This is a genomic window from Stenotrophomonas geniculata ATCC 19374 = JCM 13324 (assembly GCF_001431625.1).
In the GTDB taxonomy this organism is placed as follows: domain Bacteria; phylum Pseudomonadota; class Gammaproteobacteria; order Xanthomonadales; family Xanthomonadaceae; genus Stenotrophomonas; species Stenotrophomonas geniculata.
Map to the genome: position 1 here is coordinate 1 of NZ_LLXT01000125.1, position 55,345 is coordinate 55,345.

The 55,345-nt window shown below is 65.7% G+C and carries 55 protein-coding genes (1 of these 55 cut by a window edge); 23 read left to right on the plus strand and 32 right to left on the minus strand.

The annotated features are described in order from the left end of the window. Positions 1-197: 197 nt before the first annotated feature. Positions 198-2,567 (minus strand): DUF3772 domain-containing protein, encoded by a 2,370-nt coding sequence (locus tag ARC63_RS15385; RefSeq protein ID WP_057503733.1) that lies wholly within the window; start codon positions 2,565-2,567, stop codon positions 198-200. A 141-nt stretch (positions 2,568-2,708) separates the two neighbouring features. Then, entirely contained in the window at positions 2,709-2,957 is a 249-nt protein-coding gene (locus ARC63_RS15390) for a hypothetical protein (protein WP_006399378.1), read from the minus strand. Between the two features lie 183 nt (positions 2,958-3,140). On the opposite strand from ARC63_RS15390, the gene ARC63_RS15395 reads away from it, so the two are divergent. The 3 genes from ARC63_RS15395 to ARC63_RS15405 all read left to right on the plus strand — a co-directional run bounded on the left by ARC63_RS15395 (position 3,141) and on the right by ARC63_RS15405 (position 5,466). Beyond that, positions 3,141-3,635 carry a lipocalin family protein gene (locus tag ARC63_RS15395; protein ID WP_049412024.1) on the plus strand — a complete coding sequence of 165 codons (495 nt, stop codon included), beginning with the start codon at positions 3,141-3,143 and terminating at the stop codon, positions 3,633-3,635. 13 nt (positions 3,636-3,648) lie between these two features. Further along, positions 3,649-4,857, plus strand: a complete 1,209-nt coding sequence (locus tag ARC63_RS15400; protein ID WP_057503734.1) for an NAD(P)/FAD-dependent oxidoreductase — start codon at positions 3,649-3,651, stop codon at positions 4,855-4,857. A gap of 126 nt (positions 4,858-4,983) precedes the next feature. Continuing rightward, positions 4,984-5,466: a hypothetical protein gene (locus ARC63_RS15405; protein WP_019661543.1), complete on the plus strand. Its 483-nt coding sequence runs from the start codon at positions 4,984-4,986 to the stop codon at positions 5,464-5,466. Positions 5,467-5,549: 83 nt separating this feature from the next. Here ARC63_RS15405 and ARC63_RS15410 read toward each other — a convergent pair whose 3' ends face one another. Continuing rightward, the gene (locus ARC63_RS15410; RefSeq protein WP_043401290.1) at positions 5,550-5,984 is read right to left on the minus strand and encodes a PepSY domain-containing protein; all 435 of its coding nucleotides are present in this window, start codon (positions 5,982-5,984) and stop codon (positions 5,550-5,552) included. Between the two features lie 151 nt (positions 5,985-6,135). Between ARC63_RS15410 and ARC63_RS15415 the strand changes: the two genes are divergently transcribed. The 3 genes from ARC63_RS15415 to ARC63_RS15425 are packed head-to-tail and all read left to right on the plus strand — an operon-like array spanning position 6,136 to position 8,401. Further along, positions 6,136-6,426 carry a PepSY domain-containing protein gene (locus ARC63_RS15415; protein WP_010482069.1) on the plus strand — a complete coding sequence of 97 codons (291 nt, stop codon included), beginning with the start codon at positions 6,136-6,138 and terminating at the stop codon, positions 6,424-6,426. Then, on the plus strand, positions 6,426-7,085 hold the full coding sequence (locus tag ARC63_RS15420; protein WP_057503735.1) for a response regulator transcription factor: 660 nt from the start codon (positions 6,426-6,428) through the stop codon (positions 7,083-7,085). Before ARC63_RS15415 ends, ARC63_RS15420 begins: the two co-directional genes overlap by 1 nt. Beyond that, positions 7,082-8,401: a sensor histidine kinase gene (locus ARC63_RS15425; RefSeq protein ID WP_057503736.1), complete on the plus strand. Its 1,320-nt coding sequence runs from the start codon at positions 7,082-7,084 to the stop codon at positions 8,399-8,401. The genes ARC63_RS15420 and ARC63_RS15425 overlap by 4 nt, the downstream gene beginning before the upstream one ends. 88 nt (positions 8,402-8,489) lie before the next feature. Here ARC63_RS15425 and ARC63_RS15430 read toward each other — a convergent pair whose 3' ends face one another. Beyond that, positions 8,490-8,810, minus strand: coding sequence for a DUF6122 family protein (locus ARC63_RS15430; protein ID WP_005411369.1), 321 nt, complete (start codon positions 8,808-8,810; stop codon positions 8,490-8,492). A 36-nt stretch (positions 8,811-8,846) separates the two neighbouring features. Next, positions 8,847-10,736 carry an arginine decarboxylase gene (speA, locus tag ARC63_RS15435; protein WP_005411370.1) on the minus strand — a complete coding sequence of 630 codons (1,890 nt, stop codon included), beginning with the start codon at positions 10,734-10,736 and terminating at the stop codon, positions 8,847-8,849. A 191-nt stretch (positions 10,737-10,927) separates the two neighbouring features. On the opposite strand from speA, the gene speE reads away from it, so the two are divergent. Then, the gene (gene speE / locus ARC63_RS15440; protein WP_010482074.1) at positions 10,928-11,782 is read left to right on the plus strand and encodes a polyamine aminopropyltransferase; all 855 of its coding nucleotides are present in this window, start codon (positions 10,928-10,930) and stop codon (positions 11,780-11,782) included. Between the two features lie 144 nt (positions 11,783-11,926). Here the strand turns inward: speE and ARC63_RS15445 are convergent, their stop codons facing one another. Continuing rightward, positions 11,927-12,832 carry an aspartyl/asparaginyl beta-hydroxylase domain-containing protein gene (locus tag ARC63_RS15445; RefSeq protein ID WP_049435834.1) on the minus strand — a complete coding sequence of 302 codons (906 nt, stop codon included), beginning with the start codon at positions 12,830-12,832 and terminating at the stop codon, positions 11,927-11,929. A 436-nt stretch (positions 12,833-13,268) separates the two neighbouring features. Between ARC63_RS15445 and ARC63_RS15450 the strand changes: the two genes are divergently transcribed. Continuing rightward, positions 13,269-13,928, plus strand: a complete 660-nt coding sequence (locus tag ARC63_RS15450; RefSeq protein ID WP_043401280.1) for an RIO1 family regulatory kinase/ATPase domain-containing protein — start codon at positions 13,269-13,271, stop codon at positions 13,926-13,928. A gap of 125 nt (positions 13,929-14,053) precedes the next feature. Here ARC63_RS15450 and ARC63_RS15455 read toward each other — a convergent pair whose 3' ends face one another. After that, a complete protein-coding gene (locus ARC63_RS15455) occupies positions 14,054-14,392 on the minus strand; it encodes a P-II family nitrogen regulator (protein ID WP_005411374.1) in 339 nt (112 codons plus the stop codon). Positions 14,393-14,528: 136 nt separating this feature from the next. On the opposite strand from ARC63_RS15455, the gene ubiK reads away from it, so the two are divergent. Both ubiK and arr read left to right on the plus strand, forming a co-directional pair. After that, on the plus strand, positions 14,529-14,780 hold the full coding sequence (gene ubiK, locus ARC63_RS15460) for a ubiquinone biosynthesis accessory factor UbiK (protein WP_010482078.1): 252 nt from the start codon (positions 14,529-14,531) through the stop codon (positions 14,778-14,780). A gap of 125 nt (positions 14,781-14,905) precedes the next feature. Beyond that, positions 14,906-15,340 (plus strand): NAD(+)--rifampin ADP-ribosyltransferase, encoded by a 435-nt coding sequence (gene arr, locus ARC63_RS15465; protein WP_057503737.1) that lies wholly within the window; start codon positions 14,906-14,908, stop codon positions 15,338-15,340. 151 nt (positions 15,341-15,491) lie between these two features. Here the strand turns inward: arr and ARC63_RS15470 are convergent, their stop codons facing one another. From ARC63_RS15470 to ARC63_RS15505, 8 genes are all read right to left on the minus strand, one after another. Then, the gene (locus ARC63_RS15470) at positions 15,492-15,857 is read right to left on the minus strand and encodes a hypothetical protein (RefSeq protein WP_049435835.1); all 366 of its coding nucleotides are present in this window, start codon (positions 15,855-15,857) and stop codon (positions 15,492-15,494) included. Positions 15,858-15,912: 55 nt separating this feature from the next. Then, positions 15,913-16,515, minus strand: coding sequence for a DUF998 domain-containing protein (locus tag ARC63_RS15475; RefSeq protein ID WP_057503738.1), 603 nt, complete (start codon positions 16,513-16,515; stop codon positions 15,913-15,915). A gap of 440 nt (positions 16,516-16,955) precedes the next feature. Next, complete coding sequence (locus ARC63_RS15480) at positions 16,956-18,203, minus strand: ABC transporter permease (protein WP_064968347.1); 1,248 nt, start codon at positions 18,201-18,203, stop codon at positions 16,956-16,958. Further along, positions 18,200-19,507 (minus strand): ABC transporter permease, encoded by a 1,308-nt coding sequence (locus ARC63_RS15485; protein WP_057503739.1) that lies wholly within the window; start codon positions 19,505-19,507, stop codon positions 18,200-18,202. The genes ARC63_RS15480 and ARC63_RS15485 overlap by 4 nt, the downstream gene beginning before the upstream one ends. 10 nt (positions 19,508-19,517) lie before the next feature. After that, positions 19,518-20,291 (minus strand): class I SAM-dependent methyltransferase, encoded by a 774-nt coding sequence (locus ARC63_RS15490; protein ID WP_057503740.1) that lies wholly within the window; start codon positions 20,289-20,291, stop codon positions 19,518-19,520. Continuing rightward, on the minus strand, positions 20,281-21,126 hold the full coding sequence (locus ARC63_RS23305) for a hypothetical protein (RefSeq protein WP_057503741.1): 846 nt from the start codon (positions 21,124-21,126) through the stop codon (positions 20,281-20,283). Before ARC63_RS23305 ends, ARC63_RS15490 begins: the two co-directional genes overlap by 11 nt. Next, on the minus strand, positions 21,123-22,370 hold the full coding sequence (locus tag ARC63_RS15500; RefSeq protein ID WP_057503742.1) for an HEXXH motif-containing putative peptide modification protein: 1,248 nt from the start codon (positions 22,368-22,370) through the stop codon (positions 21,123-21,125). The genes ARC63_RS23305 and ARC63_RS15500 overlap by 4 nt, the downstream gene beginning before the upstream one ends. Before the next feature lie 170 nt (positions 22,371-22,540). Then, positions 22,541-22,849: a hypothetical protein gene (locus ARC63_RS15505; RefSeq protein ID WP_057503743.1), complete on the minus strand. Its 309-nt coding sequence runs from the start codon at positions 22,847-22,849 to the stop codon at positions 22,541-22,543. Between the two features lie 447 nt (positions 22,850-23,296). Here ARC63_RS15505 and ARC63_RS15510 point away from each other — a divergent pair, with 447 nt between their 5' ends. Together ARC63_RS15510 and ARC63_RS15515 are read left to right on the plus strand one after the other, a co-directional pair. Continuing rightward, positions 23,297-23,647: a helix-turn-helix domain-containing protein gene (locus ARC63_RS15510; protein WP_057503744.1), complete on the plus strand. Its 351-nt coding sequence runs from the start codon at positions 23,297-23,299 to the stop codon at positions 23,645-23,647. A gap of 130 nt (positions 23,648-23,777) precedes the next feature. Then, positions 23,778-25,283 carry a YifB family Mg chelatase-like AAA ATPase gene (locus ARC63_RS15515; RefSeq protein ID WP_057503745.1) on the plus strand — a complete coding sequence of 502 codons (1,506 nt, stop codon included), beginning with the start codon at positions 23,778-23,780 and terminating at the stop codon, positions 25,281-25,283. Between the two features lie 7 nt (positions 25,284-25,290). Here the strand turns inward: ARC63_RS15515 and ARC63_RS15520 are convergent, their stop codons facing one another. From ARC63_RS15520 to yidA, 4 genes are all read right to left on the minus strand, one after another. Continuing rightward, positions 25,291-25,587 carry a hypothetical protein gene (locus ARC63_RS15520; RefSeq protein WP_057503746.1) on the minus strand — a complete coding sequence of 99 codons (297 nt, stop codon included), beginning with the start codon at positions 25,585-25,587 and terminating at the stop codon, positions 25,291-25,293. Positions 25,588-25,611: 24 nt separating this feature from the next. Beyond that, positions 25,612-26,001, minus strand: coding sequence for a hypothetical protein (locus ARC63_RS15525; RefSeq protein ID WP_057503747.1), 390 nt, complete (start codon positions 25,999-26,001; stop codon positions 25,612-25,614). Positions 26,002-26,122: 121 nt separating this feature from the next. Then, a complete protein-coding gene (locus tag ARC63_RS15530; protein ID WP_057503748.1) occupies positions 26,123-28,441 on the minus strand; it encodes a TonB-dependent receptor in 2,319 nt (772 codons plus the stop codon). 387 nt (positions 28,442-28,828) lie between these two features. After that, entirely contained in the window at positions 28,829-29,662 is an 834-nt protein-coding gene (yidA, locus tag ARC63_RS15535; protein WP_057503749.1) for a sugar-phosphatase, read from the minus strand. Positions 29,663-29,812: 150 nt separating this feature from the next. On the opposite strand from yidA, the gene ARC63_RS15540 reads away from it, so the two are divergent. Next, positions 29,813-30,475, plus strand: coding sequence for an exopolysaccharide biosynthesis protein (locus ARC63_RS15540; protein WP_010482104.1), 663 nt, complete (start codon positions 29,813-29,815; stop codon positions 30,473-30,475). A 90-nt stretch (positions 30,476-30,565) separates the two neighbouring features. Here ARC63_RS15540 and ARC63_RS15545 read toward each other — a convergent pair whose 3' ends face one another. Continuing rightward, a complete protein-coding gene (locus tag ARC63_RS15545) occupies positions 30,566-31,876 on the minus strand; it encodes a PQQ-dependent sugar dehydrogenase (RefSeq protein ID WP_057503750.1) in 1,311 nt (436 codons plus the stop codon). Further along, entirely contained in the window at positions 31,869-32,309 is a 441-nt protein-coding gene (locus ARC63_RS15550; protein ID WP_057503751.1) for a DUF2231 domain-containing protein, read from the minus strand. The genes ARC63_RS15545 and ARC63_RS15550 overlap by 8 nt, the downstream gene beginning before the upstream one ends. A 329-nt stretch (positions 32,310-32,638) precedes the next feature. Between ARC63_RS15550 and ARC63_RS15555 the strand changes: the two genes are divergently transcribed. Both ARC63_RS15555 and ARC63_RS15560 read left to right on the plus strand, forming a co-directional pair. Beyond that, positions 32,639-34,405, plus strand: a complete 1,767-nt coding sequence (locus ARC63_RS15555) for a S8 family serine peptidase (RefSeq protein ID WP_010482107.1) — start codon at positions 32,639-32,641, stop codon at positions 34,403-34,405. Further along, complete coding sequence (locus ARC63_RS15560; protein WP_043401240.1) at positions 34,405-34,998, plus strand: S8 family serine peptidase; 594 nt, start codon at positions 34,405-34,407, stop codon at positions 34,996-34,998. The genes ARC63_RS15555 and ARC63_RS15560 overlap by 1 nt, the downstream gene beginning before the upstream one ends. A 136-nt stretch (positions 34,999-35,134) precedes the next feature. Here ARC63_RS15560 and ARC63_RS15565 read toward each other — a convergent pair whose 3' ends face one another. The 5 genes from ARC63_RS15565 to cyoA all read right to left on the minus strand — a co-directional run bounded on the left by ARC63_RS15565 (position 35,135) and on the right by cyoA (position 39,803). Beyond that, the gene (locus ARC63_RS15565) at positions 35,135-35,806 is read right to left on the minus strand and encodes an SCO family protein (RefSeq protein ID WP_010482109.1); all 672 of its coding nucleotides are present in this window, start codon (positions 35,804-35,806) and stop codon (positions 35,135-35,137) included. 143 nt (positions 35,807-35,949) lie between these two features. Beyond that, positions 35,950-36,282: a cytochrome o ubiquinol oxidase subunit IV gene (cyoD, locus tag ARC63_RS15570; RefSeq protein ID WP_005411473.1), complete on the minus strand. Its 333-nt coding sequence runs from the start codon at positions 36,280-36,282 to the stop codon at positions 35,950-35,952. 1 nt (position 36,283) lies between these two features. Continuing rightward, entirely contained in the window at positions 36,284-36,919 is a 636-nt protein-coding gene (gene cyoC, locus ARC63_RS15575; RefSeq protein WP_010482111.1) for a cytochrome o ubiquinol oxidase subunit III, read from the minus strand. Next, positions 36,916-38,892: a cytochrome o ubiquinol oxidase subunit I gene (gene cyoB, locus ARC63_RS15580; protein ID WP_010482112.1), complete on the minus strand. Its 1,977-nt coding sequence runs from the start codon at positions 38,890-38,892 to the stop codon at positions 36,916-36,918. The genes cyoC and cyoB overlap by 4 nt, the downstream gene beginning before the upstream one ends. Positions 38,893-38,897: 5 nt before the next feature. Next, positions 38,898-39,803, minus strand: a complete 906-nt coding sequence (gene cyoA, locus ARC63_RS15585; RefSeq protein ID WP_010482114.1) for a ubiquinol oxidase subunit II — start codon at positions 39,801-39,803, stop codon at positions 38,898-38,900. 183 nt (positions 39,804-39,986) lie between these two features. Between cyoA and ARC63_RS15590 the strand changes: the two genes are divergently transcribed. From ARC63_RS15590 to ARC63_RS15605, 4 genes are read left to right on the plus strand one after another with little or no spacing between them, the layout of a single operon-like run. Continuing rightward, positions 39,987-41,402 carry an aminotransferase-like domain-containing protein gene (locus tag ARC63_RS15590; RefSeq protein ID WP_057503752.1) on the plus strand — a complete coding sequence of 472 codons (1,416 nt, stop codon included), beginning with the start codon at positions 39,987-39,989 and terminating at the stop codon, positions 41,400-41,402. 55 nt (positions 41,403-41,457) lie between these two features. Then, entirely contained in the window at positions 41,458-41,736 is a 279-nt protein-coding gene (locus ARC63_RS15595; protein ID WP_019336318.1) for a hypothetical protein, read from the plus strand. Further along, positions 41,736-42,335 carry a DUF6436 domain-containing protein gene (locus tag ARC63_RS15600; protein ID WP_010482120.1) on the plus strand — a complete coding sequence of 200 codons (600 nt, stop codon included), beginning with the start codon at positions 41,736-41,738 and terminating at the stop codon, positions 42,333-42,335. The genes ARC63_RS15595 and ARC63_RS15600 overlap by 1 nt, the downstream gene beginning before the upstream one ends. A 9-nt stretch (positions 42,336-42,344) precedes the next feature. Then, positions 42,345-43,859 carry an aminotransferase-like domain-containing protein gene (locus tag ARC63_RS15605; protein WP_057503753.1) on the plus strand — a complete coding sequence of 505 codons (1,515 nt, stop codon included), beginning with the start codon at positions 42,345-42,347 and terminating at the stop codon, positions 43,857-43,859. 222 nt (positions 43,860-44,081) lie between these two features. Here the strand turns inward: ARC63_RS15605 and ARC63_RS15610 are convergent, their stop codons facing one another. Continuing rightward, entirely contained in the window at positions 44,082-45,383 is a 1,302-nt protein-coding gene (locus tag ARC63_RS15610) for an aminotransferase class V-fold PLP-dependent enzyme (protein WP_057503754.1), read from the minus strand. After that, positions 45,383-47,785: a TonB-dependent receptor plug domain-containing protein gene (locus tag ARC63_RS15615; RefSeq protein WP_082587889.1), complete on the minus strand. Its 2,403-nt coding sequence runs from the start codon at positions 47,783-47,785 to the stop codon at positions 45,383-45,385. The genes ARC63_RS15610 and ARC63_RS15615 overlap by 1 nt, the downstream gene beginning before the upstream one ends. Before the next feature lie 199 nt (positions 47,786-47,984). Between ARC63_RS15615 and ARC63_RS15620 the strand changes: the two genes are divergently transcribed. The 3 genes from ARC63_RS15620 to ARC63_RS15630 are packed head-to-tail and all read left to right on the plus strand — an operon-like array spanning position 47,985 to position 50,631. Next, positions 47,985-48,812 carry an AraC family transcriptional regulator gene (locus ARC63_RS15620; protein WP_057503756.1) on the plus strand — a complete coding sequence of 276 codons (828 nt, stop codon included), beginning with the start codon at positions 47,985-47,987 and terminating at the stop codon, positions 48,810-48,812. A gap of 13 nt (positions 48,813-48,825) precedes the next feature. Beyond that, complete coding sequence (locus ARC63_RS15625; protein ID WP_057503757.1) at positions 48,826-49,905, plus strand: alpha/beta hydrolase family protein; 1,080 nt, start codon at positions 48,826-48,828, stop codon at positions 49,903-49,905. A gap of 54 nt (positions 49,906-49,959) precedes the next feature. Beyond that, positions 49,960-50,631, plus strand: coding sequence for a VOC family protein (locus tag ARC63_RS15630; protein ID WP_057503758.1), 672 nt, complete (start codon positions 49,960-49,962; stop codon positions 50,629-50,631). Between the two features lies 1 nt (position 50,632). On the opposite strand, the gene ARC63_RS15635 is transcribed toward ARC63_RS15630, so the two are convergent. The 3 genes from ARC63_RS15635 to ARC63_RS15645 all read right to left on the minus strand — a co-directional run bounded on the left by ARC63_RS15635 (position 50,633) and on the right by ARC63_RS15645 (position 54,463). Further along, positions 50,633-52,036: a TPM domain-containing protein gene (locus ARC63_RS15635; RefSeq protein ID WP_057503759.1), complete on the minus strand. Its 1,404-nt coding sequence runs from the start codon at positions 52,034-52,036 to the stop codon at positions 50,633-50,635. A 2-nt stretch (positions 52,037-52,038) separates the two neighbouring features. Continuing rightward, positions 52,039-53,877, minus strand: coding sequence for a M3 family metallopeptidase (locus ARC63_RS15640; protein WP_057503760.1), 1,839 nt, complete (start codon positions 53,875-53,877; stop codon positions 52,039-52,041). Positions 53,878-53,950: 73 nt separating this feature from the next. Next, positions 53,951-54,463, minus strand: coding sequence for a hypothetical protein (locus ARC63_RS15645; protein ID WP_057503761.1), 513 nt, complete (start codon positions 54,461-54,463; stop codon positions 53,951-53,953). An 82-nt stretch (positions 54,464-54,545) separates the two neighbouring features. Here ARC63_RS15645 and ARC63_RS15650 point away from each other — a divergent pair, with 82 nt between their 5' ends. Beyond that, the gene (locus ARC63_RS15650; protein WP_057503762.1) at positions 54,546-55,172 is read left to right on the plus strand and encodes a YiiX/YebB-like N1pC/P60 family cysteine hydrolase; all 627 of its coding nucleotides are present in this window, start codon (positions 54,546-54,548) and stop codon (positions 55,170-55,172) included. 51 nt (positions 55,173-55,223) lie between these two features. Here ARC63_RS15650 and ARC63_RS23525 read toward each other — a convergent pair whose 3' ends face one another. Next, positions 55,224-55,345, minus strand: partial view of a hypothetical protein gene (locus tag ARC63_RS23525; protein WP_167345307.1) — the 3' portion only. The gene runs 52 nt beyond the window's last position; the window shows 122 of its 174 coding nt (coding positions 53-174); the start codon falls outside the window, past its right edge; the stop codon is at positions 55,224-55,226.

Consider the following 55,345-nt stretch of genomic DNA (forward strand, 5'->3'; position numbering starts at 1 on the left):
GCGTCTCCCGCAACCGGACCCACCTCGCCATCCCACGGAATGCACGCTGTTGCCGTTGCTGTTGCTTCGGCTGTTGCTTCGGCTGTTGCTTCGGCTGTTGCTTCGGCTGTTGCTTCGGCTGTTGCTTCGGCTGTTGCTTCGGCTGTTGCTTCGGCCGTTGCTTCGGCGGGTGCAGGGCGCAGCCCTGCAAAACACCCCTACTCCTGCGGATCGCGGGTGATGTGGATATCCGTCGGGGTCGACAGCGGAATGTTCCGCTCGGCCAGGATCTGCAGCAGGCTGAAGTACAGATCGCTGCGGGTCGCATACACCTGCCGCGGGCTGGCTACGTACGCGAAGCTGTTGATGGTGATCTGGCCACCGGCAATGCTGTCGATGTAGACCGTCGGTGCCGGCTGATTCAGCACGTTGGTGTGCGCGGTGTACGCATCCAGCAGCGCCTGCCGCAGGTTGCCGACATCGGTGCTGGGCGGCACCGCGAACTGGATCTGGATGCGGCCCTGGTTGTTGCCCATCGTCATGTTGCGCACGGTCTTGGTGACCAGCTCGGAGTTGGGCACGATCAGCGTCGACTTGTCGCCCACCTGGATCTCGGTCGAACGCAGGCTGATGCGGCGGATGTCGCCTTCCTGATCACCCAGCTTCACCCAGTCACCGATCTTCACCGGGCGCTCGGCCAGCAGGATCAGGCCGGAGACGAAGTTCTGGGTGATCACCTGCAGGCCGAAACCAATACCCACCGACAGCGCGCTGACCAGCAGTGCCAGCTTGCTCAGCTGCAGTCCCATCGCGCTCAGGGCCCAGATCACCGCGATGATGATGCCGACGTAACGGGCGACGGTGCTGACCGAATTGCGTGCGCCCAGATCCAGTTCGGTCTTGGGCAGGTAGGTGTCGGTCAGCCAGCGCTGCACCAGCTGGGTGATCGCCAGGCCGGCCAGCAGCGCCAGTACCGCCATCACGATCCCTGCCGGTGCCAGCCTGGTACCACCGATATCGAAGCCGGTCGTGAACAGAGAAGTGAATCGATCCACTACTGCGCCGATGTTGCCGAACGGCGCCACCAGGGCAAGCAGCGTGAGCAGCACAACCACGGTACGCAGCGCCGCCGACAGCAGCACGCCGGCCTGCTCCAGGCGCGACACGCTCAGGCCGGTGCTGAGCAGGATGGTCTGGCCCACCTTGCTGTCCGCGTTGAGCATCCACGTGCTCAGGTCATCAACGAACTTGAACAGCAGGGTCGCTGCCAGCACCACGATGCTGCCGCCGATCAGCTGCTGGTTCACGAACTTGGCGAAGTTCAGGTAGCCCAGCAACGTCGCGACGATGGCGGCCACCACCGCGGCGTTGCCCGCCGCGCGCGCCAATACCAGCCAGCTGCTGCGGCGCACCGGCGTGGCCGCGCCCACGCCATCGGCCTGTGCCTCCAGCTTGGCCTCGGCCTCGGCGGTCTGCCGGCGATGCAGGCGTGCCAGGGTCACCAGCATGGCCATGATCAGGCCCAGGTAGGTCAGGGCAATCAGGCCATCCAGCGCCACCGTGGTGACATCGCTGGTGCGCGTGGCCTGGTCGAGGGCCATCAGCACCGTGCTCAGCCAGGCCAGCGCCGCCGCGCCCCACGCGTACTTGCGCAGCTTCAGCGCGGCGGTGTCGTCCAGGTTCAACAGCCGCCATGACGGGCGCTTGGGCACCAGCATGCAGGCGCTGAGTGCAGCGATGAAGGCGGCGCGGAAGGTGGCCGTCTCCAGGCCGTCGGCCACCACCTGCAGGCGCGGCGCGATGGCATCGATGGCGTTCAGCGCCGCCATCAGCACCACCACGGCATAGCCGGGCAGCAACGTGCCGACCAGCAACAACCACATGGCCAGGCCGGAACGGCGCAGGCGTCCATCAGGCGCACGATCGGACGCGGCGAACTGCCGCCCCAAGCGGCGCAGCCACAGCCGCAGCGGGAACATCATCACCAGCGCGGCGATCAGGCCCAGCAACGGCGTGCCCCAGCCATTGGCCCGGACGCCGGCAACGAACGTATCGCGCCCCTGCTCGGCCAACGGCGCGACGCGTGCGATATCGATCGGCAGGCGCTCGGCCACCTTGCTCCACAACGCAGGCGACAACGGCGAGGCGACCTTCTGGCCCAGTTCTTCGGTGCGTTGTGCGGTGCGCTGCTGCTCGATGTCCGCCGCCAGCTGCTGCGCACGCACGGCACTGGTCTTGGCCTGCGCCACCGATGCGGCCAGGCCGTCGCGCTGCTTGTTGATCGTGCGCCGTTGCGCCGCCAGTTCGGGCGGCTCGGTGGTGCCCTCGGCAGGCGTGCCCAGCTGCGCCAGCTGTTCGTCGAGGCGGTCCTTTTGCGGCTGCAGCGCCTTTTCCAGCGCCTCGGCGTCACGCCGTACCTGCGAGGCATTCTCCGACAGCATCGCCAGCGTCTCGATGGCTTCAGCATCGCCACGCTTGCGATCGATCTCCTTCAGGCTGGACTCGATCTGCGCCAGCTGCTGCTTTGGCGTAGGGTCTTCATCCTGTGCCAGCACCGGCGCGGACAGCAGGAGGGCGGTGCACAGCATCAGGACCCACCAGGGGCCCCGTGCACGGATCGATCGCAGGAAAGAAGACACGCCAGCCACACCGGTTCGCGCGGACCACCGCGCCTGCGCGCGACTATACGGCACAGGCGGTAAAGGGCGGATGGGCGACGCGCAGCAGTATCAGTACTTCAGGCGCAGCTCTTCCACGGTCGGCTGCTGCAGCGCGTACCAGTCCTGGAACTCTTCCTCGGTGATCTCATCGGGCGCGTACACCGCCACCGGATGCCAGTCGTGGTCGGTCGGCAGCGGCTGGCGCGGGCCGGCACGCAGGCTGTAGGCCACGCCTTCGTAGTCCACCAGGTCGTCGACCTGCGGCCACTGTTCGCGCGCGAACGCGGATTCACTCTTCAACAGGATCACCTGGTACATCGGCACCTCCACTTCGGTTGGATCAGGAAAACACGGCGCTGGCGGCAGCATACCGCCGCACCGGTGACAACGGGCACGCCGCAGCAGCGACGGAACGTTCTGGACACGGCCATCGCCCCGGCTTCACCCGCCCATGGCAAGGCCATCGGCATCGTGGAGGCCCCCCCCCTGCCACGACCGCCGATGACCGAGCACCCGCCGCTGAAGACCGTTGCCGACCTCAAGCTGCCCCGCTACCTGGGCACCTGGTACGAGATCGCACGCCTGCCAATGCGCCATGAACCGGAAGGCTGCACCGACGTGTCGGCGCACTACACCCTGCTCGACAACGGCAACGTCGGCGTCACCAACCGCTGCCGCATGGACGGCGAGATCGAAGAGGCCACCGGCGAGGCCTGCGCGATCGACAACGACAGCGCGCGCCTGGAGGTCAGTTTCCTGCCCAAGGGCCTGCGCTGGCTGCCGTTCGCCAAGGGCGACTACTGGGTGATCCAGGTCGCCCCGGACTACAGCGTGTCACTGGTCGGCAGCCCCGATCGCAAGTACCTGTGGCTGCTGGCGCGAGAGCCGCGTCTGGACGCCACCGTGCAGGACCATTATCTGGCGGCCGCGCGCCTGCAGGGCTTCGATCTGTCCGAACTGATCCAGACCCCGCATACCGGCCATCCCACGGCCTGAGCCGCACACAACCATGGACCTGAAAAGTGGCTACCCGTGGTGGGCGGTTCGCAACGGCCTGATCCACGCCTTCCCGCCGCTGCAGCAGGACCTGCGCTGCGACGTACTGGTGGTGGGCGGCGGCATCACCGGTGCACTGATTGCCGACGAGCTGTCCCGGCATGGCCACGACGTGGCGGTGATCGAGCAGCGCGACATCGGCTGGGGCAGCACCGCTGCCAGCACCGCGCTGCTGCAGTACGAGATCGATACCCATCTGCTGGAACTGGCCCAGCGCTACGGCCAGGACGCCGCCGCGCTTGCCTACCGTGCGTGTGCCGAGGCCATTCCGGCCCTGGGCGACGTGGCGCGCGGGCTGAAGGATGTGGATTTCCAGCGCATGGACAGCCTCTATCTGGCCAGCCGCCACCGCGACGTGCCGCGCCTGATGGCTGAGGGCGATGCCCGTCGCGGCATCGGCCTGGATGCCCGCTGGCTGGGCCCGGAGGCACTGCGGGAACGTTTCGACGTTGAGGCCGGCGGCGCCCTGCTGACCCGGCAGGCGGCCCGGGTTGATCCGTATCGGCTGACCTATGCGCTACTGCAGCGCCTGCGTCGGCGCGGCGCCCATGTGCATGACCGCACCGTACTGCACAGCCTCGATGCTACCGCGCGCGGGGTGACCGCCCGTACCGAAGCCGGTGCCACCATCCGCGCACGCCACGTGGTGCTGGCCATGGGCTATGCCAACCAGCGCTGGCTCAAGCAACGGGTCGCACGCAACCGCAGCAGCTACGCCTTCATCACCGATCCCATCGATGCGGACGTGCTCGGCCGGCTGCGCAACACGATGGTGTGGGAAAGCGCCCGCCCCTACCTGTACCTGCGCGCCACCGGCGACCAGCGCCTGCTGGTGGGCGGGCTGGACGACGCCATCGACATCCCCGCCCGCCGCGACCGGCGCGTTCAGAGCAAGGCCGACCAGCTGATGAAGCAGCTGCGGCACTGGTTCCCACGGCTGGACCCGGTGCCGGCCTTCTCCTGGGCCGGCACCTTCGCCGAGACCGCCGATGGCCTGCCGTTCTTCGGCCCGCACGAACAATGGGGCCCGCGGGTGCACTTCGCCATGGCCTACGGTGGCAACGGCATCACCTATTCGATGATCGGCGCGCAGCTGCTGCGGGCCCGGATCGAGCGGCGCACGCATGCGCTGGAGGGGCTGTTCGGGTTCGGCCGGTTGTAGCCTGCAGCCAAGCATGGCCTGGCTCTACCGTAAGCGGGCGCCGACAGGCATCATTCAAGCAACCCCTGCTAGCGTCGGCCTGTACCGCCGCGTGTTGCGTGGCCACCTGTCCGCTGGAGCGCCGTCATGATCCGCCCCCTGACCCTGCTGCTGTGCCTGGCCCTGCCGGGAACCGTGCTGGCCCAGTCCGCCGCAGGCGCCACCGCGCCGCAGGCTGCCGGCCTGGACCTGACGCTGCCGCAGGCGCCGATGCGCTACCTCAACGACCCGGCCCTGCAGCAGGACCCGCCGGGCACGTACTACGGCGACAAGAGCGGCCCGCGCGTGCACGACGACGCGAAGATCGCCGACGTCACCGACGACAAGGTCAAGGTGTCCGGCAGCTTCACCACCGGCATCGGCTATTCCAAGAACGGTGGCAACAGCCACTACAACGCCGCCACGCTGAACCTGAGCAAGAACTACACCACCGATGAAGGCAAGACCCACGGGGTCAACGTCAACATCCACGTGAGCGAAGGCAAGGGACCGGGCTTCTTCGGTCCGTATGGCGGCTATTACGGCCGCGGCCCGGGCTATTGGGACTACCCGCCGCCGTACGGCTGGTAAGCCAGCTCCTGTAGAGCCGAGCCCATGCTCGGCTACGGTTGGCCGCAAAGCCGAGCATGGGCTCGGCTCTACATGGGCAAACGTCAATCCAGCCAGCCATCGCGCTCGCTGTGCAGGATGCGGCCGTCATAACCGCTCAGGCGCACGTCCACCTTCTGGTTGCGTGCATTGCGGGCCTCCAGCGACCAGGTCGCACCATCGCGTTCCAGCGAATGGATCTCGCGCAGGCCATGCGCCTGTGCCCGTGCCAGCACCTGCTCGGTGGTCAGCAGCGCGCGGCCGCTGTGCTCGTCGAAGATCTCGCCGGTCTTCGGGTCCACGTAGACCTCGCTGAAGCGGCCATCGGCGCGGCTCACGTCGGCCTCCCACAGGCCATCATCGCGTTCGATCTCGTGGATCTGGGTGTAGCCGGCCTTGCGCAGGGTCTGTTCAACCTGGGCCATGCCCAGCGGCGCGGCCTGTACGGCCGGCGCGACGGTCAGCAGGGCAACAGTGGCGAGGGTGAGCGACTTCAACATGGGGGTTCTCCTGTTCGTGTTCGTGGCCGGACCATCCCGGCAACGCCACAATGCACCCCGTGGTTAACAGCGCCTTAGCCGGCACTGTTAGCCAGCTGTTAGTCACCCCCGGCACACTCACGCCTGTTCCTACAGCCCTCCCTGCGCCCCGATGCTCTCCACCCTGCCCTTGCTGCTGGCCCTGGCCAACGCTCCTACCGCCGCCGCGCCCGTCCAGGACCCGGCACAGCAGGTCGCGCGCCGTGCCGTGCAGCAGGGCCGCTACGTGCCATTGGAAAGCGTGGTGCGCGATGCACTCAAGCGCTTTCCGGGGCAGCTGCTGGAAGTGGAGCTGGACGATGGTGTCTACGAAGTGGAGATCCTGCGCGGCGACGGCGTGGTGGTGGAGCTGGACTATGATGCGCGCAGCGGAAAGCTGCTGAAGACGGAGCTCGACGACTGATGCGCATCCTGTTGGCCGAAGACGATGCCGCACTGGCACAGCGCCTGGTGCCCCTGCTGGAGCAGGCCGGCTACGTGGTGCATGTGGTTGCCGATGGCCGCCAGGCCGAGGAGATCGGTCAGATCGAGGACCTGCAGGCGGCCATCGTTGACCTCGGCCTGCCCGGGCTTGACGGATTGAGCGTGATCGAGGGCTGGCGCGGCAACGGCCGCGGCTTCCCGGTGCTGGTGCTGACCGCGCGCGGGCGCTGGCACGACAAGCTGGCCGGCTTTGATGCCGGTGCCGACGACTACCTGACCAAACCGTTCCAGGCCGACGAACTGGTGCTGCGCATGCGCGCCCTGATCCGCCGCAGCCATGGCCATGCCAGCCCGCGACTGCACTGCGGGCCGCTGCAGCTGGACGTCAACGCCGGCCGCTTCGAACTGGACGGACAGCCGCTGGCGCTGAGCCCGCAGGAGTTCCGCCTGCTCAGTTACTTCATCCACCACAGCGGCCAGGTGATCGGCCGTGATCGTCTGGGCGAGCAGGTGTTCGAAGGCGGCCACGACCCGGACTCCAACGCGCTGGACGTGCTGCTGGGTCGGGTCCGCCGCAAGCTCGGCATCGATCTGATCCAGACCGTGCGCGGCCAGGGCTGGCGGCTGGCCGCACCGTGAGCCGGCAATCCTCGCTGCGGCGGCGCCTGCTGCTGGCTGGCGGCGTCGGCCTGCTGCTGGTTTCGCTGCTGGCCAGCGCACTACTGGGCGAACTGTTCAAGCGCAGCGCGCGTGATCGGCTGGACCACGAACTGCAGCAGGACATGCTGACCCTGCTGGCGCAGGCCGAAGTGAACCCGGAAGGACAGCTGCGCCTGCGCCAGCAACCGAATGACGCGCGCTTCCAGCGGGTGTTCTCCGGTTCCTACTGGCAGATCGCCGGTGCCGATGGCCGCGTGCTGCTGCAGTCGCGCTCGTTGTGGGATGAAACGCTTCCCACCACCGTCACTGGCCCGGCCACGCGCAACCTGGCCGGGCCGCTGCAGCAATCCTTGCGCGCACGTGTGCAGCAGGTGCGCCTGCCACGTGCCAGTGAACCGTTCGTGGCCGTGGTCGCCACCGACCGCAGCGCTCTGGATGCCGATGTTGCCGCATTCCGGCAGCGCACCGCCATCGCGTTGGGTGTACTGGTCGCAGCGTGGCTGGCGGTGCTGGCCAGCCAGGTGCACTTCGGCCTGCGTCCGCTACACCGCCTCGGTGCACAGCTGGAACGGGTGCGGCGCGGCGACGCGCAACGCATCGACACGCAGGGACTGGGGGCAGAGGTCGCGCCACTGGGCGAAGAACTCAACGCGCTGCTGGAGCACCAGCAACGCATGGTCGCGCGCGCGCGCACCAGTGCACAGGACCTGGCGCATGCATTGAAAACCCCATTGAGCGTGCTGGCCACCGAGGCTGACGGCGACGGCGCGGACTGGCGGACCACCGTGCGCGAGCAGAACGCACGCATGCAGGCCAGTGTTGACCGTTACCTGGCGGCAGGGTTGGCCGCAGACCATCGCCAGCGCAGCGACGTTGCGACTGTCGCGCAGGCGCTATGCCGGTTGATGGCACGCGTGCATGGCGAACGCGGCATTGCGTTCACGGCCGCAGGTATCGATCCAGCGTTGCAGTTCGCCGGTGCCAGTGCAGATCTGGAAGAGATGCTGGGCAACCTGCTGGACAACGCCGGGCGGTGGGCGCGACAGCAGGTAGACATCACTGCGGACATCAGCGACGGACAGCTACGCATCGAAGTACGCGACGACGGCCCGGGCTTGGCCGCGGAGTCACTGTCACAGGTCACCCAGCGCGGTGTGCGGCTGGATGAGCGCGAGGGCAGCAGCGGGCTGGGCTTGGCAATCGTGGGCGATATCGCCGCCAGTTATGGCGGGCGCGTGGCGCTGGAGAATGCGCAGCCGGGCCTGCGCGCGACGTTGTGGTTGCCCGTGGCGTGACGCACCGCTGCGCTCGCCGGGCGCCGCCCGGCGCTACCGGTTCACCCGCACCCGGTAGGTGTCGACCTTGGTCGACACGCATCAAGCATCAACGGTGATGCATCCACCAGCAATCAATCGCGTCCAGCACGATGTGGATGATCAAACCGATGCCGAACAACCTGGTCTTCTTCGGCACGCACAACCCGGCATAGACCGCGATGGCCGGGGCCGTATGCAGTGGGTGGAAGCCGATGCTGCAGCGGTTCGGTGCGTAGATCGGGTCGGCCAGCAGGTGGTCCAGATCGATGATCCAGCCCAGCAGCATCAGCAACCACGCCGAGGCGAAGCGCTTGCGCCAGAACAGCCATGCCAGCAGGGCTGGCACGGCGGCATGCAGGAACAGGTGGAAGATCGCGCGCGCGCTCATCGCAACGGTAGCGCCGGGCAAGCCCGGCGCTGTCCATCAGACCAGAGGTTCGTCGGACAGGTAGGTGTAACCGGTCAGGCCGGCTTCCAGTGCCTCCGACAGCTCCTGCGCGCGTTCCGGCGACAGCTGCGCCTCGGCCACGCGCTGCGCGTAGGTCGCGCGCAGCTCATCCAGGCGGTAGCCCACGTAGTCCAGCATCACGTCGGTGGTGTCGCCGCGGCGCTGCTGGGTGATGGCGTAGCCATCGGCGTCGGCCAGCACTTCCACCGCGTCGGTATCGCCGAACAGGTTGTGGATGTCGCCCAGGATTTCCTGGTAGGCGCCGACCATGAAGAAGCCGATGCGGTAGCTCTCACCCGGCTTCATCTTGTGCAGCGGCAGCGAGCTGTCCAGGCTCTCGTTCTCGACATAGGTTTCCACCATGCCGTCCGAGTCGCAGGTCATGTCGGCGATGATGCCGCGGCGGTCCGGGGTTTCGTCCAGGCGCTCGATCGGCACGATCGGGAACACCTGGTCGATCGCCCACACGTCCGGGATCGATTCGAACACGCTGAAGTTGACGAAGTACTTGTCGACCAGGCGCTCGTTCAGTTCGTCCAGCACCGGGCGATGGCTCTTCTCGTCATAGCTCAGGCGCGCACGCACACCGTGGGCAATGGCGTAGAACAGATCGTCGATGCGCGCACGCTGCGGCAGGTCGATCTGGCCCAGCGCGTAGCTGGCCAGGCCTTCGGCATGGAAATGCTGCGCTTCCTGGAACAGCTCCACCGCCGGGCGCACGTCCAGTTCGTCGTGGATCTCGCGCAGGTGGCGGATCGCCGCCGGCTCGTCATCGTGCTGGTCCGGCACGCGGCCTTCCTGCGCCTCTTCCACTTCCGACACGTTGGCGATCAGCACCGCGTGGTGCGCGGTCATCGCGCGGCCGCACTCGGTCACGATGCGCGGCGGGGTCAGGCCGAACTCTTCGCAGGCATTGGCCAGCGGCTGCACGATGTTGCTGGCGTAGGAATGCAGGCCGTAGTTGATCGAGCAGAAGCTGCGCGAACGGGTGCCTTCATAGTCCACGCCCAGGCCACCACCCACGTCGACGTGGGTGATCTTCGCGCCCAGGCGCGACAGCTCCACGAAGTAGCGGGTGGCTTCGCGCATGCCGTTGGCGATGTCGCGCACGTTGGAGATCTGCGAGCCCATATGGAAGTGCAGCAGGTTCAGGCAGTCGGCGTACTCGGTGTCACGCAGCGACTTCCACAGGTCCAGCAGCTGGCGCGGCGACAGGCCGAACTTGGCCTTGTCGCCACCGCTGTTCTGCCACTTGCCGGCGCCCAGCGAGGCCAGGCGCATGCGCACGCCCAGGCCCGGCTTCACGTCCAGCGCCTTGGACTCTTCCAGCACCAGCTTCAGCTCGGACGGCTTCTCGATGACGATGAAGGTCTGCAGGCCCAGCTTGCGGCCGATCAGGGCCAGGCGGATGTACTCGCGGTCCTTGTAGCCATTGCAGACGATCAGGCCACCCGGACGCGACAGCGCCAGCACGGCCATCAGCTCGGGCTTGCTGCCCGCTTCCAGGCCGAAGCCCTCGCCGTGGTGGCTGGCCAGGGTGCCGGCCACGCCGCGGGTCTGGTTGACCTTGATCGGGTACACGGCGGTGTAGCCGCCGCTGTACTCCCAGTCCTGCTGGGCCTGGGCGAAGGCCGCCTGCAGCTTGCCCAGGCGCTGGCCGAGGATGTCCGGGAAGCGCACCAGCAGCGGCAGCTTGGCGCCCGCCGCGCGCGCCGCATCGACCACCTTGGGCAGCGACACCACCGGGCCGTCCGCCCCGGTCGGTCTCACCACCATGTGCCCGGCCTGATCCACGTCGAAGTAACCGTCCGCCCAATGCGGGATCGAGTAGGTCTTGCGGGCTTGGTCGAGGGACCAATCGGTCATTTCAGTCGGCCTTGTTGGCAATAAAAGGGGGGGCATGATAACGCCTATATGCCCACAGGTTCGTTATCATGCGCGCCCGCGCCCGTGACAGGTTTCAACCTGAACGGGCCGATCCGTCCGGATGTGGCATCTGTGCCACGCGGCCCCGCCCGCCAGCCCGGCTCCACCCCTCCGAACAGGACTGTTTTCCAATGACTGACAGCAACAACTGGTACATCGAACACTTCGAGCGCACCGGCTCGGCCATCGGCTACCGCATCACCGGCAAGCTGGACGAGGTGCAGTCGCCGTTCCAGAAGATCGAGATCTTCCAGACCACCGACTGGGGCAACCTGATGACCATCGACGGGGCCATCATGCTGACCAGCAAGGACAACTTCTTCTACCACGAGATGATCAGCCACCCGGTGCTGTTCACCCACGCCGCGCCCAAGCGCGTGGTGATCATCGGTGGCGGCGACTGCGGCACCCTGCGCGAAGTGCTCAAGCACACCGGCGTGGAGAGCGTGACCCAGTGCGATATCGACGAGCAGGTCACCGTGATGGCGCGCAAGCACTTCCCGGAACTGTGCGACTCCAACGACGACGCCCGCGCCGAGCTGCTGTTCGACGACGGCGTGGCCTACATGGCCAACTGCCCGGCCGGCAGCGTGGACGTGGTGATCGTGGACTCGACCGACCCGGTCGGCCCGGGCGAAGGCCTGTTCAACAAGGCCTTCTACGAGAGCTGCTTCAAGGCCCTGAAGGACGACGGCATCCTGGTGCAGCAGTCCGAGTCGCCGCTGATGCAGCTCGAGCTGATCAACGAAATGCGCACCGAGATGGGCAAGGCCGGCTTCGGTTCGTTCAAGACCCTGCCGTTCCCGCAGCCGTGCTACCCCACCGGCTGGTGGAGCGTGACCATGGCGCGCAAGGGCGACAGCAGCTTCGACTTCCGCCAGGCCGACTCGGCCGCCAAGACCTTCAACACCCTGTACTACACCGCCGCGCTGCACACCGGCGTGCTGGTGACCCCGCCGTTCGTGCAGGCGGCACTGAAGGGTTGATCCAAACAAAAACCCGCGCTGGCGACAGCGCGGGTTTTTGCTTTCTGTAGAGCCGAGCCATGCTCGGCTGCATTTCGCGCAGAAGCAGCCGAGCATGGGCTCGGCTCTACAACATCCCGCGCGCGCGACCCGGCCGCGGTTCGCTCACAGCGCCCAGATACCCGCAATCACCGCCACCACCAGGCCCCACTTGATCACCTGGTAGGCCACCACACTGCGCTCGCGCAGTGCCTTGGCCTTCAGGCGCACCTTGTAGACGCTGCCGAACGCCTTGTTGACGCCACCGGTCGGGTCACCCGGCAGGTTCGGCGAGGCACCGCCGGCCAGCAGCGTGGCCGCCACCGCACGATTGAACAGGCTCGGCAGGCCGAAGCGCAGCGGGCGGGCGATGTCGCAGAACAGGATCACGCGGTCATCGGGCGTCTCGTTGTGCGCGTGGTGGATGTAGGTCTCGTCGAACATCATCCACTCGCCATCTCGCCAGCTCTTCTTGATGCCGTCCACTTCGATGTAGCAGCCGTCGTTGTTCGGCGTGGCCAGGCCCAGGTGCAGGCGCAGCGAACCGGCGAACGGATCGCGGTGCGGACGCAGTTCGCTGCCCGACGGCAGCTGCGCGAACATCGCCGCGCGCACGTCCGGCAGCGACTCCAGCAACGCCGTGGTCTTCGGGCACATCGCCTTCGCCGACGGGTGCGACGGGCCATACCACTTCAGGTAGAAGCGCTTCCAGCCACGGCGGAAGAAGGAATTGAAGCCGGCATCGTTGAACGTGCTGGAGGCCGCGATCTTCTGTGCATCGCGCAGCGCCAGCGCCTCGTCGCGGATCATCTGCCAGTTCTGGCGCAGCGGCTCCAGCTGCGGGAACTCCTTGGCCGGGTCCAGGAACGGCGTGGTCGGCACCTTCGAGAACATGTACATGACCACGTTGATCGGGGCCATGAAACTGGAGTGGTCCAGCAGCTGGCGCGACCAGCGCGCGCGCACCTTGCCACGGAAGTGGATGTACAGCACGCAGGCGACGAACAGCGCTGCAATGACGATTTTGATGATCAAAACACTTTCCTCCAGCCGCAGCCGGAACGGGAAACAGGGCGATGCACGGCCAAGCGGCCAGCACCGGTGGGGACCGCGGCAGGGAACGGGGACGTGCCAGGAAGGGGCGGCCGCCGATGTCGCGAATTAACAGCTTATGGTCGGCAGGCCGTGCGTCGGGGTCAAGCCGGACGTGCGTGACGTTCAGCGGGCCGCGGATGAACGAAGCGATGCGACGCTCAACCTATTGATTCTGAAAGAACCAAAGACGAAGTGAGACGGAATTGTCCGATCGGGTGCGACGAACTGTTCCAGCCACGACCCCGACATTTCTCCGACAAATCGTGGAATAGCGAACTGGCGAGTACTAAAATTAACGAAAACTTAGTAACTCCCTGTAACACCGGTTCGCTTGACGCTTTGCGCCACCCACCGGGTCGACCGAGACCCCGACATGCATCTCCCTGCCCTGCCCCCCTCCTCCTGCGGCGAAGACGCCGCCACCCCGCTGCTGCTCAAGCGCGGCGAACGCTTCCTGGCCCCCGACGTCTATCGCACCTGCCTGGACGGGCGCGAGGCGGTCATCAAGGACTACTCCCGCTACCGCGGCACCCCCGTTTCACTGATCGCGCGGCTGATGGTGCGCCGTGAGGCCCGCATGCTGCAGCGCCTGGGCGGCTGGAAGCATGCCCCCGCGCTGCTTGGCACCCTGGGTGGCCTGGCACTGGGCATGGAGTTCATTCCCGGCCAGACCCTGAGCACCGCGCAGGCCGTGGGCAATGAAGTGTTCGAGCAGCTGCAGCACGCGCTCAGCCGTTTGCATGCCGCCGGCATCACCCACAACGACCTGCATGGCACCAACGTGGTGGTCAGCGGCGGCGTGCCGGTGCTGCTGGACTTCACCTCCGCCTGGCGCGCCCCGCGCTGGCTGCGCCGCAACCCGCTCAGCCGGCAGATGCGCCGCAGCGACATGAAGAACCTGCTGAAGATCCGCCAGCGCATGACCGGCCAGGCCCCGAGTGCCGCGCAGGCCGCACTGGTGGCCGACCCCGGCTGGGTCGCTGCCGTGCGCCAGGGCTGGAAGCGGTTCTACAAATGGGCCAAGCGCCGGTAGGGGGCGAGCTCGCTCGACCGCTTTACCGCTCTTTGTAGAGCCGGGCCCGTGCTCGGCTGCTGTTCCTGCATCGCGCGAAATGCAGCCGAGCATAGGCTCGGCTCTACAACATCCCGCCGAACGGGTTATAACGCGTCCGCGTCCAGCTCACCGGTACGAATACGCACCACACTGCCCAGGTCGTACACGAACACCTTGCCGTCGCCAATCTTGCCGGTGCCCGCCGCCTTCACGATGGCCTCAACCACGGCCTCCACCTGGTCATCGGTCACCGCCACTTCCAGCTTCACCTTCGGCAGGAAATCGACCACATACTCCGCGCCGCGGTACAGCTCGGTATGGCCCTTCTGGCGACCAAAGCCCTTCACTTCCGTCACCGTGATGCCGGTAACCCCACGCTCGGCCAGCGCTTCGCGCACGTCGTCGAGCTTGAACGGCTTGATCACCGCCATGACCATCTTCATCGTCTATCTCCTGTCTTCCGGCGTGGAGGATAGCGCCTGAACGCGCCCGGTGCGAAACAGCCCACGCCTGTGCGGGCGACCGGCCCAGCAGTATCCTTGTGGCCTGCACGGCCCGCCCGCACCACGGAGTACCCCCATGATCGACCTGAACCAACTGGATGACCTTGCCCGTCGCTTGAGCGACCTGGTGCCGCCGGGCCTGCGCGAATCGCGCGAGGAACTGCAGGCCACCTTCAAGAGCGCGTTGCAGGCGGGTCTGGCCAAGCTGGACCTGGTCACCCGCGAGGAGTTCGAAGTGCAGCGCGCCGTGCTGCTGAAGACCCGCGAAAAGCTGGATGCGCTGGAAACGGCCGTGCGTGAGCTGGAAGGGCGCGGCACCGCAGAATGAAAAAAGAGGCGCAGTGCGCCTCCCGTTTACAGATTATTTCCCGGATGGGGCCTTGCAGCAAGGCCCACCGGGCGCCCTAGACTCGCCGGCCTGTCGATCCGGCAGCACAGAGAGGGGCAGCAGCGATGGCGCAGGACACCGATTGGACACCCGTTTCGCATGACACCTGCGACCAGGTCGCCGGGCCGTTCTATCACGGCACCCGCGCTGATCTGGCGGTGGGCGAGTTGCTGAGTGCGGGCTTCCGCTCCAACTATCGCGACAGCGTGGTGATGAACCACATCTACTTCACCACGATTGCCAAGGGCGCCGGGCTGGCTGCGGAGATGGCTAGAGGTGAGGGGCGGCCACGCGTGTATGTGGTGGAGCCGACCGGGCCGTTCGAGGACGACCCGAATGTGACCAACAAGAAGTTTCCCGGGAACCCGACGCGGTCGTATCGGAGTGCGCAGCCGTTGCGGATTGTGGGGGAGATTGTGGAGTGGGAGCTGTATGACGCGGAGTTCGTCCGGCAGTTGAAGGCGTTTGTTGCTTCGGGGAGTGGGGAGATCATCAATTGAGGGAAGGAGAGACACGTGCTTTGGCCGACGGAGGATCAACGCAGCAGGTCGTCGAACGATGTCCGCTCCCGGCCAAGAGCGGACTCTCGCAGTACCTTGAACAGACCCAACCACGAATTTGCCTGGCCTGGAACGAAGTATCGGGCCGGCACTACTTGAACATCTCCAACAGATCCTTGTCTTCATGCCGCTGCTCCCACGTGGAGAGAAAACAGAAGCTCACACCACTTCGCATGGCAGCCTTCTGGAACCCGGCCAGTTCTTCCTTCGTGACCGGGTACTCAACCGGATCAAAGTGCAGAATCCCCCACGGCTTGACGAGAGAGAACCCAGGCAGGAGTTCCGAGAAGATCGCCTTGAGCAGGGGCCGGATACTCGAAAAGTCCTTGATCGGGCCCGCGCGATTGCCAAGGGCATGACACTGACGACGGATGGTCCTGTCTCCACCCACCACGCGCGCAATGAAGTGGTCCTGGTGCACTCGAACGTAGATCAGCTGACGGCGAAAGATCTTCATCCCCATCTCAAAGCCACGCGCTCAACAGCCATCCATGCAACTGCATGCCCATCCATCAATGCGCAGGCTGCACCTTCAGCGCGCTTGAATCCCTTCGCAGCAGATACAGCGCAACCAGGAATGGCCACAGCGAGTTGATCGACGAGAACACGCGCTGGGTCAGCCCCCGGTAGCCCTCCGGGTCCGCGCCCACCACGTTCAACCAGAGATAGACGATGCCCCCGATGCTCACCACAGCGGTCACGGCGTATGCCCTTCGGTTGGCAGACCACGCGCTCAGTTCGATGTGCGACATCGCCGGTGCAATGATGTTTGCGATACCGATGGTGTAGAAGCCGTGCATCGGATGGCCCATGGGCCAGAGACCGTTGGTCAGCATGGAGATGCCAAAGATCATCCAGCAGATCGCGCCTACGGCAATCCGGCGGCCGGACTCCCGCCATACCCCGATGGCAAACGCCACGAAGCCCACGCCGCAGCCGATGGGGGCAATCCTGGCGCAGATGCTTGCAAGCGTTGGTGCCTGCAGCAGTTCGCTGGCGTGCTGTGCAAGCGGGTTGTAGCCCGGCGCGAACACGGCGGCAACGCTGGTCCAGAACAGGAACCACGGAAGCGGGACCAGACCCGCAGACAGAAGAAGTCGATTGCGGCGTAACACGTACAGTGATCCTTGTTTTGGCCTGCACCAGTGGGTGGAATCCGTTCAAACGCCGCAGAACCTTCCTGCTTCGGGCAGGACAGCTCCGGGTGACTACAGCGGTAGTCAGATTCTGCGTGACGCCCTACGGGGTCAATAGGCAAAAAGTCACTCACGCTTGGAAGCGAAGTACGCGTCAGCCATCAGCGGCCGTCGCACCGGTTCCTTCGCAATGGCGGCGGCATTGACCCCTACCCGTTGGCATTCCGAACAACAGCAGGTAATCGTTACTGCGCCACCGTGCATCGGTGGTCGGGACTCGAAAGGCCGTTTTGTTGGGAAGTGGTTTGTGCTTGCCAGCCGGCATCACCTTGCGTGGTGTCGGCTGGCAATCCGTCTGCCGGCTATGGAAGGAACGGTGCGCTGGCAGAGGCATTGGCCGGATGACCGGCCTATCGGCGTCAGGCCCTGCGCAGGATCGCTACCGGGGCTTCTTTGGCTGCTCGTCGAGCCGGTACAAATGCTGCGGCCTGCCCCAACAGAAGCACCGTGAGTACGCCAATCGCGAGGAACGGCGCTTCGATCCTGGCTACCTCGTAGTAGCGGGCCACGGCCATGTTCAGGCCGATGGCCAGTGCGGTACCGACAACAGACCCGGTGGCGGTGAGAATCAGGTTCTCCACCAGGAAGTACCGGAGGATGTCGGATTTCCGGGCGCCCAGTGCGCGCCGGATACCGATCTGCCGATACCGCTTGCGGACCCAGAAGCTGGCCAGTCCGTACACGCCCGTTGCAGTTACCACCAACAGCGCCAACCCGGAACTCAGGAACATGATCGCCATGGTCTGATCGTGGCGGAAGTAGTCGGCGCGCAGCTCGCGGAACGAGGTGCTGCGGGCGATGGTGCGGTTCGCATCGCGTTGCGACAACGCGGCTTCACTGGACGCAATCACGTCCGCCACTCGCCCATCCCCAGCACGGATGGCGAACATCACACGAGGCCCGTCCGGAATCAGCGGCAGGATGAGTGACATGTCGTTGTCTGCATCGGTCTTCAGTACAGGCCGGGAAAGTGTCTTGACGATGCCGACCACTTGGATGGGATGCCGCGCATCGGCATACAGGAACTTGCCGACTGCACCGCCCTCCGGAAACAGCTTGTCCGCCAGTGCCTGGGAGACAACGGCCTCGCTCGCCTTGTAGAGCCCGGCATAGTCGGCGCTGGCCTCCATCGGCACAAATACTCCCGCAGAGAGGTCTCGGCCGGCAACAATGGTCAGACCCAGCACCTTGGCTGCAGGCGAAGATGCCGTGTAGACAGTCGGCTCTGCCTCGACGATGCCGGAGAGATCATTCCCTTCAAGCACCTTGTTGGTGAATCCCACCCTCCAGCTGCGCTGGGAAAGGGGAAGCGATTCTGCTGCGATAGCCTGCTCCACGCCTGGCTGCTGCCGGATGGCCTCCAGGTCGGTCTTGATCGAGGCTGCAGGGTTGGCTGCTGCAGGCCCCAGGTACTCGGTCTCGATGATACCCAGGTTCGCCTCTTCCAGGCCCGTCTTGTAGGTGAGGGTTCCCAGCCGCTCGGACAGCAGAAACGCAAGGTTCGTCACACACGCGGTGGCAACCAGGACCTGCACCAGAAGAATGGACGCGATGAAGCGGTTGCGGGTGAGCGCCCGGACGATAAGGGGGAGTTCTGCAATGCTCATTCTGACGCCTTGATCTGCATGGCCAGACGGCCTGAGGTAGCGCGCAACGCAGGGAAGAACGCAGCAACGACACTGGAGACACACGCCAGGCCCACGGTGAGAGCAGCCATGCTCAGATCCATGTTGGCCAGTGAGGCGTAGTCTTCCGGCTGCATCCGCACAAGGGAGAGGCCGGCCTCCGCAACGATCAATCCTACCGCCCCGCCCAGGCCACCGATGATCAGTGCTTCAGTGCAGAGCTGATAGATGACGTCCTGCCGGCGCGCACCGAGCGCCCGACGGAGCGATATCTCATGGGACCGGCGGATGAAGCGGGCGAAGATCAGGGCACTCATGTTCAGCAGGCAAACGATCAGGAAGCCCAGGCAGAGCGCCAGCTGCAGCTTCACCTCGTTGGGGATGATGCGATGCTCGACCAGGAAGTCCTTCAAGGAAACCATGCGCGGCACGGTTGTCCTGTCAAACCTTCCCGCCTGCTGTTGTGTACGTGCGTAGTTGCCCAGGAAGCGCTCGTACTGCTCGACACTGGCCGCGTCAGGCAACTCGGCCCAGAACTGGATCCATGATGTGCGGGCGTCCTGCAGGCGATTGAGGGGTTTGTCACTGCTCCATGAGAAGATGTTGTTGGAAACCGTCATCTGCATTTCTGCCGCGACACCTATCGGGATGAAGAAGTCTTCGCGCCCCTTGAACACGTCCTGCTGAAGGTCCGTATAGAACCGGGGGCGCGGGCTCCACGGATCGGCAACACCCACCACCGTGAATGCTTGCCCCCCAAGCCGAACCGTTGTTCCCACCAGGCCTTCACCGCCCAAACGAGCAGCGAGATCCTGACTCAACACGACGACCCGGGCCTGGGCAGCATCATCTTCACGGGTCCAGGCCCTGCCCTGCGCCACAGGGATGCCGAACATGGCAAACGCATCTGCAGTGACATACTGCCCCTGCGCGAAAAATGGGATCTGCACGCTGCGCTGCGCATCCACCAATAGACGAGCAGATGCCAGCGCGGTCTGATGGGAGGCGGGGCCCTGCCGAAGCAGGTTCTGCGCATCTACCCAGGTGAGGGCCACGCGTGGGTCCATGCCAGGCCTGACGTCGTACGACGCAGGGAGTGCGTCAATAAAGGGGTGATAGAGATGCTCGCTTCGCCCCGGTAGTGGATCCCACGTCATTGTCCGCACGACAGTCAACATCGTCATGCTTGCGCCGATGCCCAATCCCAGCGCCAGGATCAGCGCGGCGCTCATCCCCTTGGTTTCCAGAAGCCTTGTGCGGGCCAGCGCAAAGTAATAGCCGAACATATACGTCGCTCTAATGCAGGAAGGTGGCTGCAGTCGGAATCACGTCGACCGGCTCAATCGAGATCCACGCTGTGCTGTTCTGCACCCTGTCGCAGGCTTCCAGCAGATGCATCAGGCGGAAGCGCGAGCGCTGGATGATCCGGAGGACAACTTCGATGTCTTTCTCGCTTCGATCCTTGATGAACGCCCTGGGTATCTTGTTCTGATTCAGGGAGTCCACAACCGCTTCCAGGGTCAGGTAGCTGAGCCGCTGGGTGGAGGCACTGTCGATGAAGATTGAGGCGCTTTCCGCCATGCGCGGCAGAAACGCCGCCAGCAAGGCCTGAATGCTGTCCTGGGAGTGGTTGAAGTCGGAAAAGACCATGTCAATTCCGCCGTCAAAAGCGGCGGCCTGGGCAATATCGGCAAAGGCGATCTCCTGCCAGTTGGCAACAACGTGATTCTCGACCCCGGCCCACTGGAATACATGCTTCAGGAAAGCGGGATAGTCCTGCCCCATCTCCCGCAGTGAATCGGCAAGCGGCCCCTGCAGGCCCTCGACAAACCTGATGCCTGGCTCACTGGAGAAGTGCGAACCATTGTCATAGGTGTGAATGACACCGCTGCCGTTCTCCCGTAGTGCACCGGCCATCCAAGCCGCAGTGACGCCAAACCCGGTACCCAGTTCGACCACGATGCGCGGGCGCGTCCGCTTGACCAGGCTGTACAACAGTACGCACAGGTCCTCGCTTCCGTAGGCCCAGCCCATCGACTCGCGCAGCGAGCTCAGCTTCTCAAGCAGCATTCGCACCTCCGGCGTTGCCGGCAAGCAACCACGCATCCATTGCAGTCTGCACAGCGGTATCGGCGGCGACGGAACGAAGGTAGGGCGAGAATGCATGGAAGGTGACTGCTTGATCCGTCACGTACAGGAGCATCTCTCCCGCTTCGGAACGGAAGGCCTGTGCAGCTGCTCGCGTCAGCTGCCCACACACAACATCATCGACCCCAACGCTTGCACGGGGAAAACAGATTCCGTTGTAGTCCCGCCCAAGGAACCAGGCGATCACAGGTATGCCCTTTGGCCTGGACACGTGGAACTGATGCCTGCGGCGCTCTTCATCATCAAGCTGTCGTTCCTCCCGCCAGTCAAAAAGCGACCAGACCGACTTCTGCATGGGGTCTTCGATACGGGACAAGTCTGGTTCTTCGTACCCAAAACTGTAGGCGAAGTCAGGCGTATTCGCCTCTGGAAGAGCGCGTTCGATTTCAAGCCACTGCACGTTCAGCGGGGCCAAACATCGGGATACACCGCGCGTGCCGGTGTCGTGACAGAGGCTCACCCCCAGCGCCAGAAGCGGCTGCAGGCGGATATGGAACCAGCGGGTGTCCACTCCGTGCTCGGCCAGAAACCGTTCGATCTGCGTTCCTTCCAGAGAGAAGACCCGGTTTACCACGTTGGCCCCGCGGAACAGACTCTCAAGATGCGCACCGGGGCTCAAGCGGAGAACCTCGGGCCAGGGCTGATCCTTCATTACCGGTACCAGCTCATCAATGTGCACGGCAGGGACACCCGTAGCCAGCGCCCGCAGCGCAACCGGGTCAAAGTGATCCGCATGGATGACGACTGTTCTGCTCATTGCTGCCACTCCCCATAGCGATACTCTCGCTTCATCTCTGCCTGCATCTGATCAATCATCTGCCCGACCTCACCATGGATGGCATCCTTGCTCATCAACCGACCGCTGAGATTCTGCTCGATCAGGAAGCCGGCGGCGCAGACGGCCAATCTGCGCTGGACGTGGCGCTTGGCGGCTTCACCCAGGTCCGGAGAAATCTCGAGATGACGCTTGAGCAGGCGGTGACACACGTAGTAGACGAAGACCGCGTGGATATAGGAGGAGTCGGGAATGGGATTGCCGGACCACGGAGACACGACACGGTGCCGGTAGTCATTGGCAACGAAGAACCCGTTGGCAAGCTCCCATGCGGCCAGATAGTTGTGGGTGCTTTCATGCATGATGCTTTCCATGCACGCCTCAACCAGAAGTTCCGGGTTATGCGTGTTCAGCAGTCGAATGGAACCTGGCTGCCTCGGCACATGCTCGGAGCCGTAGCGGCCGGCTTCATCGGACGTAACCTCTGCCGACTTGCGCACGGTGATCCGCCGGACGAAGTTGCGGATGAGAAGGCCGTACATGGGTTCTGACCGGTCGATCGCTGCCAGCGCCTCTGCCAGCTTTCGCGAGACATGCTCGCGCTCCGCATCGGTCAGCGGTAGGCACGGTTGGCTCAGCACTCCAGAGCGTGGCTCATGGTGCCGCGCCGGTGGGCTCTCAAGATCGAGCGCGATACAGTCACCCAGCTTCGGCAACTGCCGAAGGGTCCACACGCCCGTGGCATCCTTTTCCGCAACGCAGTCTCCAACCGGACTGTAGAGCTGCCACTTCCGTGCCTCTCTCAAGTACCTGTCGGTCCGTCCCTGTGCCAGCTCGGCGATCGACTTCTCCCGAGCGATGATATCGTGCAGCGCGCCAAGCGCGCGGGCCTGTTCCTCTGCCCTCTCCTGCTCGTCGGCTCCTGACTCCACCCTGCCCTTCCGCGCAGACTCCAGGCACAGATATTGCTCGCAGAATTCGGAACTGAGCAGCACACGGGCTTGGCGATCGGGCCCGAGTGACTGGTAAATCTGGTGCATGGCACGAGTCATGACTCCGTATTTCTGGTCAGCAAGCACTTCCTGAAGTCGCGCTCTCATCCTGCGGAGTCTTGACCACAGGATGCCCTCGACGACCGACTCCATGCATTCTGACGTGTCTGCGATCTCCATCAGGCAGATCGGGCTTCTTACATCAGGCCGTTGCGCCTGGGTCATCGAATTCATCTTTCTCCTCCATGCAGTCATCGCCGTCCTCGCTACTTGCTCCTGGCCGCTCTTATCCACCCTTCAAATCCAACTTGAGGCCAAAGATCGAAAGGCACCTCCGGCCTCTATAGGCTCTGCATGACAGTGATCTACGTGCAAGGGGCGGAGAGATCCCCGCCCCTCTCCCTTCAGACGTCGAATCGGGAATCGGCGGAACTGCGCGAAGCAAATACCATCTGCTTGCTCGCCGTGTCATGATGGTGATGCGACCCGATGGAATCGGAGTGATGGTGCCCATCTGCGAGAAGCACAGATTTTTCGTCTGTGAACTCACTAATGCTCAGGGACTGCATATCCGCCTGGATAGACGTCGACGCCGCAATGTCATTGACGAAGGTGCTGTTCGGTGCGGCAGCAGATGCCACGCCTGCGGCCGTAACACCCGCAATGATCAGCGCGAGGGGCGAGAGATTCTTCACAGCAGTGCTTTGGGTCATTTTTCTTTACTCCATGTAATGGTGGGCATTTGATCTTCTGAGCTGCGAACGTGATCAGCGTTGTGGCTCAACTTGATTCAACGACCTGACGGTATCCGGCTGCAACCTCGCTGCTGTGCCGCACACAGCTTCGGCCTCGAGTGGGCGGTTGCGCCCCAGCTGCCACTGCGTCCAGAGAACAACCATCACGGGTTGAGCGCTTGCATTCGCACTTGTGCGCTTGCCCTGGAAGGGCGTCACTGTCGCGAATGTCTTGGCCAGGGATAGGGAGGACACGACTGCCACCCCGTATCGTGACCTGTGAGAGGCAGCGTCCTCAGCACATTCAAGAAGAGATTCGTGCGAGAACCGACATAGATAGACCTGCTACAGAATTGACGATCTGTCTTGACGCCCACACACTTCCCCGCATGTTCTGTGCGAGGCGGCCTAGGAAGGGGGGTATTCATGGAGTTCCGCACAGATTCACTGTCGGCTCGGATCCGCGCTGCTCGTATCGGCAGCGGGCTATCTCAAACCGATCTCGCCAAAGCCCTGAACGTGAACCGGGCGACGGTAGGCCACTGGGAACGCGAACTAGGCTTCGTGCCGTCTATCGACCATCTGCATGCGTTGAGCAGGGTCACTTGCGTGAGCGTATCTTGGCTGATTTCAGGTGACACCATCGCCGATGGTGGGAAGCCGGAAGGAATGCGCCTGCAATTGGAAGCACGCATGTTGACGGCATCGCGCAACCTTCCGATCTCCCTCCTCGACAACATTGTTGAGTTGATGAGGTCTGCTGAACGCCATATCTGACGTCGTCCCGACGACTGAACCACACGTAGTGGCTGCCCGGATAAGTCCTAGATATCACGCCGAAGTATTCCGATGGTGATCGGCACGCCACCTGTCGCACCATCAAGCACCCCTCCGCAGGAAACCACACATGAGCCTGGCGCTGGTCCACAGCCGTGCCCGCGCCGGGGTCGACGCCCCACTGGTGCGGGTGGAAGTGCATCTCTCTGGCGGCCTGCCTGTCACGCAGATCGTGGGCTTGGCGGAAACCAGCGTCCGCGAATCACGCGAGCGCGTGCGTGCCGCCCTGCTCTGCGCGCGCTTCGACTTTCCGCAGCGACGCATCACTCTGAATCTCGCGCCCGCCGACCTGCCCAAGGAAGGTGGACGTTACGACCTGGCCATCGCCCTGGGCATTCTGGCCGCCAGTGGCCAGGTCGATCCGCAGTCACTGCTGCAATACGAGTTCCTGGGTGAGCTTGGCCTGACCGGCGAACTGCGGCCGGTGGCAGGTGCGCTGCCGGCCGCGATCGCGGCCGCTGAAGCCGGGCGCATCCTGGTGGTGCCGCCAGGGAATGCCGCAGAGGCTGCGTTGGCCGAGCACGCTGATGTGCGTGTGGCGCGTACGCTGCTGGAATGCTGCGCCGGGCTGGGCAATCCGCGCCTGTTGCCACCCGCGGAGCGCGTGGACACGACACCGTTGCCACTGCCCGATCTGGCCGACGTGCGCGGGCAGGCGCATGCACGGCGCGCGTTGGAAGTGGCCGCTGCCGGTGGGCACCATCTGCTGTTGATCGGCAGTCCTGGCTGCGGCAAGACGCTGTTGGCCTCGCGCCTGCCCAGCCTGTTGCCGGATACCGAAGAGACTGAGGCGCTGCAGCTTGCCGCGATTGCGTCGGTGAGTGGCGAAGGGCTGGACCCAAGACGTTGGCGGCAGCGGCCCTTTAGAGCGCCCCATCACAGCGCGAGCGCGGCGGCGCTGGTGGGTGGGGGCAACCCGCCCTGCCCCGGTGAAATATCACTGGCCCACCATGGAGTCCTCTTCCTTGATGAGCTCCCAGAATGGAACCGCAGCGCGCTGGAAACCCTGCGCGAGCCACTGGAATCCGGCCACATCCGCATCGCCCGCGCGGCGCGCAGCGTGCAGTACCCCGCGCGGTTCCAACTGGTGGCTGCGATGAATCCCTGCCCGTGCGGCTGGGCCGGTGACCGCAGCAACCGTTGCCTGTGCAGCGACGAGCGCATCAACCGCTATCGTGCGCGAGTGTCCGGCCCGCTGCTGGACCGCATCGATCTGCATATCGGCGTAACGCGAATGGACGCGGTGGAGCTGCGGGAGAGCACGCCGCTGGGTGAGCCCAGTGCTGCGGTACGTGCACGGGTGGAAGCCGCCCATGCCCGGCAGCAGGCACGTGGCGGGCTCAATGCACATCTGCCGCCGGCGGCGCTGCGGGCGTGCACGAAGCTGAGCGAGGCCGATCAGGATCTACTTGAGCAGGCGATTGAACGTCTGCAGCTTTCCGCACGGGCGATGCACCGGATTCTGCGCGTGGCGCGCACGATTGCGGATCTGGCGGGTTGCGAAGTGATCCGGACGGCGCATCTGGCTGAGGCGATTGGCTATCGGCAGCTGGATCGGGGAAAGCCGGGAGTATGACGAAAGATCACATCAGGATGAAGGAGGCGCGCCGCGTCTCGTCAAACTGCAGGCTATTCACTGAAAGGGCGCCAATGTCGCGCAGTAGCCCAAGAGTGTGACGCTCCCATACCTCCGAAGGCCCCGCGATATCAGTATCCACGGCATGAATGCGATACACCGGCGCGAAGTCATCCCGTTCGTCCTCGAACGGACAGTCAAGCACCCAGCGCTTTGATGCGCTATCGGTTACCAGCATCATTCGCGGCAGGTCATGGAATCCGCGATACGCCAGGATGCGGTACTGCCCAGGAAGAAGAACCATCGGAACTCTCGGCAAATTCGCGGTTCAGCGGCCGCGTCCGAACAGTACACCCCGCTTCGCCAGCAACGCCACCCGACGGCTGACCAGCGCGTGCAGCTCCGCCAGCTCCGACGCCCGGTCAGCCGTCATGTTCCCGCCAAACAGCACCCGCGACAACGCCGCCTCGTCGCTGTCGTCCGGGTGCTGCCACCGGTCCCGGTAGACCTTCTGGCACACCAGCCAGGCCAGCCGCAGCCCCCCACCGGGCAACGGACGGACCACGCGCTCGTAGACGTGCCAGAACTGGTACTCGGCCTGCAGGTCGATCACAGGCGTTACGGACGGCGCCTGCCGGGGCCGTCCCGGGCCCCGGATGCCGAACAACGGAGTTCGCGGGTTGTACTGAGCCATGCCAACAGCATGACCCAGCAACATTGTGGGAACCTTGCGTCGCTGCCAGAAAACCCCTGTTGTTTGCGCAAGGCGGGTTTGTAGGCGGGTTTTGGGGGTCAGAGCCCTTTGCCCAGCAAAGGGCTCTGACCCCACCCTCGCCGCCTCAGAAGGCCATCGAGGTACTGAACATCAGCTGTCGTGGCGCGCTGCGCTGCAGGGTCTGGTAATCCCCAGAGAACGACGAGCCGGCGATGGTGGCGGTGCCGATGTTGTGGCGGTTGAACAGGTTGCTCACGTCCAGCCGCAGCTCCAGGCCGGGCACCGCGCTGTCCGCACCGAAGCGGTAGGCGGCATAGGTGTTGACCTGCCAGAAGGTCGGCACGCGGATGTCGTTCTCGTAGGTGAAAGGCTGGCGCAGGTACGAGGTGCTGGTTGCACCAAAGCGCCAGTCACCGAAGTGCGCGGACAGGTCGCTGACCAGCGAGATCTGCGGGTAGCCCGGCTGGGCATTGCCCTTGATCGGGTACACCGTGTCGCCCACCACGAAATCACTGTCGTAGTACGAACGGGCTACGGCCACGCCCTGATAGAACTGCAGGTGGTCGGTCAGGTCGGCGGTGATGCCGAGGTCGGCACCGATCACATGCATCTTCGGCATCAGCCGAACCGTGTTGATCTGCGCGAACTGGGTACCGATGGCGGCCGACAGCAGGCGGTTGCGGATGTCGTTGTAGAACACGTCGCCGGTGATCGTCAGCCGGTCGAAGCGATGCGACGCGCCTACGGTGAGGTTCCAGTTCTTCTCCGGGCGCAGCGTGCCGGCCACGCGGTCGAACTCTTCCTGGTCGGTGATGGTCCATGCCGAGGCGGTGTAGCCGATGTTGCCGCGCTGGGCCACGCGGTAGCCGTTCATGGTGTTGGCCAGGTCGATGAAGGCGTCGGTGGATTCGGTCGGGCTCCAGAACAGCGAGACGTGCGGCAGGAAGTTGCTCTTCGCGCGCAGCGTGCCGTTCACCGGCCGGTCCTTGGCATCACCCAGGCCGCCACCGCGGGTGCGGAAGTCCACGGCCTTGAAGCCGACACCCAGCTTCAGCGTGTCGTTCAGCACGATGTCGTCCTGCAGGTAGAACTGGCGCGAGCGGGTCACCCAGCTCGATGCGTTGTCGGTCTTGAACGCGGGGCCGTACACGTCGAACGGGCCGGTGGCCTTCAGCGGCGGGCCCTCGCCCAGCAGTGGCTGCTGGTACCACTCGGTCTTGGCTGCGGCCTTGCTCTTCTCCTGCCAGAAACCGGCAGTGAAGGTGTGCGCGCCGGCCTCGAACTGCAGGTTGACCATGCCGCCCAGGCGGTTGAGGCGCGGCGTCTGTACCTGTTCGGAGAACGGTGCGCCGTTGGGCGACGGTACGGTCGGGTCCGTCAGCGTGGCCTGGGTGTGGCTGTTGGCGTTGTACAGCTGCACGTTGCCACTCAGCGCCGGGGTGATCTGGAAGCGATGGTTGATCGATGACACGCGGTCGCGGGTGGTCTGGCCGGTGTCGTACGGAATCAGTTCGGACAGCTCACCGCAGGTGTAGGCGCCGCAGGATTTGTCCGCGTTTTCCGGCGAGGCCACGTACCACGCCCACGCATAATCGGGATAGAAGATGTCGGCCTTCCAGCCCAGCTTGCGGATCATGTCGAAGGAGATGTTGTTGTAGCCCCAGACCTTGGCCTTGCTGTCGGACAGGAACACGGTGACATCGCCCCAGGCGACGTCCTGCTGCAGCTTCAGGTCGCCGCGCAGGAAGTTCTGCGTGCCCTCGCCCTGGTACTTGTCGGCGGACACGCGCTGCAGGTCGACCAGCACTTTCGGGCCATGCTCACCGAGCTGGCCGCTCTGCCCGGACACGGTGGTGACCAGCGTGTTGTTGCTGCCCACGCCCTGCTTCACGCGCAGGCTGGGCGTGTCCTGCAGCTCGCGCAGGCGGTATTCCAGGCTGCCGCCGTTGACGCTGCTGGAGAACACGCTGACCGGTGCGCCGCCAGGGCTGACCGTGATCGCGCCGATACCATCGGGCACGCCCACGTTCACCACGCTGGTGCCGGTGAGCGAGAGGAAGCCGTTGTCGTTCAGCGGCACGCCTTCGAAGGTGATGCCCATTTCATTCATGCGGAAGCCGCGCACGAACAGGCTGGTGGCGGAGATATCCAGGCCCAGTCCGTCGGTGGCGGTGTAGCTGGCGCCCGGTACCTGCTTCAGCATGGCCAGGCCGTTGTTGCCGGTGACCATCGCGTCGAGGTCTTCGGCCTTGATGATGTAGCGGTTGGGACCGACCACCTGGGTCGGTGCCACGGCCGCACCGCGCGGCGTTGCGATGACCTGCAGGGCATTGAGCGTGGTGGGCGTGTCGAGCGCGGCGTCGTGCGTTTCTGCGGCGTACGCAGGTGCGGTGATGGCCGCGATGATGGCCAGGGCGAGGCGCGTCGTGGGTGGGGTGTTCATGGGCAGATCCAGGGTGCAGGGAGAGAGCGGCGCAGGCGCACGCCCAGCGCGTTGCAGCGCCGGTGTCGGCGCCCTGGCTGGCGATGCGATTGCGTTGAGGGTGACGGCGCAGTGCGCGCCGGTCAGTGGCAGAGGAGGACGATCCTCTGCCTCAGAATTCGATGGCGTGATTTCGACGTGCGAAATTCTTGCATCGCGCTGCCGCATTCGCCATTGCGCGGTGGTACAGCACGAATGGCGATAGGGATGGGTGGGTTATACGTGGGTATAGCCCCGGCGTGGTCGGGGCCGACCTTGGTCGGCGCTTGCCGTCTGCGTGTGCCAACCAAGGTTGGCACCCACCGGGGCGGATGAGGTTGGCAGCTACCTCGACAGCTGACCGCGCGGTTACTGCAGGACGAAGCGCTCGATCGCGCGCGCCACGCCTTCATCGGCATTGCTGGTGGTTTCAAACCGCGCCACCGCCTTCACAGCATCAATGGCATTGCCCATCGCCACGCTGGTACCGGCGTACTGCAGCATGGTCAGGTCGTTTTCCTGGTCGCCGATGGCCATCACGTTGGCGCGGTCGATGCCCAGGTGCGCGGCCAGCTTCTGCAGGCTCGGTCCCTTCCCGGCGCGGCGGTCGAACACTTCCAGGAAGAACGGTGCGCTCTTCAGTACCGCGAAGCGCTCGGTCAGTTCGCTGGGCAGGCGCGCGATGGCGGTATCCAGCACGTCGGGCGCGTCGATCATCATCAGCTTGATGAAGGACATCGACGGGTCCATGTCTTCCACGCGGCGATAGGACAGCGGCATCCGCGAGAGATGCGAATCGGCCACGGTGTAGTAGCTGATGTCCTGGTTGGGCGTGTACATGCGCTGGCTGTCCAGCGCCTGGAAGTGCACGCCCAGGTCGCGGGCCACCTGCTCGCAGAACAGGAAGTCGTCGAAGCTGAGCGGATACTCGACCACGGTTTCGCGCGTGCCGATGCGCTGCACCAGGCCGCCGTTGCAGGCGATGCAGTAGTCGTCGTCGCCGGTGATGCCCAGCTCGTGCAGGAACGGTGCCAGGCCCGGAACCGGGCGCCCACTGGTCAGCACGATGTGCACCCCCAGCGCGCGCGCCTGTGCGATGGCCTGCTTGGCCCGCCCGGTGAGCGTGTGGGTGGGGTCCAGCAGGGTGCCATCCATATCAATGGCGACCAGTTCGATGGTCGATTGCCTGCGGCCCATGTCCATTGCGTTCAACTCGTGCGGGGCACACCAGTTTACTGCCTCATGCCCGGTTCACCTCTTTGCCCACGTTGGCCGGGATACTGCAGGGGCCTGTGCGTCCCCCCACCGCAGGACGGCCCGCTGACCGCCCTTCCCTGGAGAACCTTGCGACGCATGACCTACCGTGCCCCCGAAACCAACGACAGTGCGCCTCTGGCCCAGCAGATCGAGCAGATGATCGACGAGCTGCCCGGCGAACAGGTCAGCGTCGGCACCCTGCTCAGTGCGCTGGGCGATGAAGGCCTGCTGCTGATCGTGATCCTGCTCTCGGCCATCTTCATCATTCCGGTGTCGATTCCGGGGCTGAGCACCGTGTTCGGCGCCTCGATCCTGCTGATCGGCCTGAGCCGGGTGCGCAACCGCCCGCTGTGGGTGCCGCAGAAGCTGGCGCGCCGCGAGATCGCCACCGACAAGCTGAAAGCCAACCTGGGCCGTGCGCTGAAGTGGGTGCACCGCATGGAGCGGCTGTCGCGGCCGATGCGGCTGGCGGTGATGGTGCGCTCGAAGAAGATGATGCGCCTGAACAACCTGATGCTGGTGTTCGCGACCCTGCTGCTGATGGCGCCCGCCGGACCGATTCCTTTCAGCAACACGCTGCCGGCGCTGGCGCTGATGTCCTTTGCAATCGGCTTCATCCAGCGCGATGGCGCGGCGGTGGCGGCCGGTTACGGCTTCGTGGTGGCCACGGTGGTGTATTTCGGCGTGCTGCTGGGCGGCGTCGGGTTTGCTGCCGAGTCGGTGTTCAGCGGGTTCCGCAGCAGTACTGCGGAACTGTAGAGCCGAGCCCATGCTCGGCTTACGCGCGCACCGCGCGGGTTTCCGTGCACCGAACGAAGAGCAGCCGAGCATGGGCTCGGCTCTACAGAACTACTTGGCCGACACCCGCCACACCACGTCGCCCACGTCGTCGGCCACCAGCAGCGCGCCCTCTGCATCCATGGCCATCCCCACCGGCGCACCCATCAGCGTCTTCTCGTCCTTCGAGGCGAAGCCACTGACCACAGTCTGTGGCCGCCCGGTCGGCTTGCCGTCCTTGAACGGTACGTACACCACTTCGTACCCGCTCAGCGGCGAACGGTCCCAGCTGCCGTGTTCGCCGATGAAGGCACCGCCGTGGTACTGCGCCGGCAGTGCCTGGCCGGTGTAGAACAGCAGGCCCAGCGGCGCCACGTGCGAGCCGATCGCGTAGTCCGGCACGATCGCCTTGGCCACCAGGTCCGGCCGCTGCGGCTGCACGCGCTCGTCCACGTGCTGACCGTAGTAACTGTAGGGCCAACCGTAGAAACCATCTTCTTTCACCGAGGTCAGGTAATCCGGCACCAGGTCGGCACCGATCTCATCGCGTTCGTTCGCAACAGCCCACAACTTTCCGGTGCTCGGCTCCCAGTCCAGGCCGGTCGGGTTGCGGATGCCCGAGGCGAAGATGCGGCTGCCACGGGTGGCCACGTCCACTTCCAGCACCACCGCGCGGCGGTATTCGACGGCCAGGCCATTCTCGGTGATGTTGCTGTTGGAACCCACGCCCACGTACAGCTTGCGGCCATCGCGGCTGGCCAGCAGTTCCTTGGTCCAGTGGTGGTTGATGGTGCTGGGCAGGTCGGTGAACTCGCGGCCCTTGTCGGACATGCGGGTTTCGCCGGGCACGTAGTGGTACTGCATGATGTTGCCGGTGTTGGCCACGTACAGCGTGTCACCGATCAGCTGGATGCCGAACGGCGAGTGCAGGCCTTCGATGTAGACGTGCTGGGTCCAGGTGTTCGTTCCCGGCGAGCGGCGCAGCAGGGTGACCCGGTTGCCGCCCTTGCCGGCCTTGCCCGAGCGCGCCTTCACCTTGCCGGCAATCCACTGCTTGGGCGTGGTGACCGGTTCTTCGCCGGGGCCGTTGCCTTCCACCACCAGCACATCGCCGTTGGGCAGGGTCAGCAGGCGCCGCGGATGCTGCAGGTTGGCGGCGATGCGCTCGATCTTCAGGCCTTCGGCCACCGTGGGTGACTGGCCATCGGCCCAGCCCACGCCGCGTGGCACCTGCATTGGCGGCATCAGGAAGTTCTTCGGTGCCGGCAGCGGTGGCTTTGCGCCGGACTGGTCGGTGGGGTGATATTCGGCCTTGCCCGCGCAGGCCGACAGAGTGACGGCCAGTGCCAGCGCGGCGACGGTGGGCAGGATGTGCTTAGCCATGACGACCTCCCTGCAGCACCGGCGGCTGCAGTGACAGCAGGATCAGACCCAGGGCGATCAGGGCCACGGTCAGCGCCGACAGGATCGTACCCGGCACGGCAGCGGCATACGCATCGCGGCTGTGCACGAACGCGTTCCAGATGGCCAGCACCACCGCGACCAGGTTGAGGAAGAAGTCGATGCGGTCGATACGGGTGGCGGTACCGCTGCGGCGCCAGACCGCGAACAGGTTGATCAGGCGCGGAATGATGGCGATCAGCAGGCCGAAGGTGATCAGCCAGGCAGCGGCCTTGCCCCACATCACCTCGGCGCTGTTGAGATAGATCGCGTCGAAGATCAATACACCGACGAAGAAGCCGAAGGGTATCGGGTTCAACAGGCTGAACAGCGTGGTGCCGAGGCCGCGGTGGGCTTGGGCGAGCGGATTGACCATCATCGTGCTCCGACGCGGAAGGGTGCACGGGCTGTAGTAGCACAGCCAGATGTGAGGGCGCGCGATGACACCGCTTGTGTAGAGCCGAGCCCATGCTCGGCTGCTTTACACACGGGACCGTCCGATCAGCCGAGCATGGGCTCGGCTCTACAGGAATGCGCAGTCGTCATTACCCCGCGGCATAAGCGTTTGTGACGCAATCGGCACATCTGCAGATTGGGTGTGTGAAGAGGTAGGGGGTTGTTCGTTGTGTCGCGTTTGGCTCGTTGCGATGGGGCAGTTCCGCCCCGCCGTCCTGCCATGCCGATTCACAACAGAAGGATTCGTGTATGAAGCGACACACGCAACGCTCCGCGCCACCACGCTCCGCGCGCCTGGCCCTTGCCACTGCCCTGGTGCTGGGCAGCCTGGCCGTCACCGCCCAGGCCCAGCAGGCCGATCCGCTGGCCGGGCGTCAGTGGCATCTGCTCAACACCGGGCAGGCCGTACTGGGCGATACGCTGCCGGTGGCCGGCAACGATCTCAACGTGGATGGCCTGTTCCGCAATGGCATCCGTGGCCAGGGCGTCACCATCGCCATCGTCGATGACGGCCTGCAGATCGCCCACCCGGACCTGGCCGCCAACGTCGCGGCGGTCGCGGGCAAGAACTTCGCCAACCAGAGCAACAATCCCTCACCGTCCAATCCGGACCGCGACAATCACGGCACCATGGTCGGCGGTATCGCCGGTGCGGTGGGCGCCAACAACCTGGGCGTGCGCGGAGTGGCCTCAGCCGCCACACTCAAGGGCTTCAATTTCCTGGCATCCAATGCCCAGGGCAACTCGAATTCCAACATCGAGTACTCGTGGTGGGACGGCGCCGAAGTGGCCGACGTGGGGGTCTTCAACAACAGCTGGGGCTCCAGCCCGGGCAACCCCAACCTGCCGTTGGCCTACAGCCAGAACGACATCACCGCCTATGAGCAGGCCATGTCCGGCACCCGTGGCGGGCGCGGTGGCATCTACGTGAAAGCCGCCGGCAACAACCACAACAACGGCGCACGCTCGGATGGCACCGACATCTGCTCGGCAGACACCAAGAACCGCAACACGGGCTGCATTCCGGCCGGCCGCGATCCGCGCAACAACCTGTTCAACGTGATCACTGTTGCCGCCGTGCGCGCCGATGGCGTGCGCTCGTCCTACTCGTCCACCGGCTCGGCGCTGTGGGTGTCCGGCTTCGGCGGCGAGAATGGCTGGCAGCGGCAGGTCGTGCCGGGGCAGCTGGCGATCCGCTACGATCCGGCCATCCTCACCACCGACGTCACCGGCTGCGCGCAGGGCAGCAACAAGAATACGAGCCTGCGCAACACATTGGACGGCGATCAGTCCGCCATCGACAGCACCTGCAACTACACCGGCAAGATGAACGGTACCTCGGCGGCCACGCCGATGGTGTCGGGCGTGGCGGCACTGCTGCTGGAAACCAATCCAAACCTGTCCTACCGCGATGTGAAGTACATCCTGGCCACCACGGCCACCCGCAATGACCCGAACCGGGCGGCGGTCACGCACTCCGATGGCCGCGTGCTGGTGCCGGGTTGGACGGTGAATGCCGCCGGCCGCGCCTACAGCAACTGGTACGGCTTCGGCGTGGTCAACGCCGCCCGTGCAGTAGAGGTCGCCGAGAACTTCCAGTCGCTGGGTGCATTGGTGGACAGCGGCTGGCGCAACACGACGCGCACCGTAGCCATCGGCAATACCTCGGCCGCTGCTGCTCGCCTGACCTTCCAGCTGGCCAATGGCGCGCGCAACATCGAAAGCGTGCAGCTCGGCTTCCGGGTCAATCACAGCAACACCCGCCAGCTGCAGTTCGTGCTGGTCTCGCCCAGTGGCACGCGCAGCGTGGTGCAGCCGGCATTCACCGCGATCGGCTCTGGCCTCAATGGTGTCCAGCGCAACTTCACCAACTGGGACCTGCTGTCCAGCAATGCCTTCCTGGATGAGAACGCCACGGGCACCTGGACGCTGGAAGTCACCGACCTGGGGCAGGCCGCGAACGCTGCATCGCGTGGCAACCTCGAATTCTTCAAGATCCGCGTTCTGGGGCACTGATGATGAAGACGACCATTCTGTTGAGCACCCTCGCCCTCGCGGCGATGACCACCACCGCCTGGGCACAGAGTTCGGGCCAGACACCTCCGGCGAAGACCTTGTCGACCGTAGACACGCAGCAGTTGAAGGCGGAGGCCACCGGCCGTTCGTTCAATGTGGGCGGCGCGCGCTTCCAGCTGGCGCCGTCGGCAACCGTGCAGCCGGCCAGCGGCGGCCAGTTCCGGATCACGACCGGGGCTGATGCCAGCGCGGCGGCCGTCGGTACCCGCAGCAAGCGGTCCACCGATGCGTCTACCGGTGTGGCCGCACGTGCGGATGCCGGCGCCAGCAAGTTTGCGGCCGCTGTCTCCAACGATGGCGCGCCAGTGGTGGCGACCTCGCGGGTCAAGGTGTTCTTCACCGATGCGGCCTCGGCCCAGCGTGCGGCCACCGCCACCGGCGGCACCGTGGTGAAGGTATCCAAGGCCTCCGGCCGCGCGATTGTGGAGTACCCGTCGGTGAACGCGGCGCTGGATGCGACCACCAAGCTGCTGTCGACCGCCGGCATCAAGGCGGCCGAGCCGGACGTGGTGCAGTGGGAAGAAACCAAGTAAGGCGTTGAGTGGTGCCCCCGGCCGGTTGGCTCTCCTGGCCGGCCGGGGGATGGGTGTGGGGGGATGTGCCGACCAACGGTCGGCACCCACCAACAGCAGATCCAGACGTGCCAACCAAGGTTGGCACCCACCAGCGTCAGCGGGCGGCGAGTGTGTCGCTGTGTTTGCGGCTGCAGCTGGCCAGCGCGTCGTTGCCGGCGGCTGGATGAGCGGGCTCCAGCAGCAGGCGCTGCACGTCGGAGAACAGCTTGTCCACCGGCATGCCATAGGGCGCGAACAGGCGCAGGCGGCCCTGGCGGTCGAACACGTAGCCACCGGCGATGTGGCTCATGGTGTAGGTCTCCGGCACCTGGCCGGGCTCTTTCTCATAGAACGCCTTGAAGTCGCTGGCCATCGCGGCCAACTGCGCTTCGTTGCCAACCAGTGCGATCGCCTTGGGGTCGAAGGCTTCCACATAGGTGCGCGCCACCTCCGGCGTATCACGCGCCGGGTCGACGCTGACGAACACCACCTGCAGCTGGTCGGCATCCTTGCCCATCAGGTGCTTGACCTGACTCAGCTCGACCATGGTGGTCGGGCACACATCCGGGCAGCTGGTGAAACCGAAGAACAGATAGGTCACCTGCCCCTGCAGGTCCTTCGGGCCACGCACGGTGCCGTGGCTGTCGGGCATCGACCACTGCTGGCCAAGTTCTTCGCAGGCGATGTCCTTGGAGTAGAAGTCCATGCGCGACTGCGCACTGCAGCCAGCCAGCAGGCCGATGGCCAGGCCTGCCAGCAGCGGCAGGCGGAAACGGGGAGAGAACAACGAACGGACAACAGCAGCAGGACGCTTCACGGGTACCACCAACGCAGATGCGGGCGGGGTCTCGGTCAGGCCTGCCCTTGGGGGAAAAGAGGGCTGAGGTGCCGGGGTGATCGCGCGATCCGTGCCGATCACCCCGGCCACGGTCAGTTGATCATCATGTGGTAGTGCATGCTCCAGATGATCCACACCGACAACGCGACGATGATGAACAGGATCACCAGGGTGAACACGAAGCTGGCCAGGTTCCAGCCACCTTCGGACTTGCGGTCCATGTGCAGGAAATAGACCAGCTGCACCAGGATCTGCGCCACCGCGAAGCCGACCAGCAGGAACAGCGTGAGCGGACGCGACAGCACCGGGTTCATCACCAGCGCGAACGGCACCACGGTCAGCAGCGCGCACAGCACGAAGCCGATCAGGTAGGACTTGGTGGAGCCGTGCGCATTGCCGGCGCGCGAGGTTTCGACGTGGGCCATGTCAGAAGGCTCCGATCAGGTAGACGAAGGTGAAGACGCAGATCCACACCAGGTCCAGGAAGTGCCAGAACAGGCTCAGGCACGACACGCGGGTGATGTTGGTCGGGGTCAGGCCACGGCGGTAGACCTGGTGCATGACCACCGCCATCCAGATCAGGCCGCTGGCCACGTGCAGGCCGTGGGTGGCGACCAGCGCGAAGAACGCCGACAGGTAGGCACTGGTGCTGGGGCCTGCGCCTTCGTGGATCAGGTGCGAGAACTCATAGATCTCCATGCCGATGAACGAGGCACCGAGCACGAAGGTCACGCCCAGCCAGCGCAGCACCGCCGAGGTGTCGTGGCGGTGCATCGCCAGTACGGCCTGGCCGTAGGTGATGCTGGAGACCAGCAGCAGGAAGGTCTCGGCCATCACGAACGGCAGCGAGAACAGCTCCTTGCCGGTGGGGCCGCCGGCGTAGGCGGTGCTGAGCACCGCGTACGAGGCGAACAGCGAACCGAACAGCACCAGGTCGGACATGAGGTAGACCCACATGCCGAACACCTTCATGCCGCCCTGCTCGTGGCTGTGGTCGTGTTCGTGGTGGTCCTCGTGTGCCTGCGTGCCGGTGGCCAGCTCGGGGCGGGTCAACAGGTTCATGCGCGTACCTCCTTCAGCTTGGCAAGGTTGGCCGCTTCAGTGCGCGCCACCTCTTCGGAACTGACGTAGTAGTCCACGTCCTCGTCGTAGGACCGCACGATCAGGGTGACGATCATCGCGATGAAGCTGGCCGCGGCCATCCACCAGATGTGCCAGACCAGGGCGAAGCACAGCACCAGGATCCAGATGTTGAGGATCAGCGGCACGCCGGTGTTCTTCGGCATGTGGATCGGCGCGTACGTCTTCGGCGGCGGCGGCAGGCCGCGCTTCTTCGCTTCGTGGAAGGCGTCCAGCTCATCGGCCTTGGGCACCACCGCGAAGTTGTAGAACGGCGGCGGCGACGGCGTGGCCCATTCCAGCGTGCGCGCATTCCACGGGTCGCCGGTCAGGTCCAGGTTGCGCTTGCGGTCGCGAACGCTCACGTAGATCTGCACCAGCATCAGGATGATGCCCGCGAACACGAACAGCGCGCCGATGAAGGCGGCGATCAGGTACGGCGTCCACGCCGGGTTGTCGTACTGGTTCATGCGACGGGTCATGCCCATGAAGCCCAGCATGTACAGCGGCATGAAGGCCAGGTAGAAGCCGATCACCCAGCAGGCGAACGACCACTTGCCCAGGCGCTCGTTGAGGGTGAAGCCGAACACCTTCGGGAACCAGTAGGCGAAGCCGGCCAGGTAGCCGAACAGCGCGCCGCCGATGATGGTGTTATGGAAGTGCGCGACCAGGAACAGGCTGTTGTGCAGCAGGAAGTCCGCGCCCGGGATGGCCAGCAGCACGCCGGTCATGCCACCGATGGTGAAGGTGACCAGGAAGGCGATGGTCCACAGCATCGGCACGCTGAACTCGACGCGGCCGCCATACATGGTGAACAGCCAGGTGAAGATCTTCACCCCGGTGGGGATGGCGATGATCATCGTCATGATGCCGAAGAAGGCATTGACGCTGGCACCGGAGCCCATGGTGAAGAAGTGGTGCAGCCAGACGATGAACGACAGGATGCCGATCGCCAGCGTGGCGCCCACCATCGACTTGTAACCGAACAGCTTCTTGCGCGCGAACGTGGCCGTGACTTCAGAGAAGATGCCGAACGCCGGCAGCACCAGGATGTACACCTCCGGATGGCCCCAGGCCCACACCAGGTTCACGTACATCATCGGGTTGCCACCCAATGTGTTGGTGTAGAAGTTGAAGTCGAGGTAGCGATCCAGGGTGAGCGCGCCCAGCGCCACGGTCAGGATCGGGAAGGCGGCGATGATGATCACGCTGGTGACCAGCACGGTCCAGGTGAACACCGGCATCTTCATCAGGGTCATGCCCGGCGCACGCATGCGCAGGATGGTGATGAACAGGTTGACGCCGGTCAGCAAGGTGCCGATACCGGATGCCTGCAACGCCCAGATGTAGTAATCAACACCCACGCCTGGGCTGAACTCGATGCCCGACAGCGGCGGATAGGCCACCCAGCCGGTCATGGCGAATTCGCCAACGCCCAGCGAGATCATCATCAGCGCTGCGCCGACCACGAAGATCCAGAAGCTGAAGGCGTTGAGGAACGGGAACGCCATGTCGCGCGCACCAATCTGCAGCGGCACGATGATGTTCATCAGGCCGACCACGAACGGGGTGGCCACGAAGAAGATCATGATCACGCCGTGCGCGGTGAAGATCTGGTCGTAGTGCTCCGGTGGCAGGAAGCCATCACTGCCCGGCCCGGCCGCGGCCAGCTGCGCGCGCATCATCAGCGCGTCGGCGAAGCCACGCACCAGCATGACCAGCGCCACCACCACATACATGATGCCGATCTTCTTGTGGTCCACGGTGGTGAACCAGTCGCGCCACAGCGGGCCCCACAGCTTGAAGTACGTCACTGCGCCAAGCAGCGCGAGGCCACCCAGCACCATGGCCGCCAATGTGACCACGACGATCGGCTCGTGCAGCGGCACGGCCTCCCACGTCAATTTACCCAACATGTTCGTTACTCCTGGGAAACCTGAGCACCGCCGGCAGCGCCCGCCGGGGTAGCAGCAGCGGTGTTCTCACCGACGCCGATGAACTGGTCGATGACCTTCTTGAACAGCAACGGTTCAACACTGGAGAAGTGCTGCACCGGTGCGTTCTTCGACGGCGCGGCCAGCGCCTTGAACTGCGTGAAGCTGAGCGCGTCGGGCGCGCTGCGCACTTCGGCCACCCAGCGCTCGAAGTCTTCGTTGCTGCTGGCAGTGGCGATGAACTTCATGTTCGAGAAGCCATGCCCGCTGTAGTTGCCGGACATGCCACGGAACTGGCCGGGTTCGTTGGCGATCAGGTGCAGCTGCGTGCGCATGCCGGCCATCGCGTAGATCTGCCCACCCAGCTGCGGGATGAAGAAGGTATTCATCGTCGAGTTGGAGGTGATGTTGAATGCCAGCGGACGATTGGCCGGGAAGTTGAGCTGGTTGACCGTGGCGATGCCCAGGTCCGGGTACACGAACACCCACTTCCAGTCGGTGGCGATCACGTCCACGTGCAGCGGTTCGCCAGCCACGTCCAGCGGCTTGTAGGGGTCCAGCTCGTGGGTCGACTTCCACACGATCACCGCCAGCACCGCGATGATGATCAGCGGCACGCCCCAGACCACGATCTCCACCTTGGTGGAGTGCGACCAGTCCGGCGTGTATTTCGCTTTGGTGTTGCCAGCGCGGTAGCGCCACGCGAACACGAAGGTCAGCACGATGGCCGGTATCACCACGATCAGCATCAGGCCGATGCAGATCAGGATCAGGTCGCGCTGGGCGAGCCCGACCATGCCCTTCGAATCCAGCAGCACCCAGTCACAGCCCGACAGGCCGACGCAGGCCAGGGCGACCAGCGCCAGGCGGATGCGGTTCCAGCAGATATTCATTGGAGGTCAACCCTGTTGAAGAAGCGCGCTTGACCGGCTCGCCTGCGCGCAGCGCCCGGGCGTGGAGCGGCTACACTGTGGGTACGAGGTCGCCTACAAGCAGGCGAACCAATCCAATCAAGCCCATACAAGATACAGCATTGTATGGACTTGTGCATCTGCACGTATGGAAAAATCTGACCGATGACGCCACCTGCCGCCGGCCGCCGCCTGAAACGCCCCAATCGCACCTGGGTCCGCCCCTTCCGCGAGGGCGCCGGCCCGCTGTACCTGCAGATTGCCCAGCAGGTGCGCGAGGCGGTGGATGACGGCGTGCTGCGCCCGGGCGACCGCCTGCCGCCGCAGCGCGACCTGGCCCAGCAGGTGGGCGTGGACCTGACCACGGTCACCCGCGCCTTTGCCGAACTGCGCCAGGCCGGCCTGCTCGACGCGCAGGGCGCGGGCGGCACCTTCATCGCGCTGTCGGCCGGCAACCGCAGCACCTCGGTCGACCTGAGCATGAACATCCCGCCGCTGCTGGGCAGCGCGCCGTTCGCGCAGGGCATGGAAGCCGGCTTCCAGCACGTGGGCCAGCAGCTGGGCCAGGGTGAACTGATGAGCTACCACGTCGGCGCCGGTACCCGCGAGGACCGCGCCGCCGCCGTACAGTGGCTGGCACCGATCCTGGCGACGGTCGGCACCGACCAGGTAGTGATCTGCCCCGGTGCGCAGACCGCGCTGTGCGCGCTGATCCTGGCCCGCACCCAGCCAGGCGAGCTGATCGCCGCCGAGCAGCTGACCTACCCGGGCCTGCTGGCCGCCGCGCGCGTGCTGCAGCGGGGCGTGGTGCCGGTGGCGATGGACGCCGAAGGCATGCTGCCCGAGGCACTGGAAGAAGCCTGCCAGCTGCGCCGCCCGCGCCTGCTGTACCTGGTACCGACCATCCAGAACCCGACCACCGCGACGATGTCGGCACAACGCCGGCAGGCCCTGCTGGCGGTTGCCAAGCGCCACGATCTGACCGTGATCGAAGACGATCCCTACTGGTTGCTGGCCGGGGACGCCGCGCCGCCGTTGGCCGCCCATCGCGACGCCGGCTGCCCGGTCTACTACATCTCCACCCTGTCCAAGTGCCTGGCCCCGGGCCTGCGCACCGCTTACCTGGTGGTGCCGGCCGGCGAGCCGATGGAGCCGGTGCTGGACGCCCTGCGCGCGATCGCACTGATGCCGACCCAGTCGATGGTGGCGGTGGCCTCGCAGTGGATCCGCAGTGGCCAGGCCCAGGACATGGTGCAGCGCTTCCAGCAGGAACTGCGCGAGCGCCAGGCCATTGCCGCGCAGTACCTGCCGTCCCGTGCCCAGGCGCATCCGGCCGGCCTGCATGTGTGGCTGCCGCTGCCGCCACGGCTTGACCAGTACCGGCTGATCCAGGCCGCGCAGGAACAGGGCCTGGGCATCGCCAGTTCCGACGCCTTCAGCGTGGAAGAACCGCCGCCGGGCAACGCCATCCGACTGTCGCTGGGCGGCGCGGTCGACCAAGGCGCGCTGGCCGGGGCGCTGGCCAAGCTGAACGAGATCCTGTCTGAAGCCCCCGAGGCCCGGCACAGCGCCATCGTCTGAGTCGTCCACGTGGCACGACATCCATACAAGATGATATTTTGTATGCAATGTATGGATGAAGGGACGTGCATCGATGCGCGCCGAGAAACTGAAGTTCCACCTGGTGATGGCCGGTTGCGGCGGCTTTGTCGTGCTGATGCTGGCCGCGCTGGCCTGGGTCTGCCTGCAGCCACAGACCGTGGACGTACAGGCCGCCGAACGCCATGCCATCGAGCAGTGCCTGCAGCGCAGCGAGGATCCGTCGCGTAGCGAGATCCAGCGTCGCGCGCAGGCCGATTCCTGCCGCGAGATGCGCAAGCAGTACGTGCACAAGTTCGGCCGGGAAGACTCCTGATGGGCGCAGCCGCGCCGCGCCGCCGCTGGCTGCTGCCGACGATGATCGCCCTCGCCTGCCTGTTCATGGCCGGCGTGGCGGCTGCACTGTGGCAGTACTTCGGTTACAGCGCGCAGTCCACGTTCACCGAACAGGCCATCGTCTTCGACGACTCGCAGCTGCGCCTGCCGGCCGATCTGGCCGGAGATACCGGCCGCATCCGCGTGGTGCATTTCTGGGACCCGGCCTGCGGGGTGTGCAACCGCGAGACCGGTGCCCACCTGAGCTACCTGATCAGCATGTACCGCCGCGCCGGCATCGACTTCTACGCGATCCGTCGCCCTGGCACGCAGGGCGAACTGCCCGAGCCGCTGCGCAACAAGGTGATCAACCTGCCGTCCATCGACGGCATCGAGCACATCCCGGCCAGCCCTGCGGTGGCGATCTGGGACCGGCAGGGCCATCTGGCCTACGCCGGCCCGTACAGCATCGGCATGGTCTGCAACTCGGCCAACAGTTTCGTCGAACCGCTGCTGGACAGACTGGTGCGCGGCGAAACCGTGCGCCCCAAGGGACTGCTTGCCGTGGGCTGCTACTGCCCCTGGCAGGCCAAGCGCTGAGGACGCGCAATGACATCACTGGCTCTGGGTGGCGCGACCGCCGCAAACAACAACGGCGGTCACCTGTCCGAACCGACCGATGGTTATGGACAGGCTCCCGCCGTTGGAAGCAACGATACGCCCCGACATGCTCCGTACATGCCGCGACCGGATGTCGCAGCGCGCGAGTGGGTGCAGGACGTGCTCGCGCACAGCGGTCCGATCTACCTGCGCATCGTCAATTCGCTGGAACGCACGGTGCGCCGTGGTGGTCTGGCACCGGGACAGCGCCTGCCCTCGCAGCGCGCGTTGGCGCAGCAGCTGGGCATCGACCTGACCACGGTCACCCGCGCCTTCGATGAAGCACGCAAGCGTGGCCTGATCGAAGCGCGTGGACCACAGGGCAGCTTCATCGCACCGCCCAAGGCCGGCTTCGACCAGGCGGTGGACCTGAGCATGAACGTGCCGCCGGTGCCTGATGCCGACGCGCTGGCGGAGACGCTGCGTCGCGGCGCCGCCGCCGTGCTTGCGCGCAGCAACGCACCGAACCTGATGACCTATCACCTGGGGGGCGGCAACCCCACTGATCGCCATGCCGCGGCGCGCTGGCTGCAGCCGATGCTGGGCGTCGTGGCTGACAACTGCCTGCTGCTGACCGAAGGCGCACAGGTGGCACTGGCCGCGATCCTGGTCAGCCAGGGCCGCGATGGCGACGCAATCCTGTGCGACACGCTGGTCTACCCGGGGCTGCTGCAGGCCGCGGGGGCGCTTGGCCGGCGGCTGGTTCCGGTGGAAGGCGACGAGCACGGCATGTGCCCCGAGGCGCTGGTGCGGCAGGCACGCGAAGGTGGCGCGCGGCTGGTCTATCTCAACCCCACCTGCCAGAACCCGACCGCACTGACATTGCCGTTGCAGCGGCGCGAAGCGCTGGCACGCATATTGGAAAGCGAGGGCCTGCTGGCGATCGAAGATGATCCGTACTGGCATCTTGCCGAAGAGGCACCGATACCGCTGGCAACGCTGGCACCGCGCCATGTGTTCTATGTGGCGACGCTGTCGAAGGTGATCAGCCCTGGCCTGCGCACCGCGTTCGTGCAGTGCCCGAACGCTGCGCACGCCGAGGCAATGGCATCGGCCCTACGCGCCACCCGGCTGATGGGGCACCCGTTGGTCTCAGCGCTGGCCAGCCAGCTGCTGCTGGATGGTTCGGCACAGTCACTGCTGGCGCAGGTGCGCACCGAGGCCCGCGAGCGCATGCGCATGGCGCGCTACCTGCTGGCGCCGTCGCTGCTGCTACGCGCCGAAGGCCTGCATGCCTGGTGTCGGGTGCCGGCACCATGGACCGACGCCACGCTGGTGCGTACCGCGCAGTTGCAGGGGCTGGCCATCGCTCCTTCATCGGCGTTTTGCCCGCCCGGGGTGCAGCGTCAGAACGGCGTGCGGTTGTCGCTGGGGCTGGCAGCGGATCGCCGGCAGCTGGAGAGCGCGTTGCGGCGGATTGACCGGTTGTTGTTGTCCGATGCGTTACCGGCGATCGAGCGGTAGGCGGAGAGCATCCACGCAGGGCGTGGATCTACGGGATCCGCTTCGGTAGATGCCAACCTTGATTGGCAATGTCCGTGCACGCCATGCGTGGATAGGGTGTGCCGACCAACGGTCGGCACCCACCAGGCTGGAGAAGAGCGGTAGCGCCGGGCCCTGCCCGGCGGACGATTCCCCGGCACGGTCGGAATGTGCCAACCAAGGTTGGCACCTACCCAAGCAGGGTCAGGCCAGGGCGGAGAGCGCCTGCACCAGCGCATCCATCTGCTGCGGCCGGGTGAACACCGACGGCGTCACCCGCACGCAGGCGCCGGAGTCCAACCCGTCGCGATGCGTGGTGAACACGCGATGCTCGTCCAGCAGGCGCTTCTGCAGCGCCATGTTGTCTGCCACGTTGGTGCGCCCACGCAGACGGAAGCTGGCCAAGGCGCTGGCCAGCGCCGGATCGGGCGAAGACAGCACTTCGATATGCGCCATCTGCCGTGCCGGCAGCGTCCAGCGCTCGCGCAGGTAGCGCAGGCGCGCCTGCTTGTTGGCCACGCCGATGCGCTGGTGCAGCGCGATCGCTTCCGGCAGTGCCAGGTAGGCGGCGAAGTTGACCGTGCCGGTGTGTACGCGACTGCCCACGCGGCCGTCGTCGGTCTCGCCCATGTACGGGTCGAGGTCCGCAACGCGGCCCCTGCGCACGTACATCGCGCCGACGCCGACCGGCGCACCGATCCATTTGTGCAGGTTGATGCCAACGAAATCGGCCTTCAGCTGTGGCACCGCGTAGTCGATCTGGCCAAACCCATGCGCAGCATCGACGATCACATCGATACCGCGTGCGCGCGCACGCTCGGCAATCTCGGCCACCGGCAGCACCAGCCCGTGGCGATGGCTGACCTGGGTCAGCAGCACCAGTTTCAGACGTGGCAGCCGCGCGAACGCGGCCTCGTAGGCCTGCAGGATCTGCGCGTGGTCGGGCACCGCCGGCAGCCCGATGCGCTCGACTCGCACGCCACGGCGCTGCTGCAGCCAGCGCATCGCGCCGATCATGCTGTCGTAGTCGATGTCGGCATACAGCACCTGGTCGCCGGGCTGCAGGCGGTTGTAGCCGCCAATCAACGCCAGCATCGCCTCGGTGGCGCCCCGAGTCAGTGCGATCTCATCCGCACCCACACCCAGCAGCTCGGCCACCTGCCGCTGTACTGCCAGGTACTGCGCCGGGAATTCACGGCGGCCGTACCAGGCGTTGCCACGGTTCACTTCAGCGGTGTGGCGCTGGTAACTGGCCAGCGTCTCAAGCCCCATCGCGCCCCAGTAGCCGTTCTCCAGATGGTTCACTTCGTCGGTGATGTCGAAGTGGCTGGCCACGGCGGTCCAGTAGTTTTCATCGCGGGCCAGCACGTCCGGCGCCACGGTCGTTGCGGGAATCTGCATGGGTGCAGCGTAACGCGCGGCAGCCGTGGCGGGCAGTGAAGACAGTGCAGCTGCAGCCGGCAGCAAGGTGCCTGCACGCAGAAGGGAACGGCGGGCCGGGTCCATCAGAAGCTCAGCCGGTACTGCGCGTACAGATTGGCACCGTCGGTGTCGTACGGCGCGTTGCGCGAGTAGATCAGGCCGCGGCTGGCCTGGAACGTGGCCTCATCCGGGTAGCGGTCGAACACGTTGTCGGCACCCACGCGCAGGCTGTGATGTTCGTTGATGCGATAGCCAACAGCCAGATCGAGGAAGCTCATCGCGCCGAAGCGCTGGTAGATGTCGCCCACTGCATTGCCGCTGGAGTCGGTCCAGGCACCGTAGTAGCGCATGCGCGCCATCAGCGACCAGGCGCCGATGTCCCAGCTGCCGGTCAGGCTGCCCTTGTGCTCGGGCAGGCGGTCTTCGAACAGCACGCGCTGGGTTTCGTTGGTCGCCACCGAGGTGCTGCCGTTGTCCACGCGGGTGCGGTTGTAGTTGTAGGCCAGGGTCAGCGTCATGCGGCCTGCGCCGAGGTCGCGCAGGTAATTGCCGACCACGTCGACGCCGGTGGTGGTGGTGTCGAAGTCGTTGGTGAAGTAGTTCACCGAGGTATAGCCCAGCGGATTGGGCGTACCGGCCGGAATGGCGAAGCTGGCCGACTGGCTGAAGCGGTCGGTGAGCCTGATCTGGTAGACATCCACCGAACCGGACAGGCCCAGGTCGGTGCGCCAGGTCAGGCCCAGCGAGGCGGTGCGCGATTCTTCGGGCTTCAGCGGCCTGGCACCGAGCAGCTGCGCCAGTGGATCGTTCGGCGACAGGCGGCCACTGGTGAAGATCTGCAGGGTGCGCGTGTCCAGGCCCTGGGTGGTACTGGTGGTGTTGAGCTGCGCCGGCGTCGGTGCACGGAAGCCGGTGGACACGGTACCGCGCAGGGCTACGTCCGGCGTGATCGCGAAGCGCGCCGACAGCTTGCCGTCCAGCGTGCTGCCGAAGCTGGAGAAGTCCTCGTAGCGGCTGGCCGCACCGATGCTCCAGCGCTCGCCCAGCGGCACTTCCATATCCACGTAGGCGGCCTTGCTGCGCTGGCTCCACTGCCCGGCCTGGCTGGCGGAGAAGCCCGGCGCGCCGTTGGAGTTGGCTTCCAGGCCCGCGACCGCGCCCGGGCCCACCGCGTACGAGGCCGGATCACCGGCGCGCACCTGGTAGGTCTCCTGGCGGAACTCGCCGCCGAAGGCGACGTTGATCGGCTTGGACAGCGCGCCCACCTCCCACTCGTAGTTGACGTCGGCGTTGGCGTTCTTCTCGGTCTGGGTCAGGCGGCCGAGATCGAACGCGGTCGGGCTGGCCGGACCCAGCGAGGCATTGATCGAGTTCTTCAGGCTGTAGTCGATGGCGTTGCGACCATACGAAGCACTGACATCCCAGCGCAGCTTGGGCGTGATCTCACCGCGCAGGCCGCCGACCAGCTGCAGATCGTTCTGGACGTTGCCGTACTGCGGGCTGAAGCCCACCGGGTACAGCGAACGCAGGTTCCAGCCCGGGAAAATGGCGGTGGTGCGGTAGGCGCCGGTGGTGGTGTCCGGGTTGCGCCAGTTGAAATCGCTGACGCCATCACTGTGGCTGTAAAGACCGAACGCGTACAGCTCCAGCGTCTCGCTGGCGTTGGCCTTCACGTTGAAGCCAACGCGGCGGCTTTCCAGGTCCGGCTGGCCCCAGCGCTGCACCGGGTTGGGCACGTCCAGCTCCGGATGGGCCGCCTGGAAGGCGATGGCATCGGGGCGCTGGCGGGTGCGCGAGGTGGCGTCGGAGTTGGACGACTCAGCGAACAGCACCAGGCTGCCATAGTCGCCCAGCGACCAGCCGGTGCGCGCACTGAAGTCGCGCGAGGCACCGTCCCCCTGCGCGTACTGCGAATAGCCGGCGGTGATCTCGGTGCCCGGACCATCCTCGAGGATGATGTTGATGACACCGGCGATGGCGTCCGAGCCGTACTGCGCAGACGCACCATCACGCAGTACCTCGATGCGCTTGATTGCACTGGTCGGAATCTGCGCCAGGTCGGCGGCCTGCGCGCCACGGTTGCCGAGCAGCGCGCTGCGGTGGAAGCGACGACCGTTGACCAGCACCAGGGTCTGGTCCGGCGACAGGCCACGCAGGGTGGCCGGACGCACGAACACCTGCCCGTCGGCCATCGGCAGGCGCTGCACCACGAACGACGGCACCAGCTGCGCCAGCACGTCCTTCAGGTCGGTGGATTCAACGGACGTGATGTCTTCCTTGGTGAACACGTCTACCGGCGCCAGCGTTTCGAACTGGGTGCGGTTGGAGGCACGGGTACCGGTGACCAGCATCGCATCGAGCTGGGTGGGCACGGCACGGCTACCGCCTGCGGCGTCGATCGCATCGGCCTCCGCTGCGATCGCGCCTCCTGCGCTGGCCATGGAAAGGGCAAGGAGGATGGAACGCGAAAGCTTCGAACGATGCACAGCAGGGCTCCGGGAGGACGCGACAGGGCCAGCACCTGTGCGGACACAACAGGCCTGGACAAGGCGCGCAGTCTCGGCCCGATGTGTGAAGGAGGCATGACGTCAGTACGACAGCTTGATGCCGCACAGGCGCAAGAACTGCTAAGCGCCGCGCCTGCCGATCCGCTACTGTGCCGGCATTGGATTCGGGGAAAGGCAGATGAGCGCGGCGGGCAAGGCGTTGTGGTACATCGAAACCCATGCGGACCGGCCATTGGCACTGGCCGATATCGCCGCTGCGGCGGGACTGTCACCCTTCCATCTTTCACGCCTGTTCCAGGCCCGCACCGGTACCTCGGTGGTGCGCTACCTGCGGGGACGGCGCCTGACCGCCGCCGCGCAACGATTGGCCAACGGTGCGGGCGACATCCTGCAGGTCGCGCTGGAGGCCGGCTATACCACCCATGCCGCGTTCACCCGCGCCTTCAGTGAACAGTTCGGGCAGACACCGGAGCGCGTACGCGAACAGGGCACCGATGGACTGGCGCTGGTACAGGCGATCCGCGTGGATGATGCGCCGGCGCCCTGCGGTGAAGCGCCGCGGCTGCTCGACACGCCCGCGTTCCAGGTGGTGGGCATCGGCATGCGGCATACCCGCGACAGTGGCGGCGCGATTCCCGGCCAATGGGCGCAGCTCAACCGCGAATGGCCGACGCCCGCACCGATCAGCTTCGGTGTGTGCTGCAACAGCGACAACGATGGCGGCTTCGATTACATCGCCGCACTGCCGGCAAGCGTGGTGCCGAGCGTGCCTGCGCACTGGCAAAGTGTGCACATTCCGCCGCGTCGCTATCTGGTGGCCTGGCACGGCGCGCACATCTCGACCATCCGCTCGACCTGGTTCTGGCTGCTGGATCATTATCTTCCTGCGTCCAACCTCAGCCTTGCCGATGCACCGGATCTGGAATGCTACGACGCCCGATTCGATGAGCACACCGGCAACGGCGGCGTGGAGATCTGGCTGCCAGTCGACGAACGTCCCAACTGACAAGGAACTGAAGATGCGCATGACGGTTGCTGTGCTGGGAATGATCCTCATGGTCTTCACTGCCGTGGCCGATGCCAGCGAGACGCAGGCAGCCGGCGAGCGCCACGGCGCCACCACGGTGGCCAGCGCGGCTGTACGCGATGCGCAGCACCACGACGCGCTGCGCTACACGGTCTGGTACCCAGCGCTGGCCGGCAGCGGGGAAACCGCCCTGACCATCGGCCCGCCCGACGCGCCGCTGTTCGACGTCGGACGTGCCGCGATGGAGGCTCCCGTCGCAGGTGATCGCCTGCCAACGCTGCTGCTCTCGCATGGCAACGGCGGCAGTGCGCGCATGATGGGCTGGCTGGGCACCGCGCTGGCGCGGGCCGGGTATCTGGTGATCGCGGTCGATCATCCAGGCAACAACGGCATTGACACGATGACCCTGCCCGGCAGCATCCTGAGCTGGTTGCGTGCGGATGACCTGCGCGCCGCCCTGGCGGCCGTGCGGGCCGATCCAGTGCTGGGCCCGCACGTCGATCCTGAACGCCTGGGGGTTGCCGGGTTCTCGGCCGGTGGCTACACGGCGCTGCTGGCAGCCGGTGCACGACCGGACCTGCAGCGACTGCTGGCCTTCTGCACCGCACATCCGGACGACGGCGTCTGCCGGCCTCAACAGGAGGCCGCAACGCACTCAATGGAAGCGCGCGTTGCCGCTGCGGCCTCTCCAGCACTGGCGCCATGGATCTCCCAGGCCAACGACGCGCGCGCCATTCCCGGCGTGCGGGCGGCATTCCTGCTGGCTCCGGCGATCATCCAGGCCTTCGCGCCCGAGCAGCTGTCCTCGTTGCGGCTGCCCGTGTCGATCGTGCTGGGTGAGGCTGACACGGTCGCGCCGCCACAGACCAATGGCGCGGCCGCCGGGGTCCTGATTCCGGGCGCGGAACTGCAGCGCTTGGCCGATGTGGGCCACTATGATTTCCTGGCCGCGTGCACCGCGACCGGGCAGCAGCGGCTGCAGGACCTGTGCACTACGTCGGTGCCAAAGGCACAGACCCACGCGCAGGCAGTGGATGCAGCGATACGGTTCTTCGACCATTCACTGCGCTAGTGGCCGCCGGGCATGGCCCGGCGCTACAGTGGGCGCGTCCACGGAGAACCGATCATGCGCCTGCTGCACCTCACTCTGCCGGTATCTGACGTGGGTGCCGTGGCCAGCTACTTCCACGATGTGCTGCAGCAGCGCGTGGTCGGTACCCATGTGCACATCGGCTGGAGCACCATCGAACTGCAGCCCGCTGAAGGACGCCCGCTCGGTGGTGTGCACCTGGCGTTCAACGTGCCGGACAACCGCTTCGGCGAGGCGATGACTTGGTTGCGCGAACGCACGCCACTGCAGCGCAATCCGGCGGGACTGGACTACTTCGCGCTGGAGAGCAGCTGGCAGTCGCAGTCGGTGTACTTCACCGGCCCCGATGGCTTGATCCTGGAACTGATCGGTCGCCGTCGCTTGTCGGCCAGTACGCATCAGGGTGCCTTCCACGGCAGCGAACTGACCTGCCTGAGCGAAGTCGGCCTGCCCAGTCACGATGTCGACGCGGTGCGCGAGCAGTCCAGCCTGCGGTTCGGCCTGCACCCGATCAGCCCGCCTTCGCCGCAGTTCGCGCCGATGGGCGACGACGAGGGCCTGCTGATCGTGGTCGCTGCGGACCGGCGCTGGTTCCCCGAGCAGAAGGACCTGCCCAATGCACAGGGCCTGTTGCTGCAGGTCGGCGACGTGGCCGGCCCGGGCGTTGTGGAGGACGCTGCACTCGGCTGGCGGGTGCAGGCGATCTGAGCTACCAGCTGCCGGACGCGCCGCCTCCGCCGCTGCGGCCACCGCCTCCGGACCAGCTGCTGGAGCTGCTCGACGACGAACTGCCGGATGACGAACTGGACGCGCTGCGTTCGCGGCGTGACGAAACCCGGCCACGTGCGCGCTCGCCCGGCAACATGGTGAACAACCCTACGAAGTACAGCAGCACGCCACACACACCTGACACGATCATCGCCAGCAGCCGTGGATCGTCACCTTCGGCACGATGGATCGCCAGCAACGCGCCCGCGGCATAACCGAGGGTCAACAGCACCAGCACCGTCATGCGCACGACGAAGCTGCTGCGGTTCTTCTTCCAGCGTGCGCGACAGGCCTGCACCAGCAGGAACACCATCAGGGTGACAACACCCGCGGCGGCCTGCAGCAGCAGGTGCCGGGCCAGGCTCGGTGGCAGCTGGCCACGAAGCAGCGCCTGTACCAGCAAGACCATGCTGAGCACCAGCATGCCGCACAGGACGATGCGCACCCCGCGGCTGCGACGCCAGCACCAGCCGAGCAGGGCCGCCACCGGCACGCCCAGCGCCATCACGAAGCACAGGCCCGCCAGCAGGTGGCGTGGCAGCAGCAACGCCACGGACAGCGCGCCTGCGGCAACCACCGCTGTCAGCAGCATCGGACGCCCCCAGGCCGGCAAGGTCGGCCAGCTCGGCCTCGGTGCCGACGCATTGGCGGCCAGTGCCTTGCGCCGCCGCTCCCGACGGCTGCCGCTGAAATCGTCCTCGGTCTTCGCTGGCGGGAGGGGCGGCGGCGAGCGCCACAGCCCGGCCAGGAAGCCGGCCAGCAGGGTCAATGCCACCACCGAGTCTGCGCGGCGCCAGTCCGCAGGCAGCACATTGCTGGCCGACGGCGCTTCCCATGCAGGCAGGTCCTCGCCTTCGATCAGCGCCACCATGATCGTCGTGCCATCAAGCACGCCCTGGTCGACATCACCCTCACGAAAGCGCGGCACGATCGCGTTGTCGATGATGCGAGCGGCGTACGCGTCTGGTAGCGCACCTTCCAGGCCATAGCCGGTCTGGATGCGTACGCGGCGATCCTGCACCGCCACCAGCAACAGCACACCGTCGTCGACACCGGCGCGACCCAGCTGCCACTGATCGAACACCCGCTGTGCGTAGGCCTCGATGCCCTCGTTGCCCACGCTGGGTACCACCAGTACCTGCAGCTGCGCACCTTTCTGCACCTGCAGCTGCAGCGCCTGCCTGCGCAGGGTGGCGCGGGTTTCAGCGGACAGCACGTTGGCCGTGTCCACCACGGGATCGTCCAGCGCCGGCACCGGGATTGCCGCCAGCGCCGCCATCGGCAGCAGGCACAGCAGCAAGAACAGGCATGTCATGGCTGCGGCCTGCTGTCCTGCCCGCAGCATGCTCACGTACCCTGCCCTGCCTCGATCCGCGCATGCAGCGCCTGCAGCTGTGCCACCGTCTGGTTGAACACCTGCAGATCGGCGTCCACCAGGGCCGCCCAGTCTGGCGCGTGCCCCAGCAGTTGCGCCACCTGCTCGTCCGGCGCGCGATCGAAGCCCTCGCCAAGCACAGCAAGATAACGCTCACGGAACCCGTCGGGGTCGCGCTGGTCCTGCACATACAGCTGCACGGCCAGCAGCCCCGCATACAGGTAGTTCACCAGATAGTTCGGGTCTTCATACATCAGGCGCTTGCCGATCCAGGTGTTGCGCAGCTGCGGGTAGCGCTCCGGTTGCTGGCCGAAGCGCGCCAGCACCTGCCCGGTCAGCGCGTCCAGATCATCGGCGGTGCCCAGCGTACCGGCGGCAACGCCCTGGTAGATCGACTGCTCCAGCTGCGCTTCCTCGGAAGAGGTGAACAGCTGCAGCACCATGTCGTCCAGCAGCGACTTCAGGTAATAGGCCTTGGCACGCGGGTCCTGTGCCTGCTGGTACAGCTGGTCGCGGAAGCGCAGCTCGTTGTAGATCGCGAACGCCTCGGTCAGCCACTGGCTGCCATTGCGCTGCAGCGGCGACGCATGACCGCGCTGCATCCACTCGCCATGCATGGCATGACCCGCTTCATGCGCGATTTCGACATCGCTTTCCAGATCGCCACGGCGCACGCCAACGAACAGCATTGCCGGCACACCGGGAGCGCTCACCGGGAACGCGTCCTGGCTGCGGTCACCGCGTTCGGTGGCCAGATCCATACGCTGGTTGGCCGGATCGAGCAGCGCGCGCAGTTCAGCGACGTACGCCGGCCCCAGGTGCTGCATGGCATCGGCGGCGTTGTCACGCAGCTGCGCCAGCGTCAGCACCGGTGGCGTGTAGCCGGCATCGGGCACGGTGGTATCCCAGATCTGCGGCGCGTCAATGCCGGATCGCGCAGCGTGGTGCAGCAGCATCTCCTGGTAGGCGCGGCGGTCCTCCGCGTGCTGTTCGACCGCCACCAGCGTTGCATTCACTACGGCGGTATCCAGACCCATGCGCTGGTAGCCATGTGCCGGCGCCGAGCCATCGCCCTGCAGGCGTGCGGCCGCGTCATTCACCTGCACCAGCCCCAGCAGCACCGATGCCATCGGCTCACGGCGCGAGTGCAGCCCCTGCCAGTAACCCTTCCAGCCTGCCTCGCGCAGGGCACGGTCGGGCTGCTGGGCCAGCGCCTGCTTGTCGCGCCCCGTGTCCCAGTGCCGGCCGCCGTGCTCGATCTGCGGGTACTCGGCGCTGCGCAGGATCTGCCCGCGCAGGCGCGCGAAGCTGTCCAGCGCCGGATCGGCCAGTGCCTCCACGGCCTCATCCAGCGCGGCGTTGGCCGGGGTGGCAGCCTCCTTCAGCGCGCGTGCGCGCAGGAAGCCATACGGTGCTGCCCACGCTGCATCTGCGGGTGCCTCGCGCAGTGCGGCGCGACCACTGCGGGCGATGCGGCTGCACAGCCCCGTCACCTGATCCAGCGCCTGGGCCGGACGCTGATCACGCGCATTGCGGGCGGCCTGCAGGTGCAGGTAGCCGTGATGTCGCAGGCACTGCGCCTCCAGTATCTCGGCCTGCCGGAAGCGTTCCGCGGGTGCAAGGGTGGACGCCTGCTGCAGGGCCTCGACGCGCCCGCCCAGCGCGACACGCGCGGCCTGTTCGGCGGTGGCATTGGCGAAGTAGGCGCGGTCATCGGCATGCACCGACTGTGCCTGGGCGCCGCTGAAGGGAGCTATCGCCAATACGGCGACGACGGCGGCGGTGGTGGTGCGCTTCCTGAAAGCCTGCATCGGCGTCTCCCTGCCTGGACCTGGGGTCGAGACTAGCAGTCACTGGCCCGCCGCGCCTGTGCCGGATCAGGCTTCAGATCGACTCGTCCTCACGCTTGACCAGTGTCCAGCAAGGCGCCTGCGCGAAGGTATAGGTCTGCTGGTCGCTGCTGTCCGGCGTACGGATCTGCACCTGCCGCTGCCCATCGGCCAGGGGGCTGACCTGCATTTCACGGCCCTGCCCGGCCAACGCGGCAGGATCGGGCATCACCGGCCACTCGACATCGGCCAAGGCCAACCGGCTTTCCACCTTGCGCGGTTCCGGCTCGGCCTCCGCATCGATGTAGCTGTCCAGCAGCGGATCGGCCGTGGCCTTTTCCTGCAGCGTGATCTCGTTGCCGAAATGCTTCAGGAACGTATCGAATTCCGGGTAGGGGCATTCACTGGCTGCAGCCACAGGTGTGGGCTCGGTGGCGCTGGTCGCCGGCGCCGCTGCGGCAGTCACGGCTTCGGCCGCTGTCTGTGGTGGCTGCGGCGTTGGCGTGCAGGCAACCAGCACCGCGCCGCAGGCAAGCACCAGCAGTGCAGGAGAAGGGTATCGACGCATGGGCTCATCCTGAATCCGGTCCGGTCGCTCCATGCTACCGCGCACCCTACAATTCCGGCATTCCGCCTGTCCGAGAGTCCTCATGCATCGCCTCCTGCTCCTGATCGGCCTGCTGCTGCCCGCCCTGTGGCCGACCGTGGCGTTGGCCGTCGATGTCCACGAAGGCGACCTGCTGTTCGTCACTGCCGGCCGCAGCGGCCTGAGCGCGGCCATCGACGATGCCACCGGCACGCAGGGCGCACCCAGCTTCGATCACGTCGCCCTGGTCGCCTCGGCGCCGAAGGGCTGGGAGGTGCTGCACGCCGACGAGAAGGGATCACGCCGGCAATCGCTGACCGAGTTCCAGCAGGACGCCCACGCCAAGCAGCGGCAGATCGTGGTCTATCGCCTGCGCGCGCCGCAGCAGGCGGCCATCAAGGATGCGGTCGCCACCGCGCGCACGATGCTGGGCAAGCCGTACAACACGTCGTATGTGTTGAGCGAGGACAGCTACTACTGCTCGGACTTCATCGAACGCGCCTTCCGTGCGCACCACGTGTTCGCATTGCAGCCAATGAACTTCCGCAACCCGCAGACCGGGGAGATCGCACAGCACTGGGTGGATCTGTACCGCGGCATGGGCATGGACGTACCGCAGGATCAGCCCGGCACCAATCCGAACGACATGTCGGCAGCGCCGGTGCTGCAGCGTGTCGGCGTGCTGGAATAAGCAAAGCCCCGCACGGGGCGGGGCTTCGCATCACCGGAGCTGGTAGCGAGGTCACTCTTCCTCGTCCTGCCCACCCTGCTGCTGGTTGCGCTGGTTGCGCTGCTGCTGTTCCTGCTGCTGTTGCTGCTGCTGGTCGCGGCCACGACCCTGCTGCTGATCCTGCTGATCCTGCT

What these genes read in the sequence shown, in the direction of transcription:
- ARC63_RS15385 (WP_057503733.1), bottom strand. Translation starts at nt 2,567, where the DNA reads ATGCTGTGCACCGCCCTCCTGCTGTCCGCGCCGGTGCTGGCACAGGAT.
- ARC63_RS15390 (WP_006399378.1), bottom strand. Translation starts at nt 2,957, where the DNA reads ATGTACCAGGTGATCCTGTTGAAGAGTGAATCCGCGTTCGCGCGCGAA.
- ARC63_RS15395 (WP_049412024.1), top strand. Translation starts at nt 3,141, where the DNA reads ATGACCGAGCACCCGCCGCTGAAGACCGTTGCCGACCTCAAGCTGCCC.
- ARC63_RS15400 (WP_057503734.1), top strand. Translation starts at nt 3,649, where the DNA reads ATGGACCTGAAAAGTGGCTACCCGTGGTGGGCGGTTCGCAACGGCCTG.
- ARC63_RS15405 (WP_019661543.1), top strand. Translation starts at nt 4,984, where the DNA reads ATGATCCGCCCCCTGACCCTGCTGCTGTGCCTGGCCCTGCCGGGAACC.
- ARC63_RS15410 (WP_043401290.1), bottom strand. Translation starts at nt 5,984, where the DNA reads ATGTTGAAGTCGCTCACCCTCGCCACTGTTGCCCTGCTGACCGTCGCG.
- ARC63_RS15415 (WP_010482069.1), top strand. Translation starts at nt 6,136, where the DNA reads ATGCTCTCCACCCTGCCCTTGCTGCTGGCCCTGGCCAACGCTCCTACC.
- ARC63_RS15420 (WP_057503735.1), top strand. Translation starts at nt 6,426, where the DNA reads ATGCGCATCCTGTTGGCCGAAGACGATGCCGCACTGGCACAGCGCCTG.
- ARC63_RS15430 (WP_005411369.1), bottom strand. Translation starts at nt 8,810, where the DNA reads ATGAGCGCGCGCGCGATCTTCCACCTGTTCCTGCATGCCGCCGTGCCA.
- speA (WP_005411370.1), bottom strand. Translation starts at nt 10,736, where the DNA reads ATGACCGATTGGTCCCTCGACCAAGCCCGCAAGACCTACTCGATCCCG.
- speE (WP_010482074.1), top strand. Translation starts at nt 10,928, where the DNA reads ATGACTGACAGCAACAACTGGTACATCGAACACTTCGAGCGCACCGGC.
- ARC63_RS15450 (WP_043401280.1), top strand. Translation starts at nt 13,269, where the DNA reads ATGCATCTCCCTGCCCTGCCCCCCTCCTCCTGCGGCGAAGACGCCGCC.
- ARC63_RS15455 (WP_005411374.1), bottom strand. Translation starts at nt 14,392, where the DNA reads ATGAAGATGGTCATGGCGGTGATCAAGCCGTTCAAGCTCGACGACGTG.
- ubiK (WP_010482078.1), top strand. Translation starts at nt 14,529, where the DNA reads ATGATCGACCTGAACCAACTGGATGACCTTGCCCGTCGCTTGAGCGAC.
- arr (WP_057503737.1), top strand. Translation starts at nt 14,906, where the DNA reads ATGGCGCAGGACACCGATTGGACACCCGTTTCGCATGACACCTGCGAC.
- ARC63_RS15470 (WP_049435835.1), bottom strand. Translation starts at nt 15,857, where the DNA reads ATGAAGATCTTTCGCCGTCAGCTGATCTACGTTCGAGTGCACCAGGAC.
- ARC63_RS15480 (WP_064968347.1), bottom strand. Translation starts at nt 18,203, where the DNA reads ATGAGCATTGCAGAACTCCCCCTTATCGTCCGGGCGCTCACCCGCAAC.
- ARC63_RS15485 (WP_057503739.1), bottom strand. Translation starts at nt 19,507, where the DNA reads ATGTTCGGCTATTACTTTGCGCTGGCCCGCACAAGGCTTCTGGAAACC.
- ARC63_RS15490 (WP_057503740.1), bottom strand. Translation starts at nt 20,291, where the DNA reads ATGCTGCTTGAGAAGCTGAGCTCGCTGCGCGAGTCGATGGGCTGGGCC.
- ARC63_RS23305 (WP_057503741.1), bottom strand. Translation starts at nt 21,126, where the DNA reads ATGAGCAGAACAGTCGTCATCCATGCGGATCACTTTGACCCGGTTGCG.
- ARC63_RS15500 (WP_057503742.1), bottom strand. Translation starts at nt 22,370, where the DNA reads ATGAATTCGATGACCCAGGCGCAACGGCCTGATGTAAGAAGCCCGATC.
- ARC63_RS15505 (WP_057503743.1), bottom strand. Translation starts at nt 22,849, where the DNA reads ATGACCCAAAGCACTGCTGTGAAGAATCTCTCGCCCCTCGCGCTGATC.
- ARC63_RS15510 (WP_057503744.1), top strand. Translation starts at nt 23,297, where the DNA reads ATGGAGTTCCGCACAGATTCACTGTCGGCTCGGATCCGCGCTGCTCGT.
- ARC63_RS15515 (WP_057503745.1), top strand. Translation starts at nt 23,778, where the DNA reads ATGAGCCTGGCGCTGGTCCACAGCCGTGCCCGCGCCGGGGTCGACGCC.
- ARC63_RS15520 (WP_057503746.1), bottom strand. Translation starts at nt 25,587, where the DNA reads ATGGTTCTTCTTCCTGGGCAGTACCGCATCCTGGCGTATCGCGGATTC.
- ARC63_RS15525 (WP_057503747.1), bottom strand. Translation starts at nt 26,001, where the DNA reads ATGTTGCTGGGTCATGCTGTTGGCATGGCTCAGTACAACCCGCGAACT.
- ARC63_RS15530 (WP_057503748.1), bottom strand. Translation starts at nt 28,441, where the DNA reads ATGAACACCCCACCCACGACGCGCCTCGCCCTGGCCATCATCGCGGCC.
- yidA (WP_057503749.1), bottom strand. Translation starts at nt 29,662, where the DNA reads ATGGACATGGGCCGCAGGCAATCGACCATCGAACTGGTCGCCATTGAT.
- ARC63_RS15540 (WP_010482104.1), top strand. Translation starts at nt 29,813, where the DNA reads ATGACCTACCGTGCCCCCGAAACCAACGACAGTGCGCCTCTGGCCCAG.
- ARC63_RS15545 (WP_057503750.1), bottom strand. Translation starts at nt 31,876, where the DNA reads ATGGCTAAGCACATCCTGCCCACCGTCGCCGCGCTGGCACTGGCCGTC.
- ARC63_RS15550 (WP_057503751.1), bottom strand. Translation starts at nt 32,309, where the DNA reads ATGGTCAATCCGCTCGCCCAAGCCCACCGCGGCCTCGGCACCACGCTG.
- ARC63_RS15555 (WP_010482107.1), top strand. Translation starts at nt 32,639, where the DNA reads ATGAAGCGACACACGCAACGCTCCGCGCCACCACGCTCCGCGCGCCTG.
- ARC63_RS15560 (WP_043401240.1), top strand. Translation starts at nt 34,405, where the DNA reads ATGATGAAGACGACCATTCTGTTGAGCACCCTCGCCCTCGCGGCGATG.
- cyoD (WP_005411473.1), bottom strand. Translation starts at nt 36,282, where the DNA reads ATGGCCCACGTCGAAACCTCGCGCGCCGGCAATGCGCACGGCTCCACC.
- cyoC (WP_010482111.1), bottom strand. Translation starts at nt 36,919, where the DNA reads ATGAACCTGTTGACCCGCCCCGAGCTGGCCACCGGCACGCAGGCACAC.
- cyoB (WP_010482112.1), bottom strand. Translation starts at nt 38,892, where the DNA reads ATGTTGGGTAAATTGACGTGGGAGGCCGTGCCGCTGCACGAGCCGATC.
- cyoA (WP_010482114.1), bottom strand. Translation starts at nt 39,803, where the DNA reads ATGAATATCTGCTGGAACCGCATCCGCCTGGCGCTGGTCGCCCTGGCC.
- ARC63_RS15590 (WP_057503752.1), top strand. Translation starts at nt 39,987, where the DNA reads ATGACGCCACCTGCCGCCGGCCGCCGCCTGAAACGCCCCAATCGCACC.
- ARC63_RS15595 (WP_019336318.1), top strand. Translation starts at nt 41,458, where the DNA reads ATGAAGGGACGTGCATCGATGCGCGCCGAGAAACTGAAGTTCCACCTG.
- ARC63_RS15600 (WP_010482120.1), top strand. Translation starts at nt 41,736, where the DNA reads ATGGGCGCAGCCGCGCCGCGCCGCCGCTGGCTGCTGCCGACGATGATC.
- ARC63_RS15605 (WP_057503753.1), top strand. Translation starts at nt 42,345, where the DNA reads ATGACATCACTGGCTCTGGGTGGCGCGACCGCCGCAAACAACAACGGC.
- ARC63_RS15610 (WP_057503754.1), bottom strand. Translation starts at nt 45,383, where the DNA reads ATGGACCCGGCCCGCCGTTCCCTTCTGCGTGCAGGCACCTTGCTGCCG.
- ARC63_RS15620 (WP_057503756.1), top strand. Translation starts at nt 47,985, where the DNA reads ATGAGCGCGGCGGGCAAGGCGTTGTGGTACATCGAAACCCATGCGGAC.
- ARC63_RS15625 (WP_057503757.1), top strand. Translation starts at nt 48,826, where the DNA reads ATGCGCATGACGGTTGCTGTGCTGGGAATGATCCTCATGGTCTTCACT.
- ARC63_RS15630 (WP_057503758.1), top strand. Translation starts at nt 49,960, where the DNA reads ATGCGCCTGCTGCACCTCACTCTGCCGGTATCTGACGTGGGTGCCGTG.
- ARC63_RS15635 (WP_057503759.1), bottom strand. Translation starts at nt 52,036, where the DNA reads ATGCTGCGGGCAGGACAGCAGGCCGCAGCCATGACATGCCTGTTCTTG.
- ARC63_RS15640 (WP_057503760.1), bottom strand. Translation starts at nt 53,877, where the DNA reads ATGCAGGCTTTCAGGAAGCGCACCACCACCGCCGCCGTCGTCGCCGTA.
- ARC63_RS15645 (WP_057503761.1), bottom strand. Translation starts at nt 54,463, where the DNA reads ATGCGTCGATACCCTTCTCCTGCACTGCTGGTGCTTGCCTGCGGCGCG.
- ARC63_RS15650 (WP_057503762.1), top strand. Translation starts at nt 54,546, where the DNA reads ATGCATCGCCTCCTGCTCCTGATCGGCCTGCTGCTGCCCGCCCTGTGG.